We start from the raw sequence: 42,875 nt of genomic DNA, 5'->3' as shown, positions 1-42,875 counted from the left end.
TTTTCTAAATTGTTGAGGAATAGTAAAAAGAACATGTCTATGAGGAATATTAATTAATTGATTAGTGATGGAGTTAGTCCATTTAATAGAGTAATTATATCCACAAGAATTACATAATCTAGATTTACAAGTAAGTTTCATTTTATGTTGAAAGTTACAGATATGACATCTAGATGAATTTGATTTTAGATGTCATGTTTATCACTCCTTTCTGTTAGTTTTGTTTGGTGATTAAATTATATAGAAAAGAAAGAGGTGATTCAAGGATTTTTTAAAATCCCGAATCACCTTTTTTTCAAAAAGATAAAGGTGGTAAAAGGTATATATATCATCCTATATATCTTTCTTTGAAAGTAAATGGTTATAAAGAGAAAATAGTTGCTTTATTACATGATGTAATAGAAGATAGTGATTATACATTAGAAGATTTAAATGTATATTTTGATAAAGATGTTATTGAAGCAGTTAAAGTGATAACAAAAGTTAAAGGGGAAAAGTATATGGAATACTTAGAAAGAGTTAAAAATAATAATATTGCAAAAAAGTAAAATAGAAGACTTAAAACACAATTCAAATTTAAAAAGACTAAATAGTGTTGCTATAATTGATATAAAAAAATTAAAAAATATAAAGAAGCTCTTGAATTTTTAGAAAACTAAAAAATTTGTGTTTTATATTCAAAAATGTTAAAATATATGTATTACAATTAATAGGAGTAAATATGATAGGAATAATAGGTGCTATGCACGAAGAGATAACTGTAATAAAAAATGAAATGAAGAATATTACAGAAAAAGTTGTAAATGGTAATACATTTTATTTAGGATTATTAAATAATAAAGAGGTAGTTTTAGTTGAATGTGGAATTGGAATGGTTAATGCAGCTATTATTACAACATTATTAGTTAAAGAATTTAATGTTGAAAAAATATATTTTTCAGGAGTAGCAGGATCTACTTCAGAAAAATTAAAAATAGGGGATATTGTAATTTCAACTAAATTACAAGAATATTTATTTGATGTAACAGAATTTGGACATGAAAAAGGTGTAATTCCAAGAATGGAAACGTCATTATTTAGACCTGGGAAAATACTTGATGAAAGTATGGAAAAACTAAAAGGTGAAAATGTATATTTTGGTGGAATAATTTCAGGTGATAAATTTATTTCAAATGCAAAAGAAAAAATAACAATCGGAAAAGAATTTGATGCAATGTGTGTAGATATGGAATCTGCATCTGTGGCACATTCAGCATATCTTTTAGGAGTAGATTTTTTAATTATTAGATCTATTTCTGATACTGTCACAGATGAATCTGGAATGGAGTTTTTCGAATTTGTAAATATTGCTGCAGAAAATTCAAAAAAAATACTTACTAAATTAATATAGGTGGATATATGAGAAGATTTAAAAATATTTTGAGAGCTATATTTTGGATAATATTCTTTTTAGGACTATTTTTTACATATTCTAGAATTAAATATATAAGAAAAAATGCATATAATAATACAGATTTATTAGTTCAAGAATATAATATTAGAAAAAATGGATTTTATGAAACTGGAAATAAAGAAGAAAAAAAAGAAGAGCCAAAAGAAAATGTTAAAGAAGAAAAAATAGAAGATAATACTGAAAATAAAGTAGAAGATAAAAAAGAAGAAAATTCTGAAGAAAATACTGAAAAAAAAGTTGAAGAAAAAGTAGAAGATAAAAGTGAAACAGATAAAGAATTAGATAAAATAATAGAACAACATGTAAAAGATAAAAAGAATGGAAATAATAATGGAAATTAATAAAGAATTGTATGAAAAATTAAAAAAAGAGTTTGAAAAAGATGATGAATTGGTATGTGGATGTGAAGCATTATCATTTGAAGATTTTTTAAAATATAGATTAGCAGAGTTGAAAAAAAAGGAGAAATAATGAAGATAGGGTTATTTTCAGACACATATTTACCTCATGCAAATGGTGTGGCTGTGTGTGTTGATACATTAAGAAAAGGTTTGGAAAATCTTGGTCATGAAGTTTATGTAATTACCTGTAATGATAGCTTTAAGCTTGAAAAAGATGGAAATGTATATAGATTACCATCATTTTTATTGAAGGATTTCTATAATTATTCATTTACAGGTCCTTTTCATTTTAGAGGATTTAATGAAATTAGAAAATTAAAATTAGATGTAATCCATATACATACAGAATTTGGTGTAGCGATTTTAGGAAGGATGATTGCAAAAGTGTTAGGAATACCTTTAGTATATACTTACCATACTATGCTTGAGGACTATACACACTATATTAATTTTATGAATATTTCTATATTAGATAAACCATCAGTAAGATTTGTAGAAATGATTTCTAAGATATATTGTTATCCATCAAATACTGTAATAGTTCCTTCAAAAAAAACTTATGATGTGTTAATGAAGTATTCTGTTAAGAATAATGATGTAAGAGTATTACCATCTGGAATTGATCTTGAAAGATTTAGAAATCCAAATTATGAAAATATACAAAGAATTAAAGATGAATATAATCTAAAAGATAAAAAAGTAATGATTTATTTAGGAAGAGTGGCTAAAGAAAAAAATATAGAAATAATACTTGAAACTATAAAAGTAAGAAAAGATTTAACATTATTAGTTGTTGGAGAAGGTCCGGAACTTAAACATTTTCAAGAAAAATATAATTATCAAAACATAATATTTTGTGGGAAAAAAGAATATAGTGAAGTTGCAGACTACTATAATGTAGCAGATGCATTCATATCTGCAAGTACGACTGAAACACAAGGTTTAACATTCATTGAAGCAATGTCAACAGGTAAGGTATTATTCTGTAGTGATAAGGTTGTTTTAAAAGATTTATTATACGAAGGTGAAAATGGATATTTCTTTGAAAATGAAGAAGAGTTAAATAAGAAAATCGATACTTTTTATTCATTAAATGAACAACAAAGAAAAGATATGAGAGATAAATCATTAGAAATATCAAAAAGATACGATTTAGATGTTTTTGTTAGAAAAATTGTAGATATCTATGAAAATAATTTGGGTAAAGTTTATAGAATAAAACAAATTAAGCTTAATAAAGATAATACATTTAGAGTTCAAATTAGAAACAAAAGATATGTAATTAGTAAAGAGTTGTTTGATAAATTAGCCTTAAGAGTTAATAATAAAATTGATAAAGTTACTTTAAATTTAATTAGAGAAAATAATATATAAAAATACTGAATTTTCAGTATTTTTTTTTGGATAATAAATTTGCATAAATCAAAAAAAAATGGTAAAATTTAGTGTTAGAATACTGACTTAAGGGAGATATTTATGGCACATATTACAGGTAGAGAAGTTTTTGAAAGAATTAAAAAGGATATTGTTGAGAATCATAAAGAACTTGATATTGAAAAAATAGAGGAAGCATATGTATTAGCGGAAGAATCTCATAGAGATCAAAGAAGAAAAAGTGGTGAAGAATATATTGTTCATCCACTTGAAGTAGCAGAAATTTTACTTGCTCTAAGAATGGATACTGATACTATAGTTGCAGGAATTTTACATGATGTAGTTGAAGATACTTTAATTACATTATCAGATATAGAATATAGTTTTGGGAAAGATGTATCAACGTTAATTGATGGTGTTACAAAATTAAGAAATTTACCTAAAAAAGAAGGAAAACAAATAGAAAATATCCGTAAAATGGTTGTTGCAATGTCAGAAGATGTAAGAGTTGTAATTATTAAACTTGCAGATAGATTACATAATATGAGAACCTTAAAATATCAAAGCCCTGAAAAACAAATTGAAAAATCAAAAGAAACTATGGATATTTTTGCCCCAATAGCTCATAGAATAGGGATGGGGAAAATTAAGTCAGAATTAGAAGATATCTCATTTTATTATTTAAATCCAAAAGGATATCAAGAAATAAAAGGTCTTGTTAATGCCAAAAAAGAAGAAAGACAAAGATACATTAATAAGATTATTGAAATAATTGAAAAAGAACTTGAAAAATCAGGTATAGATGCACATGTAAATGGAAGAACTAAACATTTATACAGTATTTATAAAAAAATGTATGAAAAGAATAAACAATTTAAAGATTTAATGGATTTAACTGCAATAAGAGTTTTAACGAAAAAAGAGGTAGATTGTTATGCAGTTCTTGGATTAATACATTCAATATTTACCCCTGTTGCAGGAAGATTTAAAGATTATATTGCTGTACCAAAAGCAAATGGATATCAATCAATACATACTACAGTTAGAGGAATAGATAATCAAATAATTGAAATTCAAATTAGAACAGAAGAAATGCATCAAATAGCAGAAGAAGGGGTAGCTGCACACTGGATGTATAAAGAAAAAAAATCAAAAGATAAAAATGAAAAATATTATGCTGCGGTTAAGAAGATTATAGAATCAAGTATTGAGGGTACAAATAATAATGAACAAGAAGAAACATTTGCTAAAGAGGTAACAGAACAAATATTAAAGAAAACGATATTTGTGTTTACACCTAAAGGAGATGTTGTTGAATTACAAGCGGGTTCTACTGTACTTGACTTTGCATTTCAAGTACATACTCAAATAGGATATAGAACAATAGGTGCTAAAGTAAATGATAGAATAGTTACTTTAGATTATGTAGTTGAAAATGGAGATAAAATAGAAATATTAACTTCTAAAACAGCAAAAGGTCCTGGAAATGACTGGATTAATATGGTAAATAACCCAAGTTCTAAATCTAAAATCAGAAAATGGTTTAAAGATATGGAATTTGAAATAAAGTCAAAAGAGGGTGAAGTTTTATTAAATGAAGAATTTAATAAGATAGGTTTAAAATTCAAAGATTATGAAGATGATGATAGAGTATTATTATATATGAAAAAATTTAATATTACCTCTATTGAACAACTTTATTATAAATTTGCAAATAATGAATTAACTATGGAACATTTTATAGCTAAATTTGAAAAAAAAGAAGAAGTAAATATTGAACAAGCTATAGAAGAAGAAACAGCAAAAACAACTCAAAAAATTAGAGAAAACAATCAAGGTATTAAAGTTAGTGGTTCAGATAATACATTGTTTAATTTTGCAAAATGCTGCGCTCCACTTCCAGGAGATGAAATTAGAGGATTTGTAACTAGAGGTAGAGGTATAGTAATACATAGGACAGATTGTCCTAATATGTTAAAATTACTAGAAAATGAACCAGAAAGAGAAATTGAAGTATATTGGGATGAAAATTTACTTGAAAAATCTACAGCAAAATATCAAATGTATTTCACTATTAAAACAGTTGGTAGAGCAGGATTAATGTTAGATATTATGAGACTTCTAAATGAATATAAAATAGATTTAACAGGAGTTAATACTAAAGTTGTTAAAGAAAATGGAGAAAGTCTTGCATTAATACAATTAGGGGTATTGGTTAAGAGAAAAGAAGATTATGAAAAATTAAGTAAGAATTTATTAAATATGAGAGAAATTCTAGAAATAATGAGAAAATAGGATGGTATATAATGGAAAAACCAATTAAATATAAATTAGAGAAAAAAGATGGAAGAGCAAGAGCCGGAGTAATTGAAACTCCACATGGAATAATACATACACCTGTATTTATGCCCGTAGGAACACAAGCTACAGTAAAAACAATGACACCAGAAGAATTAGAAGAAATAGGTTCAGAAATAATACTTGGTAATACATATCATTTATATTTAAGACCTGGAGATGAATTAATTGCAAAATTTGGTCACTTACATAATTTTATGAATTGGAAAAGACCAATACTTACTGATAGTGGTGGCTTTCAAATCTTTTCATTAGGAGATTTGAGAAAAATAAAAGAAGAGGGAGCTCATTTTAGATCTCATCATGATGGGTCAAAACATTTTATTTCACCAGAAAAATCGATTGAAATACAAAATAATTTAGGTTCAGATATAATGATGGTACTTGATGAATGCCCACCAGGATTATCTACGAGAGAATATTTAATTCCATCAATTGAAAGAACTACAAGATGGGCTAAAAGATGTATTGAGGCAAATAAAAATCCTGAAAAACAAGGACTATTTGCTATAGTACAAGGTGGAATTTATGAAGATTTAAGAGAAAAATCTTTTAATGAATTAATAGCTATGGATGAAAGCTTTTCAGGATATGCTATTGGAGGTTTAGCAGTAGGAGAACCACGTGAAGACATGTATAGAATATTAGCTCATACTACTCCTTTATTACCTGAAGGTAAACCTAGATATTTAATGGGGGTAGGAGAGCCATTAGATATGTTAGAAGCAGTGGAAAATGGAATTGATATGATGGATTGTGTTCATCCATCTAGAATAGGAAGACATGGAACTGTATTTACTAAATATGGAAGACTTGTAATAAAGAATAAAGAATATGAATATGATGATAGACCTTTAGATGTTTCTGATAATTATGTTAATAGAAATTATACTAGAGCATATATCAGACATTTATTTAAAACAAATGAAATATTAGGTCAGAGGCTTGCAACATATCAAAACATTTGGTTTTTAGTAAACTTAATGAAAGAAGCAAGACAAGCAATACTTGATGGAAGATTTAAAGAGTTTAAAGAAGAATTTATTTCAAATTATACTCAAGGTAAACAATCAGAATGGATTAAACCTAAAGATATTAGAAAGGGGGAGTAATGAATATCAAATTAGAGAAAGTAAATGCTATAGGACTTGGTTATGGAGAATTAGCATTAAAAGGTAAGAATAGAGGGATTTTTGAAGGTAATATAAAACAAAGAATAAATAATAAATTAGTTGCTTTTGATGCAAAATTAGTGAATGATTTATCTAAACTTTATGTTTATACTAATGATGAAAATAAAAAAGAATTAATTTCAGAATTAAAAAAGGTTTTTGGAATAAATAATATGAATTTTTCTATAAGAGTAAATACAGATGAAAAAGACATAAAAGAAAAGATATTAGAAATTGCTTCTGAATTATATAATGATGGGGCTAGAACTTTTAAGGTTGAAGTTAATAGAGGTAATAAGAAATTCGAAAAAAATTCTATGGATTTTGCAAAAGAATTAGGAGCACATATATTAATTAATACTGAATTTATAAAAGTTTCTATGAAAAATCCTGATGTATTAATTTCACTTGATATTAGAGAAAATACATATATTTATACAGAAAAAATAAATACTTATGGTGGACTACCTCTAGGATCTGCGGGTAATGGATTATCATTAATTTCTGGTGGGATAGATTCACCAGTTGCTTCATTTTTAATGGCTAAGAGAGGATTGAAATTAGAATTTGTTACTTTTCATTCATTCCCATTTACTTCTGAAAAAGCACTAATAAAAATTGAAGAATTAGTAAAGATTTTAAGTGAATATAATGGTAAATCAAAATTCTATTCAATGAATATATTACCAATTCAACAAGCAATTAATGAAAAGACAAATAAAGAATATGCAACAATTTTAACTAGACGTGCAATGATGAGACTTGCTGAAATGTTGGCAAAGAAAAATAATCTGAGAGCTCTTGTTACTGGTGAAAGTTTAGGGCAAGTTGCATCTCAGACATTAGAAGGATTAAATTGTACTTCAGCTTCAGTTACTGATACTGTAGTATTTAGACCATTAATAAGTATAGATAAAATTGAAATAATTGAAAAAGCAAAAGAAATTGGTACTTATGAAAAATCAATTGAACCACATGATGATTCTTGTGCAATGTTTGCGCCTAAACATCCAAATACTAGTCCAAAACTTGAGAAAATATTAATTGAAGAAGCAAAAATTGAGAATTATGATGAATTATTAAATGAAATATTTAATAATAAGAAAATGGTGCTTGTTAAGTAATGTTAAAAAAATACAATGTTGAAAAGATAATAAATATGGTAAAGATATATCTTAAGAGATATTTTTCAAAAGATTTATCATTACTTGCTTCAAATTTAACATATATGATGATATTAACAATATTTCCTTTTTTTGCAATAATTTTAGGGGTAGCTAAAGGCTTTGGATTAGATGAAAAATTAGTAATACAAGTACAAAATCTTATACCACAAAATGAAAAAGTGTTAACTTATGTTTTGGAAACAACGAATAAATTAATTGATAATGCTAAAGGTGGTATATTAACAGGTTTAGGGATAGCAATATTAATTTTCTCAGTTATTAGTATGTTTGATTTACTTGAGAATACTTTTAATAATATATGGGATGTAAGAAAGGGGAGAACTTTTACTGCAAAAGTTATAAGTTATATTGCTTTAGTATTTATTACACCAATATTTATATTATTAATTCTTGCAAGTAGTTCAATATTAGTTGAATTTGTTAAGTCATTTACTGATATTTCAACACTTACAAAATATATTTTAAGAATATTTAATATGGTTATTAGAATATTGTTTATAACTGGATTATTTATGGTTATACCTAATAAAAGAGTTAGAGTTGTTCCTGCAATAATAGGAGCAGCAATTACAGATTTAGGATTATATATTCTATATCTTATATATATTTATTTACAATTTTCAATTAGTAGATATAACTTAATTTATGGGTCATTAGCTTTTATTCCAATATTTTTAATATGGATGAAATATGCATGGACCATAATATTAATTGGTGCTCAAATTACGTATACGATACAAACTTCAAATGAATTAGTTGAAGAGAAATTCGAAATGTCACTATCTATGAAGAAAAAAGTAGGAGCATATATTTTACATATTCTTTCTTTAAGATTTAATGAATTAAAGAGACCTATGAATATGAAAGAATTAACAGCATATACAGGTATATCTGAAAAAGTATTGATTAAATCTATTTCTTTATTACAAGATTATGAATTAATAAATGAAATTCTAGATGAAAATAAGGAATTAGAGTATTATCAAATTAATATAAATCCTAATAAATTAAGCTATGAAATGTTTAATAGTATAGTAGAAAATGAAAATGATGAAGAAAATAATTTATTGATTAATATGCCAAATGAAAGAAAAATTGAATTTGAAGAAATTGTTAATGAACTAAAATATAAAAATAATAAATTGATAAGTGAAAAATAGGTGATGAGATGATATACGTTATACTATTTTTGCTTGTAATTTTGGTGTTTCAGTTGATATATTTAATTTATCTTCTTAAGTCAAATAAAGATAAAGATGAGTTTAAAGATATGAAGTTTGAGATACTTGAAAAATTAATGGAGAAAAATGAAAAATCAAAAGAAGATATTTCAAAATTAATTTTTGAAGGTAAAACCAATATTACTAGTGAAATAAATGATTTTAAATTAAATATTAAAGAGAATATAACTAAAGATGTATTAAACTTAGGAGATAAAGTAGAAAATAAATTAAAAGATGGATTCAAATTATCTAATGAAGCTGTAAATACAGTTATACAAAGATTAGTTAAAATTGATGAAGCGCAAAAAAATATTGAAAAGCTTTCAACAGAAGTTGTATCTCTTCAAAAAATATTATCGGACAAAAAATCTAGAGGTAGTTTTGGTGAAGCAAGACTAGAACAAGTTTTAGAATATGTATACGGAGATAACAACTTATATGAAAGACAATATAAATTTTCAAATGGAAGAATGGCAGATGCTGTAGTATTTTTAAATACTAAATTAAATAAGGTAGCAATAGATTCAAAATTTCCATTAGAAAACTATATTCTATATATAGAAAATAATAGTTTAGAATATAGAAAAGAATTTATAAAAGATTTAAAAAAACATATAGATGACATTTCAAGTAGATATATTATTCCTGGAGAAACTATTAATCAAGCAATAATGTTTTTACCGAGTGAATCAATTTATCTTGAAATTTATTCAAACTTTCCAGAGATACTTGAATATGCATATTCAAAGAAAGTATGGATAGCATCACAAACTAATTTAATGATATATATTACGACAATGCAATTTTCTGCAATAGAATACAAGAAAAATGAAAATGCTAAAGAAATATTATCACAACTTGATAGATTTTCTAAAGAGTTTATTAGATATAATGATAGATGGCAAAATCTATTAAGAGATTTCAATAAATTAGAAAAAGATTTTAATGATTTAAGTATTACAAGTGATAAGATATCAAAGGAATTTGAAAAAGTTAAAAATTTAGTTGATATCAATGAATAATATGATATAATAAAACTAAAAAATATAATAAGGAGATAAATATTATGAGAAAAGCAGGAATTTTACTTCATCCTACATCTTTACCTAGTAAAGAAGGTATAGGTACATTAGGAAATGAAGCTTATAGATTTATAGATTTCTTAAGTAAATCAAAACAAAAATTATGGCAAATCTTTCCATTAGGACCTACAGGTTATGGTGATTCACCTTACCAATGTTTTTCAGCATTTGCGGGAAACCCATATTTAATTGATTTAGAAACATTAGTAAATGAAGGATATTTAGATGCTAGTGTTCTTGAAGTTAATTTTGGAGATAATAAAGAGAGCATAGATTATGGAATGATTTATACAAATAAATTACCTTTATTAAAAAATGCATTTTCAAGATTCAATGTAGAAAATAATGATTTTGTTCAATTTAACAATGATAATGATTATTGGTTAGATAATTATTCTTTATTTGCGGCTTTAAAAACACATTTTAATGGTGAAGCTTGGTCTAACTGGCCATCTGAATTAAAAAATAGAGAAGTAGAAGCATTGAATGAATATAAAAATAAGTTAGTTGATGAAATAAATTATCAAAAATTCTTACAATTTATGTTCTTTAAACAATGGAATAGTGTAAAAGCTTACGCAAATCAAAAAGGTGTAGAAATTATAGGAGATATACCTATATTCGTATCTATGGATTCTGCTGATGCATGGTCAAATCCAGAAATATTCTTATTCGATAAAGATAGAAACCCTGTTAAAGTAGCAGGAGTTCCGCCTGACTATTTCTCAGCTACAGGACAATTATGGGGAAATCCATTATTTGATTGGGCTAAGTTAAAAGAAACAGGATATAAATGGTGGATAGATAGAGTTAAAGCTAACTTATCCCTTTATGATATTATTAGAATTGATCATTTTAGAGGTTTTGAATCATACTGGGCAATTAATTATGGTGAAACAACAGCTATAAATGGTAAATGGGAAAAAGGACCAGGAATTGACCTATTTAAAGCAATTAAAGATGCTTTAGGTGAAATAAACATTATTGCAGAAGATTTAGGAATATTAACAGATGAAGTTGTAGAATTAAAAGAAAGTGCTGGATTCCCTGGTATGAAAATTTTACAGTTTGCATTTGATCAAGATCCTGAAAATGAATACTTACCTCATAATTATGAAACAAATACTGTTGTGTATACAGGAACTCATGATAATGATACAACAAATTCATGGTACTTTAAACTTTCAGATGAAGAAAAAGGCGAAGTAAGAGATTATTTAAATGTAAGTGATGATTCATATATAGTTTATTCTATGATAAGACTAGCATTAAGATCAGTAGCAGATACAGCAATCATTCCAATGCAAGATTACTTAAACTTAGGAGAATTTGCACGTATTAACACTCCAGGGCTTGCAAGTGGAAACTGGCAATGGAGATTAAGTGGTTGGGAACTAAATGATGATTTAGCAGTAACTATTGCACATTTAACTGAAATTTACGGAAGATAAAAAAGAAAGGAGAGCTTATGAATTTATTTAATTATGATAAAACACCATTAGCATATAAATATAGACCAAAAAATTTAAAAGATTTTTATGGACAAGATAATGTTGTGAAAATTATTTTTAAAATGCTTGAGAATAATAAAATCATAAGCTCGATTTTCTATGGGCCAAGTGGTACAGGAAAAACAACGTTAGCTAAAATAATTGCAAGTAAACTTGGTTATGAGTATGAATATTTAAATGCGATTAAAGCATCTAAAAGTGATATTAGAGAAATATCTGAAAAAGCAAAGAATAGTGTCAATAAGACACTATTGTTTTTTGATGAAATACATAGATTTAATAAATTACAACAAGATTCACTATTAGAAGATTTAGAAAATGGGAACATTATTTTAATTGGTGCTACAACTGAAAATCCATATTATTCTCTTAATAGAGCATTATTATCTAGAGTTTTATTATTTGAATTTAAAAAAATAAATGATGAGGATATTTTTAAAATATTAGAAAAAGTAAGTAAAGAAGAAGAGATAATTTATAATTCTGAAATTTTAAGATATATTTCTATGATTTCAGATGGAGATGCCAGAACTGCAATAAATTTTTTAGAAACTTTAAATAATGCTTCTTTATTAAATAGCAGTGTTGAAGAAGTAATGGAAGTTTTAAATATTAAGGTATTTGTTGATAGATATGATGCAATTTCAGCAATGATAAAATCAATTAGAGGTTCTGATCCAGATGCTGCAGTATATTGGATGAGTAAACTTTTAGTTGGAGGAGAAGATCCTATGTATGTTGCGCGTAGATTAGTTATTTCAGCTAGTGAAGATATTGGACTAGCAAATATACAAGCAATAAATGTTGCAACTTCTTGTATGAATGGTGTAAAAGAAATTGGGATGCCTGAAGCAAGAATACTTTTATCAGAGTGTGCAATATATTTAGCACTTTCTCCAAAGAGCAATAGTGCATATACGGCAGTAAATAATGCTATTGCTGATATAGAAGAAAATGGAGCACAGAGTGTTCCAATACATTTAACGAAAGTAGGTGCAAATAAATACTTGTACCCGCATGATTATGAAAATAATTATGTAAAACAACAATATATGAATAAAAAGAAAGTTTACTATATTCCAGGTAATAATAAATTTGAAAAAAACATGGAAGAGGTATGGTTAAAAATTAAAGGAGAAAAATAAATGGAAAAAAATATAGTATTATACATATTATTAGCAATATTTGCTGGATTTGTTGTAACATTACAAGGTCCAATAAATGTTGAATTAGGTAAGTCTTTAGGAAGTGATTACTGGTCAGCTTTTACATCTTTTGCAATTGGGACAGTATTAATTTTATTATTTATTATTTTAACAGGTCAAAAAGCACCTTCTATTACACAATTTACATCTACAGCTTGGTGGAAATATTTAGGTGCGATTACAGGAGCAATTTATGTACTATCTGTAATAACTGTAATACCAGCATTAGGTGTAGGACTAGCAACAATTTTATTGATGTTTTCACAATTGATTATGGCTATGATAATTGATCATTTTGGGTTATTTGGTTATGCAGTTAAAAGTTTTTCAATAGAAAGAATGATAGGTGTTGCTTTAATGGCTTTAGGTATATTTTTAATAAATAGAAAGTAGGTAAATATGTATAAAGTAGCTTTAGCTCCTATGGTAGATAGGACAGATATCCATTTTAGAAATTTTATAAGAATGATAAATGAAGATATAGAACTATATACAGAAATGATAACTACACAAGCAATATTAAATGGTGATAGAGATAAAATTTTAAGAAAAACAAAAATTGAAAATCCAGTAGTATTACAAATAGCTACTTCAAATTTAAAAGAAAGTATTGAAGCTGCAAAAATAATAAAATTTACGGATTACAATGCAGTTAATTTAAATGTTGGTTGTCCATCGGATAGGGTTTCAGGACATAATATGGGAGCATATTTAATGAGTGAACCTGAACTTGTAAGAGATATTGCAGCAGCAGTAAAAGAATATTCCGGGAAAAAAGTGACTATAAAAAATAGAATAGGTATAGATGGAAAAGGTATATTAGAAAATGATAGAAAAATTATATCATATGAAGAATTAATAAATTTTATTGATACAACTAATGTCGAAAAATATATTGTTCATGCAAGAATTGCAATACTTAAAGGATTAAGTCCAAAAGAGAATAGAACTATACCCCCATTAGACTATGAGATGGTATATAGGTTAAAAAAAGATAGACCAAATTTAGATATAGAAATAAATGGTGGGATAAAAACTATTGAAAATATAAAATTACATCACAATTTTGTTGATTCAGTAATGATAGGAAGAGCTTTTTATGATAATCCTATGTTGGCAAATGAAATTAATTTACTAAATAATAAAAGTGAAAAAACGTATAAACAAATACTTGAAAGTGTGTTTCATTATGTGAAATTGATGGAAGAAAATAATGAAAAACCTCATCATTTTCTAAGACATACACTTGGCTTGTTCTTTAATACACAATATAGTAAAATGTGGAAAAATAAAATATCACCAACTAGTGCAAATAGTAATGATATTCTTGAATTTTTAACTAGAATAGTGTAAAATAAGGTATATAATTGAATTTATAGGAGGAATGTATGAAAGTAGTAGTTGTAGGTGCAAACCATGCTGGGACAGCAACAATTAATACAATTTTAGGAAACTATCCAGGTACTGAAGTAGTAGTATTTGATAAAAATAACAATATAAGTTTCTTAGGATGTGGTATGGCATTATGGATAGGAGATCAAATTGATGGTTCAGAAGGATTATTCTATTCAAATAAAGAAAAATTAGAATCTAACGGAGCAAAAGTTTATATGGAAACTGAAGTTTATAATATAGATTTTGAAAACAAAGTAGTTTATGCAAGAAGTAAATGTGGAAAAGAGTTTGCAGAAAAATATGATAAAGTTATACTTTCTACAGGGTCTTTACCAATTGATTTACCAATAACTGGTAAAGAGTTAGAAAATGTACAATATGTTAAATTATTCCAAAATGCAGCTGAAGTAATTGAAAAATTAAAAAATCCTGATATTAAACACGTTACTGTAATAGGTGCAGGATATATCGGAGTAGAATTAGCAGAAGCATTTGAAAGAAAAGGTAAAAAAGTAAGATTAGTAGATTCTTCTGAAGATTGTTTATCAACTTATTATGATAAAGAATTTAGAACAAGAATGAATAAAAATTTAACTAACCATGGAATTGAATTATCATTTGGTGAATGGTTAAAAGAAATTAAAGGTAGAGATGGAAAAGTTTCTGGAATTGTAACAGATAAAGGTGAATATGCAACTGATATGGTAATATTATGTGCAGGATTTAGACCTAATACAGATTTATTAAAAGGAAAAGTTGAGTTATTCAGAAATGGAGCTTACTTAGTTGATAAAACACAAAAAACATCACAAGAAGATGTATATGCAGTAGGAGATTGTGCTACTATATATGATAACTCTATTGATGATGTAAATTATATTGCATTAGCAACTAATGCTGTAAGAAGTGGAATAGTTGCTGCTCATAATGTATGCGGAACTAAATTAGAAGGTATTGGAGTTCAAGGATCAAATGGAATTTCAATTTATGGATTAAATATGCTTTCAACAGGATTATCTGAAGAAAATGCTAAGAGACGTGGATTTGAAGTAGAAACAACAACATTTACTGATAATCAAAAACCTGAATTTATGAAAACTGAAAATGATGCAGTTACATTAAAAATAGTATATGATAAAAATTCAAGAAGAATCTTAGGAGCACAAATGGCTTCTACATTAGATATCTCACTTGGATTACATGTGTTCTCACTTGCAATTCAAGAAAAAGTAACAATAGATAAATTTAAATTGTTAGATATCTTCTTCTTACCACACTTCAATAAACCATATAACTATTTCACAATGACTGCATTAGGAGCAAAATAGTTATATATATAGGAGGCAAGAAAAATGAGTAAAGTATTACATTTAGGTGCTGCAGAGCAATTAAAAGAAATTTTTGAAAAAGAACCAGTTGTATTAGTTGATTTCTTTGCAACTTGGTGTGGACCTTGTAAAAGATTAGGACCAGTTTTAGACGAATTAAGTGAAGAAGCTGATTTTGCAATCGTTAAAATAGATGTAGATCAATTCCCAGAATTAGCAGGAGAATATGGTGTAAGAAGTATTCCTACGTTATTCGTTGTTAAAAATGGTGAAAAAGTTGCTACAGATTTAGGGTTCAAAACTAAAGATGAATTAATAACTTTAGTAAAAGGATAAAATAATACGAAAGATGTGAATTTTATTCACATCTTTTTTTCCAGGAATGGTATGTATTGAAATATATACTATTCTTTTTTTTTATGGTATAATATAGTATATATTGTTTAGAAGAAGGAGATTAAATGAAAAGAGAAAAATTTAATATAACAGGTATGCATTGTACAAATTGTTCGTTAAATATCACAAAAAATCTTGAAAAAATAGATGGAATTGAGAATGTTAGTATTAATTTAATTACATCACGTATGTCTGTTATATTTGATGAAAATAAAATAAATACTAATGATATTATTGATAAAGTAAAAAAAATTGGTTTTGGAATTGAATTATTAAAAAGTAATAATAAAAATCAAAATTTAGAAATAGAAGATAAAAATAATGATAAAAGATATTTATTAGTCTCGATAATTTTAAGTATTTTGTTAATGTATGTTTCTATGGGTCATATGATAGGGTTAAAGGAACCAAAATATTCTTCAATAATACAATTGATTATTACAAGTATTGTAATGTATATATATAGAAATTATTACAAATCAGGATTTCTTGCATTAAAGAATAAAAGTTCAAATATGTCTACTCTTATTGCAGTAAGTACTATTGCTTCATATATTTATAGTATTTTTAATATGATGATAGGAAGTAAAAATGAATTATATTTTGAGTCTATAGTAGTTATATTAACGCTTGTTAGTTTAGGGAAATATATTGAATCTAAAATAAAGAAAAATGCTTCTGAAAGTATTGCTAAAATGATGGATTTAACACCAAAAAAAGCATTAATAATAAAAGATGATAAAGAAATAAAAATTGATATAGAAGATTTAGAAATAGATGATATTGTATTAATAAAATCAGGTGAAGTAGTTAGCTGTGATGGTATTGTAATAGAAGGAAAAGGATATACGGATGAATCTTCTATAACTGGAGAAAGCAGACTTGTTGAGAAGAATATTAATGATTATGTAATTGCAGCAAGTATATTAGAAAAAGGATATTTAAAAGTAAAAGTTACAAAAGAAAGTAACGATACAATAATAGCTAAGGTTATTGATCTTGTAGAGGAAGCAACTTCAAGTAAAGCACCGATTGCAAAACTTGCAGATAAAATTAGTGGGATTTTAGTACCAACAATATTTATAATATCTATTTGTACATTTATTTTTTGGTATTTTATAGGTGGTAATTTTGCAATTGCAGTAAATAGAGCGATTTCTGTTCTAGTAATTTCATGTCCTTGTGCACTTGGTATTGCAACACCAATTTCAATAATGATAGGTAGTTTAAAAGGAACGCAAATAGGTGTATTATTTAAAAGAGCAGAATTATTAGAAATTATTAGAGATGCCAATGTAATTCTATTTGATAAAACTGGTACTTTAACTAAAGGGAAACCTGAAGTAATAGATTATTTTAATATTACAAATAATGAAAAGCTTTTAGATTATGTATTTAGCATTGAAAAAAAATCAGAACACCATTTAGCGTCATCAATTGTAAAATATTGTGAAGCTTTAAATTCAAAATTAATAGATATTGATGAATTTAATCAAATTGAAGGAAGAGGAATTCAAGCTAAAATTAAAAATGAAAAAATAATAATAGGTAATGAAAAATTAATGTTAGATAATAACATAGATTTATCAAATTATTTAAAAGATATAGAAAATTATTCTAAAACAGGTAAAACAGTTATTCTAGTGGGAATTAATGGGATATTAAATGCAATAATTACAATTGCAGATGATATAAGAGAAGATGCAGTTGTAACAATACAAAAATTAAAGGAATTAGGCATTAAACCAATTATGTTAACTGGTGATAATTTAGAAACCGCAAGACATATTTCTAAAATTTTAGGAATAGATGAGATTCATGCTGAATTACTACCAAATGAAAAGTATGATATTTTAGTTAAGTTACAAGAAAAGAATAAGGTTATAATGGTTGGAGATGGGATAAATGATGCGCCAGCTTTAGCGAAAGCTGATATTGGTATTAGCATTGGTGGATCAACAGATATAGCAATGGAAATATCTGATATAGTATTAATGAAACAAAGACTTATAGATATTATTAATTCGATAAATTTAAGTAAGTCTGTAATAAGAAATATTAAATTAAGTCTTTTTTGGGCATTCATATATAATTTTATTGGTATAGCTTTAGCTGCAGGAATATTTGTTAAATTAGGATTAACATTGAATCCAATGTTTGCAGCATTTGCAATGAGTATAAGTTCTATATGTGTCCTATTAAACGCGATGACTTTAAATATGTTTAAAGGAGAATAATAAATGGAGATAATGAAGAAAGAATTATTTGAAAGTTTTGATGGCACACAAATTCCATATCTTTCATATGAAAATGGTAATAAGAAAAAAGTGATAATGCTACATGGACTTTATGAATATGCAGACAGATATAATGATTTTGCATTAAAATTAAATGATGCAGGTTATGATGTTTATTTATTTGAATATAGAGGTCATGGAGATTTAAGAGAGAGTGAAGTTGCTGATTTTGGTGATAAGGGAATAACTGGAATTTTAAATGATATAAAGTTATTTATAAAGAAAAAATTAAATCATGTTAGAAATGAAGACATATTTTTAATTGGTAAAGGAGTTGGAGGTTTACTAAGCCTATACCTTCAGGAAGATATAAAACTAAAAAATTCTGTTTTAATTTCAATGCCAATAGAAAAGAAATTTTCTATTTTTATGGGTAAAATAATTACAAATGTTGAAATGAAATTTGGTATGAAAAATAGTTTTATTAACAAGTTTATTTTAAGAACTTTAAATAGATCCTTTGTAAAAGAAGGTAAATCTGCATGGTTAAATAGAGATAAAGATGTTGTTGCAGCATATTTAGCAGATGATAAATATTTAAAACAAGGATCTGCAAGACTATATAATAATGTTTTATCACTTACAGCATATATCAAAAAGAATATAAAGAAAATAAATGAAAATGCAAATATTTTTGTTGTTTTTGGTACAAGAGATGCGTTAGTGTCAGAAACTAAATTAAAAAAATATATGCAAAAAATAAATAATGGAAAGAATAATATTAAATTTTTAAAAGTAAAGAAAGCAAGACATGATATATTATTCGAATTAAATAAAGAAGATATAATTAAACAAATAATTGAATATATGGATGGTATTACAAATGGAAATTAATGTATTATCTCCAGTAGATGGTAGTCTACTTGGAAGTATAAAAAAAATGAGTCAAGATGATGTTAATGATATATATTTAAAAGCACGTAAATCATTTAAATCTTGGAAAGAATTATCAACTGCAAAGAGAGCAGAATATATGCATAAAGCAGCTGATGAATTAGAAAAAGCAAAAGTTAAAATAGCTACTTTATTAGCAAAAGAGATTTCAAAACCATATAAAGATGCTCTAACAGAAGTTGAAAGAACAGTTGGTCTAATTAAATATTCGGCTGAAGAAGGGATGAGAATTTTTGGAGAAGTATTTGAAGGTGGAAATTATGATGAAGGTTCTAAAAATAAAATAGCAATAGCTAGAAGAGAACCAATGGGTGTTGTACTTGCAATATCTCCATTTAATTATCCAGTAAATTTAGCTGCATCAAAAATAGTTCCAGCATTAATTGCAGGTAATACAGTTGTATTTAAGCCTGCAAGTCAGGGTGTTTTATCTGGGATAGAACTTGTAAAATGTTTTGAAAATGCAGGGTTACCTGAAGATGTATTACAAGTTGTAACAGGTAAAGGATCAGAAATTGGTGATTATTTAAATACACATAAAGAAATTGATTTTATTAATTTTACAGGAAGTACACCAATAGGAGAAAGAATAGGTATACAAGCAAAAATGAAACCAATTTTATTAGAACTTGGTGGAAAAGATGCTGCTATAGTTTTAGAAGATGCAGATTTAGATAAAGCTGCTAAAGATATTGTAGCTGGAGCATTTTCATATTCAGGTCAAAGATGTACAGCAATAAAAAGAGTACTTGTAATGGAAGAAATTGCTGATACTTTGGTTGAAAAGATTAAAGAAAAAGTTTTAAATCTAAAAGTAGGGAATCCTTTTGAAGATGTAGAAATTACCCCTTTAATAGATGAAAAAAGCGCTATTTTTGTTGAGAAATTAATAAATGATGCCATAGAGAAAGGTGCTAAACCTTTAACTTCAATTAAAAGAGAATCAAACTTAATTTATCCTGCTCTTTTAGATAATGTAACAGTAGAAATGGATATAGCTTGGGAAGAACCTTTTGGTCCTGTTTTACCAATTATAAGAGTTAAAAGTGAAGAAGAAGCATTGGAAATTGCAAATAGATCTGAATATGGTTTACAGAGTTCTATATTTACTAAAAATATAGATAAGGCATTAAAATTCGCGAACGAATTAGAAGTAGGTACAGTACATATAAATAATAAAACACAACGTGGACCAGATAATTTCCCTTTTTTAGGGATAAAAAATTCTGGTGCAGGTGTACAAGGTATTAGATATAGTATACTTTCTATGACAAAGGTTAAAACAATAGTATTAGATATTTAAGTAATGGAGGTAAAAATGAAATATTTTGGAGGAATTGATTTAGGAGGAACGAATTCTAAAATTGGTATTTTAGATGAAAACGGAACTATTGTATATTCGACAATAGTGAAGACAGAATCAGATTTAGGTTACGAAGAAACAGTAAAAAAATTATCGGACCATTTAAAATATGGATTAGAAAAAAATGGTATTAAATATGATGATTTTGTTGCATTAGGTGTAGGAGTACCTGGACCAATTGTAAATAAATCAACTGTATTAATGTGGGCTAATTTTCCTTGGCCAGCAAATTTAAATTTAGCTAAAGAATTTGAAAATCAATTATTAAAACCTGTATTCATTGACAATGATGTTAATGTTATTACTCTTGGGGAGTTATGGGTTGGAGCAGCAAAAGGATATAAAAATGTGCTTGGAATGGCTATAGGTACAGGAATAGGTGGAGGAGTTGTTGTTAATGGAGAAATTATCTCTGGTAAAAACGGTGCTTCTGGTGAAATAGGACATATTCCATTAGAGAAAAAAGGAAGATTATGTGGTTGTGGAAAAAGAGGATGTTTTGAAGCTTATGCCTCTGCAACTGGTATAGCTAGAATTGCAAAAGATAGATTAGAAGTAAATAAAAATAATATGTTATATAATATCACAAGAGATAGATTACCTGAAGCAAAAGATGTATTTGATTGTGCAAAACAAGGAGATAAGTTATCTTTAGAAATTATTGAAGAAACTGCAGAATATTTAGCTATGGGTATCAGTTCAGCATTAACAATATTAGATTCTGATATTGTAGTTATTGGTGGTGGAGTTGCTCTTGCAGGTGATTTCTTGACTGATAAAATTAAGAAATATTTACCAGAATATTTAATAACATCTATTGAAAAAAATGTAGAAATAAAAATTGCAAAACTTGGTAATGATGCTGGTATTTATGGTGCAGCTTATCTAGCGATGCAGTCAGTAAAGTAGGAGAGTGAATCACATGAATACAGGATCGTCCATATTACCCCAGATTTTATTAATAATAGTCTTAATATTAATAAATGCATTTTTTTCTGGAAGTGAAATGGCAATAGTCTCTATTAATAAGAATAAATTGAAAATATTAATAGATGAAGGAAATGAAAAAGCAATTAAATTAGAAAAATTAATGGAAGAACCAGCAAATTTATTATCAACAATACAAATTGGTATTACTTTAGCAGGATTTTTAGCATCTGCATCAGCTGCGATTTCTTTATCAAATTTTTTAGCAGGATTTTTAAGTAAATTTTCATTTCAATATTATCAACAGGTATCAGTTGTATTAGTAACATTGTTACTTTCATATCTATCATTAGTTTTTGGTGAATTAATACCTAAAAGGCTAGCTCTTTTAAACCCTGAAAAGATAGCTTTAACTAATATAGGTATAATATTGTTTGTATATAAGTTATTTATTCCATTTATAAAAATATTATCTTTTTCAACTAATATATTTTTAAGAATTTTCAAAATTAATGAAAACAATAATTTAGAAATGGTTAGTAAACAAGAAATAAAAATGATGGTAAATGACAGTGATATAAAAGATACAGAAAGAGCAATGATAGAAAAAATTATTGATTTTGAAGATAAAGTTGCAAGAGAAGTTATGATACCAAGAACTTCAATGTTTGCAATTGATATAGATTCAAATATACAAGAGATGTTTTCTTATGAAGATATAATAAGGTTTTCAAGAATTCCAGTATATAAAGAAGATTTAGACAATATTGTAGGAATACTACATACTAAAAGTTTATTAAAGAAAGCATATGAAATTGGATTCGAAAACATAGAATTAAAGGACATACTTCAAGAAGCATATTTTGTACCTGAAACAAAAAAAATACAATCTCTATTTATTGAAATGAAAAGTTTGAAAAAACATATTGCAATATTAATTGATGAGTATGGTGGGGTATCAGGAATAGTAACACTAGAAGATCTTCTTGAAGAAATCGTAGGAAATATTAATGATGAATATGATTTAGAGCATGAGGATATTCAAAAAATAGGACAAAATAAATATATGATTAGTTCATCGATTAGTTTAAATGATTTTAATGATTATTTTAACTTTAACATTGAATCTAACCATTATGATTCATTAAATGGAATATTAATTGAAAAATTAGGATTTATACCTATGGATAATAAAATAAAAGATATTATGTTTGATGGATTTAAAATAAAAATATTAAAAGTGAATAATAAGAGAATTGAGAAGGTAATTTTAGAAATTTTATAAGAGGTGAAGTTATGAAAATATTAGTGTTAAATAGTGGTAGTTCATCTTTAAAGTTTTCTGTAATTGATACTGCCAGTGAAGAAGTAATGATTAAAGGATTATGTGAAAGAATTGGAATTGAGAATTCAAGATTTAGTATCAAAAATTTTGTTAGAAATAAAAAAATTGACAAAGTTCCTGAACCATTTCCAAATCATAAAAGAGCTTTAGAATTTGTTTTAAATGTTTTAGTAGATAATGAATTTGGAGTATTTGAAGATGTAAGTCAAATACAAGCAATTGGACACAGGGTAGTACATGGTGGAGAAGAATTTACAGAACCATTATTAATCAATGATAAGAATATAATTTCGTTAGAAAAAATTTCGTCTTTAGCTCCTTTACACAATCCTGCAAATGTTATGGGGATAAAAGTAATGAGAGAATTATTGCCTAATACTCCTAATGTAGCAGTATTTGATACTGCATTTCATTCTAGCATGGCTGCAAAAGCATACATGTATGCAATTCCTTATGAAGAATATGAAAAATTAAAAATAAGAAAATACGGGTTCCATGGAACAAGTCATAAATATGTTTGTAAGGTTGCAGAAAAATTATTATTAGAAAAAGGAATAAATAAACCTTATGGTGGATATAAAATTATTAGTTGTCATTTGGGTAATGGTGCTTCAATTACAGCAATAAAAGATGGTAAGGTTTTAGATACTTCTATGGGATTTACACCACTTGCTGGACTTGTAATGGGTACACGTTGTGGTGACATTGACCCTTCAATTGTATTACATATAATGCAAGAATATCATTTATCTATTGAAGAAATGAGTCAAAAACTTAATAAGAGATCTGGGGTTTTAGGAGTATATGGTAAGAGCTCAGATAATAGAGAATTGACAGAAGCAATGTTGAGTGGTGATGAGAGAGCCAAGCTTGCTTTTGATATGATGGCATATAGTATACAAAAATTTATTGGTGCATATTACATTTTATTACAAGGTGTCGATGCAATTATTTTCACAGGTGGAATAGGTGAAAATTCAAGTGAAACAAGACAAAAAGTATGTGAAAATTTAGAATTTATGAATATAAAACTTGATTATGAAAAAAATAAAGTAAGGAAATCTGGAGATATAGATTTAAGTATGGAAGATTCTAAAACTAGCATATTTAAGATAGAAACAAATGAAGAATTAATGATTTCAATTGAAACAGTTAATTTATTGAAAGGATAGTGAATGAAATACAAATTAATTGCTACTGATATGGATGGAACACTTTTAAATGGTGAACATAAAATATCAGAAATAAATAAAGAATATATTTTAAAAGCACAGAAAAATGGACATATATTTGTTCTAGCAAGTGGAAGACCAACTTTTGCAATGCAAGATTTTGCTAAAGAATTAGAAATGGATAAATTTGGAGGATATATTGTTTCTTTTAATGGTGGTGAAATAATTGATTGTAAAACTGGTGAAAGAATATATACTTTAGGTGTTGAAAAACAAGATGCAATAGAAATTTATTATTATGCTAAAGAGAATGGATTATATTTTTTAACATATAATGATAATAAAATTTTAGTAAGTGAAATAAATGAATTTACAAAAGTAGAAGCAGAAATAACTCTAGGTGAAATAGAAAGAATAGAAAATATTGAAGAAATAGATTTTAGTAAAGTTACAAAATGTATGTTGCTTGGAGATCCAAAGATATTAATAGAGCATGAAGCAAAATTAAAACAAAGTAAATTTGCAGAAAAGCTATTTTTTGCAAGATCATTCCCAATATTTTTAGAGGTTGTTAATAACAAAGTAGATAAAGGAAAAACTTTACATAAATTATTAGAAATATTAAATATTGATAAAGAAAGTACTATATCTGCAGGGGATAGTTACAATGACATTCCGTTACTTGAAGCTAGTGCATTTAAAGTTGCTCCTAGTAATGCTAAACCAGAACTTAAAGAAATGGTTGATTATGTAGGTGTGAGTAATGAAGAAGGAATACTAGCAGATTTAATAGAAAAATTTGTATTAAATAAGTAAATATGCTACTTAGACTATTTACAAGTCCCGTAAAATATGATAATATTATGTATAGAATAAAAACTGGAGGAAAAAAATGAGAAAAATTATCGTTGCTGGAAACTGGAAAATGAATAAAACAAGAACAGAAACTGAAAAATTCTTTAAAGAATTATTACCATTAGTTGAAGGTAAAACAGTTGAAATGGTTATAGCAGCTCCATTTACAAGTTTAGAAACTGCTATAAGAGAAACAAAAGGATCAAACATTAAAATTGCAGCTCAAAATATGAACCCTAAAGAAAGTGGAGCATATACAGGAGAAATTTCACCTTTAATGTTAAAAGATTTAGGTGTTGAGTATGTATTAGTAGGTCATTCAGAAAGAAGAGAATACTATAAAGAATGTAATAAATTTATAAATGAAAAAGTTTGTTCAGCTATAGATCATGGATTAAAACCAATTTTATGTTTTGGAGAAACTTTAGAACAAAGAGAAGCAAACATAACTGAAAAAGTTGTTGAAGAGCAATTAAGAGAAGGTTTAAAAGGTGTTTGTGAAAAAGGAATTTTAAATGTAGTATTAGCTTATGAGCCAGTTTGGGCAATTGGAACAGGTAAAACTGCTACTTCTGAACAAGCACAAGAAGTACATGCTTTTATTAGAGATTTATTAACTGATATGTATGGTGCAGAAATTGCTGCAGAAATTACAGTACAATATGGTGGATCAATGAAACCTGAAAATGCATTTGAATTAATGTCTCAAAAAGATATTGATGGTGGATTAATAGGTGGAGCAGCATTAGAACCTGCAAGTTTTGCTAAACTTGTAGAAGCTGGGTCTCAAATATAAGGAGGATTAAATAATGAAAACATTATTAGTAATCTTATTAGTTGTATTAGCAATAATATTAATTGGTGTAATATTAATTCAACCTGACAGAAGTCGTGGAATTGCTAAAACAGCAAATGTATTAGATCAAGAGAAAGAAGGAATAGAAAAATTTACAGAATATGTTGCTTTTTTATTCTTATTTGTTGCGATTTTATACAATATAATTAGATAAATATGATAAAAACATAGATTTTTACTAGTTAAAACTTGACAAAGCAAAAAAAAAGTGTATAATAATATTGATTATAAAATAAGGAGGAAGTGTTTATGTCAAAAAAAGGATTTGTTGAAGAATATGCACAATTAACAGGAGAAACTAAAAAAAGATCAGAAGAGTTAGTTAATGCTTTCTTAGAAACAGTTGAAAAATTAGTAGTTAAAGGTGAAGATGTTCAATTCGTTGGATGGGGATCATTCAAAGTTCAAGAAAGAAAAGAAAGAGAAGGAATCAACCCTAAAACTCAAAAAGAAATAAAAATACCTGCTAAAAAAGTATTAAAATTCAAAGTTGGGAAAAAATTTGCTGAAAAAGTTTCAAAAGCAAAATAATGATATATAAAACTACATCTTAGGATGTAGTTTTTTTATAATAATTTTTTACATATATGATATTAGTTTCATGAAATTTATGCAAACGGTTTAATTGTTGACAAATCAAGCTAAATAGTATAAAATATAATAAGATTATAATTGGAGGAAATTATGGATAAAAAGATATTAAAAGATAAAATTTTGCTATCTTTAAGAAGACAATATAGTAAAACTTTAGAAGATGCAAAAGAATATGAAATATATTATGCTGTTGCAAGAGCAACTATGGATGAAATAACTGAACATTGGTATAATACAAAGAAAACAAGACAACAAGATCAAGTTAAACAAATGTATTATCTATCAGCTGAATTCTTAATGGGAAGATATATGAGTAATAACTTAATTAACTTAAGATATAATGAAGTTATGAAAGAAGTATTAGAAGAATTAGGTGTAGATATTAATAAACTTGAAGATTATGAAATGGACGCTGGATTAGGTAATGGAGGTTTAGGAAGATTAGCAGCATGTTTCTTAGATTCATTAGCAACTTTAGGATTACCTGGTCATGGATATGGATTAAGATATAAATATGGAATGTTTGAACAAAAAATTGAAAATGGATTCCAAGTTGAATATCCAGATGATTGGCAACAATATGGAACACCTTGGTCAGTTAAAAGAATTGATAGAGTGTTTGAAGTTAAATTTGGTGGAGATATTGAAATACATAGAGATGAAGTTGGAAAAGAATATTTCAAGAGAGTTAATACAGAAAATGTTTTAGCTGTTGCATATGATGTTCCAGTTATTGGATATGGAAACAATGTTATAAACACATTAAGATTATGGGAAGCTAGATCACCGGAAGGATTTGACTTAAAATTATTTAACTCACAAAATTATATTTTAGCATCAGAAAAAGAAGTAAGAGCTAAAGATATTTCAAGAGTATTATATCCAAATGATACAGAAAGAGAAGGAAAAATTTTAAGACTTAAACAACAATTCTTCTTTACATCAGCATCATTACAAGATATTATAAGAAGACATAAATCAACATTTGGAAACAACTTTGCAATTTTACCTGAAAAAGTTGCTATTCAATTAAATGATACTCACCCAGTTGTTGCAATACCTGAATTAATGAGAATATTACTTGACCAAGAAAAATTAAGTTGGGATGAAGCATGGGAAATTTCTACAAAAGTATTTGCATATACTAACCATACTATTTTATCAGAAGCTTTAGAAAAATGGGAAATTAATATATTTAGACCATTATTACCAAGAATCTATCAAATTATAGAAGAAATTAATAGAAGATTCTTAATCGAACTTTCAGAAAAAGTAAATGGTGATTATAATAAGATTAAGAGAATGAGTATAATTGGTGATGATAAAGTTAAAATGGCATGGTTAGCTATTGTTGGTTCACATGCAGTTAATGGAGTTGCAGAATTACATACAGAAATCTTAAAAAATCAAGAATTAAAAGATTGGTATGAATTATATCCAGAAAAATTCCAAAATAAAACAAATGGAGTTACACAAAGAAGATGGTTACTAAATGCTAACCCAGAATTAGCTTCATTAATTACAGAATTAATTGGAGATAAATGGATAGTTGAATTAACTGAACTTAAGAAATTAGAAGCATATTTAGATGATGAAAATGTATTAAATAGATTAGCTGATATTAAGAAAGATAACAAAATAAAACTAGCTAAATATATAAAAGATACAACTGGTGTTGAAGTAGATGTGAATTCAATATTTGATATTCAAGTTAAGAGATTACATGAATATAAACGTCAATTATTAAATATCCTACATATAATGGACTTATATAATAAATTAAAAGAAAATCCATTATTAGATGTAACACCACGTACATTCATTTTTGGAGCAAAAGCTGCACCTGGATATAGAAGAGCAAAAGGAATAATTAAATTAATTAACACTGTTGCTGAAGTTATTAATAATGATACAAGTATTAATAACAAAATTAAAGTTGTATTCTTAGAAAACTATAGAGTATCACTTGCAGAAAAAATATTCCCAGCAGCAGATATTTCAGAACAAATATCAACAGCAGGTAAAGAAGCATCAGGAACAGGAAATATGAAGTTTATGTTAAACGGTGCTTTAACTTTAGGGACTTTAGATGGAGCTAACGTAGAAATAGTTGAAGAAGTTGGAACTGAAAATGCATATATCTTCGGATTACAAGCTGATGAAGTTGCAAGACTTGAAGAATATGGAAAATATGACCCAAGAGTAGATTATGAAACAGTAGAAGGTTTAAAGAAAGTTTTAGAACAATTAGTTGATGGAACATATGATGATTCACATACAGGAATATTTAGAGAATTATATAATTCATTATTAAATGGAGTAGAAGGAAATAGACCTGATGTGTACTTTGTATTAAAAGACTTTGCTGATTACAGAAAAGCACAAGAAAAAATTAGTAAAGATTATAAAGATCAAAAAACTTGGTTAAGAAAATCATTAATAAATATTGCTAATGGAGGAAAATTTAGTTCAGATAGAACTATTCAAGACTATGCAGACAATATTTGGAACATAAAACCATGTTTAACTAGAAATTACATAACTGAAAAATAGTAAAAATATTTTAAATGAGTTACTTAAAATTAAGTAACTCATTTTTTTATGAAAAAATCAAAAAAAATCTAGTAAAATCATTGACTTTTAACAATTTATATGGTATAAATTAGTGAAAGGTGGAAGAAAGTGGTTGAAAGTGGTTGAAAGTGGTAGATTTTTTGGAAAAGGAGGTGTATGTATGTTTATAGGTGAATATAGTTGTAGCGTAGATACTAAAGGTCGTTTGATGCTTCCAGCAAAATTTAGAGAAATGCTTAATGGTGAAAATTTCTTTATAACAAAAGGTGTTAATGGACAAATAGATTTATATAACCTTGAAAACTGGAAAGAAGTTGTAGAAAAACTATCAAAAGTAAAACAAACAGATGAAAAAGCTACTAAATTTAAAAGATTTATTATAGGATCTGCACAAGAAATTGAACTTGATTCACAAGGAAGACTTACAGTTACATCTACTTTAAAAAAATATGCAGAGCTTTCAAAAAAAGCCACAGTAATTGGAATGGGTAACAAAATTGAAATATGGGATAGTGAAAAACTTGATACATATAGAGATGATGAAGATATAAACGAAATAATGGGAGAAATAGATATAGACTTCTAAGAAAGGACGGTTGAAAATGGAATATCATTTACCGGTACTATACAGTGAAGTTTTAGAAAATATCATAGAAAATAGGGATTTAATATATATGGATTGCACACTTGGTGGAGGAGGACATAGTGAAGGTATCTTATCAAATTCTACTGATAATTCAAAGCTTATTGCTATAGACCAAGATGAAAATGCAATCAAATTTGCAAGTGAAAGATTAAAAAAATTTGGAAATAAAGTAAGTATATTTAAAAATAATTTTGAAAATTTAGATGTTGTTGCATATTTAGCAGGATATGATAAAGTTGATAGAATATTAATGGATATAGGGGTTTCTTCAAAACAATTGGATGATGATAAAAGAGGATTTTCTTATAGAAGAGAAGCCAAACTAGATATGCGTATGGATGAAAGTCAAGAAATAAGTGCATATGAAGTAATAAATGATTTTAAAGAAGAAGAGATTGCAGATATTTTATATAAGTATGGTGAAGAACCAAAATCAAGGAAAATCGCTAAATACATAGTTGAATATAGAAAGAATAAAAAAATTGAAACAACAATTGAGCTTGCTGATATAGTAATAAAAGCTATTGGAAAAAGTATGAAAAAGCATCCTGCAAAAAGAACTTTTCAAGCAATTAGAATTTATGTAAATAGAGAACTTGAAGTACTTGAAAAAGCCTTAGATAAATCAATAGAATTATTGAACCCAGGTGGGAGATTATTAGTAATTACTTTCCATTCATTGGAAGATAGAATTGTAAAAGAAAAATTTAGAAATTATGAAAATCCATGCACATGTCCATTTGATTTGCCAATTTGTAAATGTGGTAATAGACCAAAAGGTAAAGTATTAACAAGAAAACCAATTGTATCAAAAGAAGAAGAATTAGAGCAAAATAATAGAGCACACTCAGCAAAACTTAGAGTGTTTATAAAAGGAGAAGAGTAATGAGAAAAGAAAGAGTATTAAGAAGAAAAAAAGGATTAATAGATGTAAGAAAAGTTAGAAAATTAAGAGCAAATTTAGAGAAAGTAGCTTTCTTTAAATTAAGTTTATTTTTATTACCTTTAGCAGTAGTTGCAATGATAAGCATTGTTACAGAATTTAAATTAACAAATATAGCACGTGAAAATTATGCAAACATAAAAGGTATAGAAAGAGTAGAAAAAGAAATAGATTCAATGAAATCAGAATTAATAGCAATATCAAATATTATAAATATACAAAATGAAAGTAAAAATTTAGGATTTGTATATAATGAAAATGTAAAATATATAAAATAATTGCTTATATTAAAGCAATTATTTTTTTATTTGTATTATTTTGATAAATAAAGTATAATGGTAGATATTATTTAAAGAGGTGAAAAATGAAAAAATATATATCTTGGAATGTAAATGGATTAAGAGCTTGCATAAAAAAGGGCTTTTTAGATTATTTTAATGATCAAAAGCCAAATATTATTGGTCTACAAGAAATAAAAATGAGTGAAGGACAATTAGATTTAGAGTTACCGGGTTATTATACATATTATAATTATGCTGAAAAAAAAGGTTATTCAGGAACTGCTATTTTTACTGATATAGAGCCTATTTCTGTTACTTATGGGATTGGAATTGAAGAACATGATAAAGAGGGAAGAGTAATAACAGCAGAATTTGAAGATTATTATTTTATTACAGTTTATACACCTAATTCTAAAAATGAACTTGAAAGATTAGACTATAGAATGATTTGGGAAGATGAATTTAGAAAATATCTTAAAAATTTAGAAAAAAATAAGCCTGTAATTGTATGTGGTGATTTAAATGTTGCTCATAAAGAAATTGATTTAAAAAATCCTAAAACAAATACAAGAAGTGCTGGATTTACTATAGAGGAAAGAAATAAATTTACTGAACTTGTTGAAAGTGGATTTATAGATACATTTAGATATTTTTATCCAGATAAAATTCATGCATATTCTTGGTGGTCGTATAGAGGTAATGCAAGAAAGAATAATACAGGATGGAGAATAGATTATTTTTGTGTTTCTGATAGTTTAAAAGATAGATTAGTTGATGCTGAAATACATTCAGAAATTGAAGGTTCAGATCATTGTCCGGTGGTACTATATATTAAATAACAAAAATCATCAATGTATTCATTGATGATTTTATTTTATACTGTTTACATTTTTATTGAATTTTAAATCAATTTGTGATATATTTATTTTGTAAAAAAAAGAAAGGAGAATATGATTAGATTCATATTATCAAAGTTATGTTAAAAACACAAAAAGAGTTAATTGATTATGTTGTACATGCGACAGAAAAAAGAATGAAAAAACCATTTGTAAAACTTGCATTACTTTCAATTCTAGGAGGTATGTTTATTGCTTTTGGTTCAGTTGGAAATATTATTACAGTAGCTAATTTAATTGACACAAATGCTGGTATTGCAAAATTTTTTGGGGCATCAGTATTCCCAGTTGGATTAATAGGAATAGTGTTATTAGGTTTAGAATTATTTACAAGTAATTGTATGATGACTTTAGGTTATGCAGAAGGTAAAATAAGTTTAATTAAAATGTTAAAAATATTATCAATAGTTTGGATATTTAACTTAGTAGGATCTCTATTTATAGCATATATATCATATAGAACACACACATTAAGTGATGCTGGTGTAACTTTTCTTTCACATCTTGCTGAACATAAAGTTCATACATCTGCATTTGATTTAGTATTAAAAGGGATTTTATGTAATGTATTAGTTTGTGGGGCTAGTTTACTAGGGTATATATCAAATGATGGAATATCTAAAATATTTGGAATTTGGTTTCCAATAATGTTATTTATAATACTTGGATATGATCACGTTGTAGCAAATATGCTATATTTACCTTTAGCATTAATGTATAGTGCAGAAGGTGTAACATTATTAAATGTAATGTATAACTTTTTATTTGTAACAATAGGAAACTTTATAGGTGGAGGATTAGTAATTGGTCTTACACTATGGTATTGTCATAAAGATTAGGAGTTGAATTTATGAAGAAAGCAACAGTAATTACTTATGGTTGTCAAATGAATGTAAATGAAAGTGCAAAAATTAAAAAAATATTTCAAAATATGGGATATGAAGTAGTTGATGAAATAGATGATTGTGATGCAGTATTTTTAAATACTTGTACTGTAAGAGAAGGGGCGGCAACACAAATATATGGAAAATTAGGTGAAGTAATAGAATTAAAAAGAAAAAAAGGTACTATAATTGGAATTACAGGTTGTTTTGCTCAAGAAGCTGGATTTGAACTTATAAAAAAATTCCCAATGATTGATATTGTAATGGGAAATCAAAATATAGGGCGTATTCCTGATGCTATAGAAAAAATTTTAAATCACGAAAGTCAACATGAAGTATATACAGATAATGAAGATGAATTACCTCCAAGACTTGATGCTGATTTTGGTAGTGATAAAACAGCTTCGATTTCAATTAGCTATGGATGTGACAAACGTTGTAGTTTTTGCATAGTTCCATATGTAAGAGGAAAAGAGAGATCTGTGCCGATGGAAGACATATTACTAGATGTAAAACATTATTTAAAAAAAGGTGCAAAAGAAATAGTACTTTTAGGACAAAATGTAAATGCATATGGGAAGAAATTCAAAAATGGAGATACATTTGCAAAATTATTAGATGAAATATGTAAGATTGAAGGAGATTATATAGTAAGATTTACTTCTCCTCATCCAAGAGATTTTACAGATGATGTAATTGATGTTATTGCTAAAAATGAAAAAATTGCTAGATGTATTCATATGCCTTTACAATCAGGATCTACAAATATCTTAAAAAAGATGATAAGAGGGTATACAAAAGAACAATTTATAGAACTTGCGTCTAAAATTAAAGATAGAATACCTGGAGCTTCTTTAACAACTGATATAATAGTTGGATTTCCAGGAGAAACTGATGAAGACTTCCAAGATACTTTAGATGTAGTAGAAAAAGTTGGTTTTGAAAATGCATTTATATTTATGTATTCAATAAGAAGAGGTACCAGAGCAGCTACAATGGAAGGACAAGTATCTGAAGAAGTAAAAAAAGAAAGATTATTAAAATTGAACAACCTACAAGATAGATGTGCATATAAGGAAAGTATAAAATATTTAGATAAAGTTGTAAGAGTTTTAGTAGAAGGGCCAAGCAAAAAGAATAAAGATATGTTAACAGGAAGAACATCAACTAATAAAGTTGTCTTATTTAAAGGTGAAGATAAACTTTATACAGGACGTTTTGTAAATGTAAAAATAAATGAATGCAAAACATGGACTTTGTACGGTGAAATTATATAAAATAAGTGTTTATGAGGGTTTGAAAATACAAAATATTGTGTTTCTATCCCCTCATTTTTTATTATTTCATTTAATTTAATCTAATTTACATTTAAATGGCTAATTAATGGAAGAAAAAAATAAAGAGTTTTTTAGAACTTTATATGGAGAAATAGTTTAAGAAAAATGCTTAAACTATTTTTATTTTACTAATTGACTTTTAATAAAAAAAGGTTATAATTTAGTATATATATATAACTCGTAAAGGATGTGAAAATTATGGAAGTATTGGCAATGATTTTAGCTGGTGGCCGTGGTTCTAGGTTAGATATTCTTTCAGAAGAAAGAGTTAAACCAAGTGTTCCTTTTGCTGGTAAATTTAGAATAATAGATTTTACATTAAGTAATTGTTCTAATTCAGGTATTTATGATGTTGCATTGTTAACTCAGTATTTACCTTTATCATTAAATGAACATATTGGATCAGGTAAACCATGGGATTTCGATAGAAGAGACTCAAGCATTACATTATTACAACCACATGAAAGTTTAAGAGGGCAATCTTGGTATCAAGGTACTGCAGATGCTATAAGACAAAATTTAGCTTTTATTAAAAGTAAAGCTCCTAAATATGTATTAATTCTATCTGGAGATCACATTTATAAAATGAACTATGCTTGGATGTTAGAAGAGCATAAAAGAAATAATGCAGAATTAACAATAGCTGCTATTAATGTACCGTATGATGAAGCATCAAGATTTGGAATCTTTGAAGTAGATGAAAATCGTAAGATTTTAAGTTTTGAGGAAAAACCAGAACATCCTAAGAGTAATTTTGCTTCTATGGGTATTTATATATTTAATACAGAAACTTTAATTAAATATATTGAAGAAAGTGATATCCCTGATTTAGATTTTGGTAAACATATAATTCCAAAATTAATAGAAGATCAAAGAGGAGTATTTGTACATTATTATGATTCATATTGGATGGATGTAGGAACTTATGACTCATATCTAGAAGCAAACTTAGATTTAATAAAAAAATCTGAAGAAGTTGGAATAAACTTATATGATTCAAAATGGAAAATATATACAAGAAGTGAAGACATGGCTCCAGTAAGAATCGGGGTTACAGGTAGTGTTTTAAATTCATTAATTTGTAATGGATGTAAGATTGAAGGTAGAGTAGAAAATTCAGTTTTAGGACCTGGAGTTACTATAAGAAAAGGTGCTACAGTTAGAAACAGTATCATTTTTTCAAACACATATATAGATGAAAATACACATCTAGATACAGTTATATTAGATAAAAATGTATATGTTGGAAAAAATTCATTAATAGGTCATGGAGATGATTATAAACCAAATATGGAAAAACCAGATTTATTATTTAAAGGTATAAGTGTAATTGGAAAAGGAGCTAAACTTGGAAATAGCACTATAGTTGAAAGAAATGTTAGAATTTTTTCAAAAGTTGAATTATTAAATGAAGGAAACTATATACATAGTGGAGAAACAATTAAGAAATAATGAATAGGAGTAATATGAAAATTGTATATGTTGCATCAGAAGTCTACCCGTTTTTTAAAACGGGTGGACTTGCAGATGTTTTGCAGGCATTACCAAAAAAAATGGGAGAATTAGGTCATAATGTTTCAGTAATTATGCCAAAATATGATAAAATTCCATTGAAATTTTTAGAAAAAATGGAATTTGTAAGTAGAACTGAAATAAATGGCGAAATATTTAATTTAGTAAAATATAATGGTGATGATAAAATAAACTACTATTTTATAGAAAATAGAAATTTTTATGAAAGAGGAAGAGTATATGGAGATTTAGATGAAGATTATCAATATACTCTGTTTTGTGAAGCAACTCTTATTTTTCTAAAAAATATAAATTTACAAGCTAATATTTTACATTGTAATGATTGGCAAACAGGTCCATTACCGTATTTTCTTAAAGAAAGATATAAACATGATCCATTTTATTGGGATATGAGAGTTGTATTTTCAATACATAACTTAATGTATCAAGGAAGATTTAATAATTATTCTTTTGATAAGTTAGGATATTATAGAAACGCTAATTTATTGAATTTTATGGAAATAGGTATTTCATATGCAGATTTAGTAAATACAGTAAGTCCAAGTTATGCAGAAGAAATTAAATATCCATATTTTGCAGAAGGTCTTGAATGGTTAACAACATATAAGAAAATATATGGAATATTAAATGGAATTGACTATGAAATATATAATCCTATGACCAATAAAAATATAATACATTTTGATGTTGAAAATGTTGAAAAAAAAATAGAAAATAAAAGAAAAGTACAAGAAATGTTTGATTTACCTAAAGATGACACTATTTTAATTACTTTAATTTCTAGATTAGTTGAAGGAAAAGGGATAGATTTAGTAACATCAAAAATAGAAGAAATATTAAAGCATGATTCAGTACAATTTGTTTTACTTGGAGCTGGTTCAAAATATTATGAAGATTATTATCAATATCTTGAATATAAATATCCAAATAAATTTAAAGCATATATAGGATATTCAGAAGAAGTTGCTGATTTACTATATGCAGGAGCCGACTTATTTTTAATGCCATCAAGATATGAACCATGTGGTCTATCTCAAATGATAGCTATGAGATATGGTACAATACCGTTGGTAAGAGAAACAGGTGGTTTAAGAGATACAGTAAAAGCATATAATGAATATAATGATGAAGGTAATGGATTCTCATTTACTAATTTTAATGCTGATGATATGTTAAATACTATTAGATATGCAGAACATATTTATTATGATAAAAAAGATGTATGGAAAAAATTAGTTAAAAGAAATATGCTAATTAATAATTCGTGGGATAAATCAGCTAAAGAATATGAAAAAATTTATGAAATAGCAAAAATGACACCATAAAAACACACTCTTGATTTCAAGAGTGTTTTTAAAGTATAAGGAGTGAAAATGTATAAAATATTATTATTTGATTTAGATAATACATTACTTGATTTTGATCAAGCTGAAGAAAATGCACTAAATGAATTTTTAAAAGAAGAAGGTATAGAAAACATAGAAGAATTCAAAGCATTCTATAAACCTGAGAATAAGAAATTATGGGAAAAATTAGAAAAGAAACTTATAACAAGAGAAGAACTTGTAAATACAAGATTTGCGATTTCATTTAAGCATTTTGGTATAGATAGAGACGGTAAAGAACTTTCAATTAAATATACAAAAAAAATTGGTAAACAGGGAGTAGAAATTGAAGGAGCAAGTGAATTTCTAGAAAAAATTAAAGATGATTACGATATTTATGCAGCTACAAATGGGATAACAGAGATACAAAATAATAGATTAAAAAATGCAAATATTACAAAGTATTTAAAAAAAGTATATATATCACAAGAACTTGGACATGGTAAACCATCAAAAGAATTTTTTGAGTATCTAGAAAAAGATTTAGGATTTGAAAAAAAAGAGGTATTGATGATAGGTGATAGTTTAAGTGCAGATATTTTAGGTGCGAATAATTATGGTATTGATTCAATATGGTTTAATAATAAAAATTCAGAAAATAACACAGGTATTGAACCAACGTATGAAGCGCATAATTTTGATGATATTTTAAACATCTTAAAATATTGTAAGAACTAAGAAAATATGCTATAATTAGGTATTAAACTTGAAAGGAAAAAAGTATGTTTGAAGAAATTAGAGAAATAATACTAGACCAATTAGATATAGAGAGTAAAGATATAACATTAGAATCAAAAATAGTTGAAGATTTTGGAGCAGATTCATTAGATTTAATTGAATTATCATCAACTATAGCAGAAAAATATGGATTTGAAGTAACAAAAGACGAGATTAAAGAAATTAAAACAGTAAATGATTTAATAAAAATTGTTGAGGAGAAAAGAGTAAAATAATATGAAAAAAATGGATTTTGAAGAGTTAATGTCCAAAATTAATTACACTTTTAAAAATAAGAAGCTTCTATTAGAAGCTCTTACTCATAGTTCATATATTAATGAACATAATTCACCAAACATTAAAGATAATGAAAGATTAGAGTTTTTAGGAGATTCTGTAATGGATTTAATCACAACAGAATATATTTATAGAAACAACACTAAAAGTACAGAAGGTGAATTATCAAAAATAAAAAGTCAAATAATCAGTGAAACAGTATTTGCAACTATTTCAAGAGACTTAAACTTAGGAAACTATATTTTCTTAAGTAATGGGGAAAATATTTCTGGAGGAAGAGAAAGAAATTCTGTGTTAGGTGATGTTTTTGAAGCAATGGTTGGAGCTATATATCTAGATTCAGATTTTCCAACTACAAGAGAAGTGGTTTTAAAATTATTGGAATCTAAGATAAACAATTTAGATAAAATTGAATGGGTTTCAGATTATAAGTCAGCTCTACAGGAAATCACACAACTAAAATATAAAGTAACACCTGTTTATACAGTTCTAAATGAAATAGGACCAGATCATGACAAAACATTTGAAGTTGAAGTAAGTGTTGAAAATAGAGTTTATGGTAAAGGTATTGCAAAAAGTAAAAAAATGGCAGAAAAGATTGCTGCAAAACAAGCTATAGAGAAATTAAATAAGGAGCAATAGATGAATACTAAAGTTATTTATCCAGGAAGTTTTGATCCAATTACTAAGGGTCACTTAGATATTATTAGAAGAAGTTCAAAATTATTTGATGAATTAATAATTGGAGTATTTATAAATTCATCAAAAAAACAATGGTTTAGTACTGATGAAAGAGTTCAATTAATAAATAAAGTACTTGAAAAAGAAAATGTAACAAATGTAAAGGTGGTACAATTTTCAGGATTACTTGTAGATTATATTAAAAACGAGAATATTGATATATTAGTTAGAGGTTTAAGAGCAGTATCTGATTATGAATATGAGTTACAAGTTACACTTACAAATGAAGCACTAACATTAAAACCGTTTGAAACTATATTTTTGACAGCTTCTAGAGAGTATCTTTATTTAAGTTCTAGTATAGTAAAAGAAATAGCATTAAATGATGGGGAATTGTCAGGATTTGTTCCAAAAGTAATAATACCTGACATAAAAGAAAAGGTAAAGAGGATAAAGAATGGCGAATAAAAAGATTAGATATGTTTGTTCAGAATGTGGAAATACTACATTAAAATGGATAGGGAAATGCCCGGTTTGTGATAGTTGGGGAACCATAGAAGAAGAATTAGAAATAAAAGTGCCTACTTTAAAACAAAATAAAGATATTGAATTAACAAATATAACTGAGATTAAATTTGAAAAAGAATTTAGAATAAAAACAAGATATTCAGAGTTTGATAGAGTTTTGGGTGGAGGATTAACACAGGGAGAAGTTGTGTTAATAACTGGAAATCCAGGGATAGGAAAATCAACATTTTTATTACAACTTTCAAATGAATATGCTCAAAATAACAAGGTTCTATATATTTCTGGAGAAGAGTCAACTAAACAGATAAAAGATAGAGCTCAAAGAATAGGGGTAAACTCTAAATCAATATTTTTATTAAGTGAAACAAATTTAGAGAATATTGAAGCAGCAATTTCAAAATCAAAACCAAAAGTAGTAATAATAGATTCAATACAAACAATTTATTCTGAAACTGTATCTTCAGTGCCTGGTTCAGTTTCTCAAATAAGAGATTGTGCTCTAAAATTAATTGAGTTAGCTAAAACAAATGATATTTCTTTCTATATAGTTGGGCATGTAACTAAGGATGGAAAACTTGCTGGCCCTAAATTATTAGAACATATGGTCGATGCAGTTTTATCATTTGAAGGTGATGAAAATAATTATTATAGAATTATAAGAAGTATTAAAAATAGATATGGTTCTACAAATGAAATATCAATATTTGATATGAAAGAAGATGGAATTGAAGAAATAAAAAACCCTTCAGAATTTTTTATTTCAGAAAGAGATGAAAAGAATGTTGGAAGTATTATTACAACTTCAATTGAAGGTTCTAGAGTTATTCTATTTGAAATTCAAACTCTAGCAATGCCATTAAAATTTGGATTACCGAAAAGAATAATTGAAGGATATGATAGAAATAGAGTAGAGATATTAATTGCAGTATTATCAAAAACTTTATCATTAGATTTAGGAATTAATGATATATATTTAAATATTCCAGGTGGTATTGAATTAAAAGATCAAGCTGCAGATTTAGCGATAGTATTATCATTAATATCTACAATTAAAAACTTTGAGATTAGTCAAAAAATTGCAGCAATTGGCGAAATTGGATTAAGAGGAGAATTAAGAAAAGTATCATTTATAAAGAAAAGAATTAAAGAATTAGAGAAACTAGGGTTTAAAGGAGTATATATTCCTAAAGCTCATCAGATGGAATTGGAAAATTTCGATACAAAACTTAAATTAAGCTATATTAATAACATTAGTGAGTTAGTGGAAAGGTTGTGATAATCTATGATAGGTAAAGATGAAGAAAAAGTATATGAACAAATATTTAAAATAGTAGCACCTGGTCAACCTTTAAGAGTTGCAATAGAAAAAATTCAAGAAGCTTCTTTAGGAGGATTAATAATTTTAGCATCGCTTGAAGACATGGAAGAATATGTTGATGGTGGATTTAGATTAGATACAACATTCACACCACAAAAAGTTTATGAGTTAGCAAAAATGGATGGTGCAGTTTTAATATCAGAAGATTTAAAAATAATACATGGTGCTAATATCCAATTACAACCTGATAAAAATATAGAAACTTCTGAAAGTGGAACTAGACATAGAACTGCAGATAGGATTGCAAAACTTACTGGAAATACTGTAATTACAATTTCTGAAAGAAGAAAAAGAATAACTGTATATAAGGGTAATTTTAAACATACACTTGAATTGATTGGTGATCTTTTAATTAAATCATCACAAGCTATAATGTCATTAGAAAAATATGCTGTTTCAGTTAACAAATATATGGAGAATTTAACTATTTCAGAATTTGAGAATACTGTATTACTTGAAGAAGTAATTGCTGGTTTAAGACATTTTTATTTAATGTTTACAATGGATAAAGAAGTAAGACAATATATTATGGAACTTGGTACAGAGGGACGTTTAGTTGAATTACAACACCATGAGATTATGGCAAATCAAAAAAATAATTTAATTAACTTTATTAAAGATTATAGTAGAAAAAATAAAAATTCAGAAAAAATGTTTACTGATTTAATGGAATTATCGAAAGATGATATTAGAGATGATATTAAGCTTGCTAAAGTTTTAGGTTATGATTTAAAACAAGATTTAATTGATGAAAATTTATTCCCAAGAGGGTATAGAATTCTAAGCACTGCAAATAAATTAACAAAGAAAGATGTTGAAAATCTAGTTGAAAACTTTAAAAATTTAGGCGATATTTTAAATGCTAATTATGATGAAATATATAGCATAAAAGGTATGGGTAAATTTAAAACAGAAAGAGTATTAAGACTTAGAGAAAGATATAGACATTTATTATAATATTTTTATTTGGAGGAAATTATGTGTTTAATTTGTGAAAGAATTGAAATGATTAAAAACAAAAATAATCCATATTTTGTAAAAGAATTAAAAACAGGTTATGTTGTCATTGGAGATAATCAACATTTTTATGGTTATACTTTATTTTTATATAAAGAACATGGAGAAATTACTGAGTTATTTCATTTAGAAAAAGAAATACAGTCTAAATTTTTAGAAGAGATGACTTTAGTTGCTAAAGCAGTTTCAATTGCTTTTGAAGCTGAAAAAATGAACTATGAATTATTAGGGAATGGCGATGCTCATGTTCATTGGCATCTTTATCCTAGAAAAGTAGGAGATTTAGGAGAATATGGACATAATGGTAAAGGACCAGTATGGTGGTATCCAATGGAAAAAATGTATAGTGATGAAAATAGACCAACTAAACAAGAATTAGAAGAAATTAAACAAAAATTATTAATAGAATTAAAAAAGTTAATTTAAAAAAACCTTTTTACTATTTAAGTAAAAAGGTTTTTTATTATTCTCCTGTATAATTGTGATGTACTTTTTGTACATCATCATTATCTTCTAGAACATCTATTAATTTATTTAATTTTTCTAAATCTTCAGGTGATAATGTTTCAACTTCTATAGAAGGAACATATGCAATATCAGATTCCACAATAGAATATCCAGCATCTTTTACAGCATTAAGTACTGCATCATAATTTTCTGTAGGAGTAGTAATATAGAAGCTATCATCATAATCTTTCATATCATCCATTCCAGCATCTAATGATACCATCATTAATTCATCTTCATCAGAAGTAGGAGTTTTTTCAATGATAATTTCTCCTTTTCTTTCAAACATGTATGATACACATCCTGGAGTTCCAAGATTTCCACCATTTTTATCAAAAGATGATTTAACGCTTGAAGCAGTTCTATTTCTATTATCTGTAAGTATTTCAACTATAATAGCAACACCACCTGGACCATAACCTTCATAGTTTAAGCTTTCAAATCCAGCTCCACCATCAGCTCCTGATCCTTTCTTAATTGCTCTCTGAATATTATCGTTTGGCATATTTATGCTTTTTGCTTTTTCAATTGCATGTTTTAATGCCACGTTGTAGTCTGGATCTGCACCTTCTCTTGCCGCTACAGTTATTAATCTAACGTATTTTGTGAATGCAGATGCTCTCTTTCTATCTTGAGCCTCTTTACGACCTGCTATAGTACCGTGTCTTCCCATTTTTGCCTCCGTATTTTATTATATTTTTGATTATATCATATATTTTTTCAAAATTAAATAAAAAATCAAAAAAAATATCATAACCTAAATTAAAATAGTAAATGTCCAAAATAAGACTTGAAAAAAATAGGATATATAGTACAATCATAAACGACTAAATTCATTGAAAGGAACTGTATACCCATGACTAATAATAACATAAATTTAGAA

At 26.6% G+C, this 42,875-nt stretch carries 43 protein-coding genes and 1 pseudogene; 42 read left to right on the top strand and 2 right to left on the bottom strand.

All coding sequences use genetic code 11. The features are described from left to right. Nucleotides 1-171: pseudogene (locus GM111_RS04765) on the bottom strand (transposase zinc-binding domain-containing protein); the annotation flags it as partial. Between the two features lie 176 nt (nt 172-347). Here GM111_RS04765 and GM111_RS08225 point away from each other — a divergent pair. The 42 genes from GM111_RS08225 to GM111_RS04555 all read left to right on the top strand — a co-directional run bounded on the left by GM111_RS08225 (nt 348) and on the right by GM111_RS04555 (nt 41,911). Beyond that, entirely contained in the window at nt 348-548 is a 201-nt protein-coding gene (locus GM111_RS08225) for a hypothetical protein (RefSeq protein WP_197034489.1), read from the top strand. Nucleotides 549-721: 173 nt separating this feature from the next. After that, nucleotides 722-1,390 carry a 5'-methylthioadenosine/adenosylhomocysteine nucleosidase gene (locus GM111_RS04755; protein WP_156299728.1) on the top strand — a complete coding sequence of 223 codons (669 nt, stop codon included), beginning with the start codon at nt 722-724 and terminating at the stop codon, nt 1,388-1,390. Between the two features lie 8 nt (nt 1,391-1,398). After that, on the top strand, nt 1,399-1,794 hold the full coding sequence (locus tag GM111_RS04750; RefSeq protein WP_156299727.1) for a hypothetical protein: 396 nt from the start codon (nt 1,399-1,401) through the stop codon (nt 1,792-1,794). After that, nucleotides 1,772-1,924 (top strand): hypothetical protein, encoded by a 153-nt coding sequence (locus GM111_RS04745; RefSeq protein WP_156299726.1) that lies wholly within the window; start codon nt 1,772-1,774, stop codon nt 1,922-1,924. The genes GM111_RS04750 and GM111_RS04745 overlap by 23 nt, the downstream gene beginning before the upstream one ends. After that, the gene (locus GM111_RS04740; protein WP_156299725.1) at nt 1,924-3,228 is read left to right on the top strand and encodes a glycosyltransferase; all 1,305 of its coding nucleotides are present in this window, start codon (nt 1,924-1,926) and stop codon (nt 3,226-3,228) included. Before GM111_RS04745 ends, GM111_RS04740 begins: the two co-directional genes overlap by 1 nt. Before the next feature lie 102 nt (nt 3,229-3,330). Then, a complete protein-coding gene (locus GM111_RS04735) occupies nt 3,331-5,523 on the top strand; it encodes a RelA/SpoT family protein (protein WP_156299724.1) in 2,193 nt (730 codons plus the stop codon). A gap of 11 nt (nt 5,524-5,534) precedes the next feature. Beyond that, entirely contained in the window at nt 5,535-6,698 is a 1,164-nt protein-coding gene (gene tgt / locus GM111_RS04730; protein ID WP_156299723.1) for a tRNA guanosine(34) transglycosylase Tgt, read from the top strand. Then, on the top strand, nt 6,698-7,882 hold the full coding sequence (gene thiI, locus GM111_RS04725; protein ID WP_156299722.1) for a tRNA uracil 4-sulfurtransferase ThiI: 1,185 nt from the start codon (nt 6,698-6,700) through the stop codon (nt 7,880-7,882). The genes tgt and thiI overlap by 1 nt, the downstream gene beginning before the upstream one ends. After that, entirely contained in the window at nt 7,882-9,105 is a 1,224-nt protein-coding gene (locus tag GM111_RS04720) for a YihY/virulence factor BrkB family protein (protein WP_156299721.1), read from the top strand. The genes thiI and GM111_RS04720 overlap by 1 nt, the downstream gene beginning before the upstream one ends. 53 nt (nt 9,106-9,158) lie before the next feature. Further along, nucleotides 9,159-10,190 (top strand): DNA recombination protein RmuC, encoded by a 1,032-nt coding sequence (locus GM111_RS04715; RefSeq protein ID WP_197034488.1) that lies wholly within the window; start codon nt 9,159-9,161, stop codon nt 10,188-10,190. Nucleotides 10,191-10,225: 35 nt separating this feature from the next. Beyond that, nucleotides 10,226-11,701, top strand: a complete 1,476-nt coding sequence (gene malQ / locus GM111_RS04710) for a 4-alpha-glucanotransferase (RefSeq protein ID WP_269320143.1) — start codon at nt 10,226-10,228, stop codon at nt 11,699-11,701. 17 nt (nt 11,702-11,718) lie between these two features. Further along, on the top strand, nt 11,719-12,906 hold the full coding sequence (locus GM111_RS04705; RefSeq protein WP_156299718.1) for a replication-associated recombination protein A: 1,188 nt from the start codon (nt 11,719-11,721) through the stop codon (nt 12,904-12,906). Continuing rightward, on the top strand, nt 12,907-13,359 hold the full coding sequence (locus tag GM111_RS04700; RefSeq protein ID WP_156299717.1) for a DMT family transporter: 453 nt from the start codon (nt 12,907-12,909) through the stop codon (nt 13,357-13,359). It begins immediately after the preceding gene. A gap of 6 nt (nt 13,360-13,365) precedes the next feature. Then, nucleotides 13,366-14,319: a tRNA dihydrouridine(20/20a) synthase DusA gene (gene dusA / locus GM111_RS04695; protein ID WP_156299716.1), complete on the top strand. Its 954-nt coding sequence runs from the start codon at nt 13,366-13,368 to the stop codon at nt 14,317-14,319. A gap of 35 nt (nt 14,320-14,354) precedes the next feature. Further along, complete coding sequence (gene nox, locus GM111_RS04690) at nt 14,355-15,689, top strand: H2O-forming NADH oxidase (RefSeq protein WP_156299715.1); 1,335 nt, start codon at nt 14,355-14,357, stop codon at nt 15,687-15,689. A 24-nt stretch (nt 15,690-15,713) separates the two neighbouring features. Further along, nucleotides 15,714-16,025 carry a thioredoxin gene (trxA, locus tag GM111_RS04685; protein ID WP_156299714.1) on the top strand — a complete coding sequence of 104 codons (312 nt, stop codon included), beginning with the start codon at nt 15,714-15,716 and terminating at the stop codon, nt 16,023-16,025. A gap of 125 nt (nt 16,026-16,150) precedes the next feature. Further along, nucleotides 16,151-18,322 carry a heavy metal translocating P-type ATPase gene (locus GM111_RS04680; RefSeq protein WP_156299713.1) on the top strand — a complete coding sequence of 724 codons (2,172 nt, stop codon included), beginning with the start codon at nt 16,151-16,153 and terminating at the stop codon, nt 18,320-18,322. Nucleotides 18,323-18,325: 3 nt separating this feature from the next. After that, nucleotides 18,326-19,216, top strand: a complete 891-nt coding sequence (locus tag GM111_RS04675; RefSeq protein WP_156299712.1) for an alpha/beta fold hydrolase — start codon at nt 18,326-18,328, stop codon at nt 19,214-19,216. Then, nucleotides 19,194-20,579 (top strand): NADP-dependent glyceraldehyde-3-phosphate dehydrogenase, encoded by a 1,386-nt coding sequence (locus tag GM111_RS04670; RefSeq protein WP_231479770.1) that lies wholly within the window; start codon nt 19,194-19,196, stop codon nt 20,577-20,579. Before GM111_RS04675 ends, GM111_RS04670 begins: the two co-directional genes overlap by 23 nt. Nucleotides 20,580-20,594: 15 nt before the next feature. Further along, nucleotides 20,595-21,548 (top strand): ROK family protein, encoded by a 954-nt coding sequence (locus tag GM111_RS04665; RefSeq protein WP_156299710.1) that lies wholly within the window; start codon nt 20,595-20,597, stop codon nt 21,546-21,548. Between the two features lie 13 nt (nt 21,549-21,561). Further along, nucleotides 21,562-22,851 (top strand): hemolysin family protein, encoded by a 1,290-nt coding sequence (locus GM111_RS04660; protein ID WP_156299709.1) that lies wholly within the window; start codon nt 21,562-21,564, stop codon nt 22,849-22,851. Nucleotides 22,852-22,862: 11 nt separating this feature from the next. Further along, nucleotides 22,863-24,083, top strand: a complete 1,221-nt coding sequence (locus tag GM111_RS04655) for an acetate/propionate family kinase (RefSeq protein WP_156299708.1) — start codon at nt 22,863-22,865, stop codon at nt 24,081-24,083. 3 nt (nt 24,084-24,086) lie between these two features. Then, entirely contained in the window at nt 24,087-24,899 is an 813-nt protein-coding gene (locus GM111_RS04650; RefSeq protein WP_156299707.1) for a Cof-type HAD-IIB family hydrolase, read from the top strand. 76 nt (nt 24,900-24,975) lie between these two features. After that, nucleotides 24,976-25,734: a triose-phosphate isomerase gene (gene tpiA / locus GM111_RS04645; protein ID WP_156299706.1), complete on the top strand. Its 759-nt coding sequence runs from the start codon at nt 24,976-24,978 to the stop codon at nt 25,732-25,734. 13 nt (nt 25,735-25,747) lie between these two features. Further along, nucleotides 25,748-25,948 (top strand): preprotein translocase subunit SecG, encoded by a 201-nt coding sequence (locus GM111_RS04640; RefSeq protein ID WP_012858813.1) that lies wholly within the window; start codon nt 25,748-25,750, stop codon nt 25,946-25,948. A gap of 95 nt (nt 25,949-26,043) precedes the next feature. Beyond that, nucleotides 26,044-26,325 carry an HU family DNA-binding protein gene (locus GM111_RS04635; protein ID WP_156299705.1) on the top strand — a complete coding sequence of 94 codons (282 nt, stop codon included), beginning with the start codon at nt 26,044-26,046 and terminating at the stop codon, nt 26,323-26,325. 153 nt (nt 26,326-26,478) lie between these two features. After that, on the top strand, nt 26,479-28,941 hold the full coding sequence (locus GM111_RS04630) for a glycogen/starch/alpha-glucan phosphorylase (RefSeq protein WP_197034486.1): 2,463 nt from the start codon (nt 26,479-26,481) through the stop codon (nt 28,939-28,941). A gap of 181 nt (nt 28,942-29,122) precedes the next feature. Continuing rightward, nucleotides 29,123-29,548: a division/cell wall cluster transcriptional repressor MraZ gene (gene mraZ / locus GM111_RS04625; RefSeq protein WP_156299703.1), complete on the top strand. Its 426-nt coding sequence runs from the start codon at nt 29,123-29,125 to the stop codon at nt 29,546-29,548. 16 nt (nt 29,549-29,564) lie between these two features. Continuing rightward, nucleotides 29,565-30,494: a 16S rRNA (cytosine(1402)-N(4))-methyltransferase RsmH gene (rsmH, locus tag GM111_RS04620; RefSeq protein ID WP_156299702.1), complete on the top strand. Its 930-nt coding sequence runs from the start codon at nt 29,565-29,567 to the stop codon at nt 30,492-30,494. Beyond that, nucleotides 30,494-30,829 (top strand): hypothetical protein, encoded by a 336-nt coding sequence (locus tag GM111_RS04615; protein ID WP_156299701.1) that lies wholly within the window; start codon nt 30,494-30,496, stop codon nt 30,827-30,829. The genes rsmH and GM111_RS04615 overlap by 1 nt, the downstream gene beginning before the upstream one ends. An 86-nt stretch (nt 30,830-30,915) precedes the next feature. Next, nucleotides 30,916-31,671 carry an exodeoxyribonuclease III gene (locus GM111_RS04610; RefSeq protein ID WP_156299700.1) on the top strand — a complete coding sequence of 252 codons (756 nt, stop codon included), beginning with the start codon at nt 30,916-30,918 and terminating at the stop codon, nt 31,669-31,671. A 137-nt stretch (nt 31,672-31,808) separates the two neighbouring features. Continuing rightward, nucleotides 31,809-32,567 (top strand): formate/nitrite transporter family protein, encoded by a 759-nt coding sequence (locus tag GM111_RS04605; RefSeq protein ID WP_156299699.1) that lies wholly within the window; start codon nt 31,809-31,811, stop codon nt 32,565-32,567. Nucleotides 32,568-32,578: 11 nt separating this feature from the next. Further along, complete coding sequence (gene miaB, locus GM111_RS04600) at nt 32,579-33,889, top strand: tRNA (N6-isopentenyl adenosine(37)-C2)-methylthiotransferase MiaB (protein ID WP_156299698.1); 1,311 nt, start codon at nt 32,579-32,581, stop codon at nt 33,887-33,889. A 258-nt stretch (nt 33,890-34,147) separates the two neighbouring features. After that, the gene (locus tag GM111_RS04595) at nt 34,148-35,401 is read left to right on the top strand and encodes a glucose-1-phosphate adenylyltransferase (RefSeq protein ID WP_156299697.1); all 1,254 of its coding nucleotides are present in this window, start codon (nt 34,148-34,150) and stop codon (nt 35,399-35,401) included. Nucleotides 35,402-35,415: 14 nt separating this feature from the next. Then, nucleotides 35,416-36,807, top strand: coding sequence for a glycogen synthase (locus GM111_RS04590; protein ID WP_156299696.1), 1,392 nt, complete (start codon nt 35,416-35,418; stop codon nt 36,805-36,807). A 48-nt stretch (nt 36,808-36,855) separates the two neighbouring features. Further along, complete coding sequence (locus GM111_RS04585; RefSeq protein WP_156299695.1) at nt 36,856-37,545, top strand: YjjG family noncanonical pyrimidine nucleotidase; 690 nt, start codon at nt 36,856-36,858, stop codon at nt 37,543-37,545. A 44-nt stretch (nt 37,546-37,589) separates the two neighbouring features. Further along, nucleotides 37,590-37,820, top strand: a complete 231-nt coding sequence (locus GM111_RS04580) for an acyl carrier protein (RefSeq protein WP_156299694.1) — start codon at nt 37,590-37,592, stop codon at nt 37,818-37,820. Between the two features lies 1 nt (nt 37,821). Further along, complete coding sequence (gene rnc, locus GM111_RS04575; protein ID WP_156299693.1) at nt 37,822-38,523, top strand: ribonuclease III; 702 nt, start codon at nt 37,822-37,824, stop codon at nt 38,521-38,523. Beyond that, nucleotides 38,524-39,030, top strand: a complete 507-nt coding sequence (gene coaD, locus GM111_RS04570) for a pantetheine-phosphate adenylyltransferase (RefSeq protein WP_156299692.1) — start codon at nt 38,524-38,526, stop codon at nt 39,028-39,030. Continuing rightward, on the top strand, nt 39,020-40,366 hold the full coding sequence (gene radA, locus GM111_RS04565) for a DNA repair protein RadA (protein ID WP_156299691.1): 1,347 nt from the start codon (nt 39,020-39,022) through the stop codon (nt 40,364-40,366). The genes coaD and radA overlap by 11 nt, the downstream gene beginning before the upstream one ends. Nucleotides 40,367-40,372: 6 nt before the next feature. After that, nucleotides 40,373-41,425, top strand: a complete 1,053-nt coding sequence (gene disA / locus GM111_RS04560) for a DNA integrity scanning diadenylate cyclase DisA (RefSeq protein ID WP_156299690.1) — start codon at nt 40,373-40,375, stop codon at nt 41,423-41,425. 21 nt (nt 41,426-41,446) lie between these two features. After that, entirely contained in the window at nt 41,447-41,911 is a 465-nt protein-coding gene (locus tag GM111_RS04555) for an HIT family protein (RefSeq protein ID WP_156299689.1), read from the top strand. Between the two features lie 37 nt (nt 41,912-41,948). Here the strand turns inward: GM111_RS04555 and GM111_RS04550 are convergent, their stop codons facing one another. Then, nucleotides 41,949-42,665: a YebC/PmpR family DNA-binding transcriptional regulator gene (locus GM111_RS04550; RefSeq protein WP_156299688.1), complete on the bottom strand. Its 717-nt coding sequence runs from the start codon at nt 42,663-42,665 to the stop codon at nt 41,949-41,951. Nucleotides 42,666-42,875: the final 210 nt, after the last annotated feature.

Source organism: Streptobacillus canis (genome assembly GCF_009733925.1).
GTDB lineage: Bacteria > Fusobacteriota > Fusobacteriia > Fusobacteriales > Leptotrichiaceae > Streptobacillus > Streptobacillus canis.
The sequence above is the reverse complement of the archived record's forward strand: the minus strand, read 5'-3'. Positions and strand labels throughout refer to the sequence as shown.

What these genes read in the sequence shown, in the direction of transcription:
- GM111_RS04755 (WP_156299728.1), top strand. Translation starts at nt 722, where the DNA reads ATGATAGGAATAATAGGTGCTATGCACGAAGAGATAACTGTAATAAAA.
- GM111_RS04750 (WP_156299727.1), top strand. Translation starts at nt 1,399, where the DNA reads ATGAGAAGATTTAAAAATATTTTGAGAGCTATATTTTGGATAATATTC.
- GM111_RS04745 (WP_156299726.1), top strand. Translation starts at nt 1,772, where the DNA reads ATGGAAATAATAATGGAAATTAATAAAGAATTGTATGAAAAATTAAAA.
- GM111_RS04740 (WP_156299725.1), top strand. Translation starts at nt 1,924, where the DNA reads ATGAAGATAGGGTTATTTTCAGACACATATTTACCTCATGCAAATGGT.
- GM111_RS04735 (WP_156299724.1), top strand. Translation starts at nt 3,331, where the DNA reads ATGGCACATATTACAGGTAGAGAAGTTTTTGAAAGAATTAAAAAGGAT.
- tgt (WP_156299723.1), top strand. Translation starts at nt 5,535, where the DNA reads ATGGAAAAACCAATTAAATATAAATTAGAGAAAAAAGATGGAAGAGCA.
- thiI (WP_156299722.1), top strand. Translation starts at nt 6,698, where the DNA reads ATGAATATCAAATTAGAGAAAGTAAATGCTATAGGACTTGGTTATGGA.
- GM111_RS04720 (WP_156299721.1), top strand. Translation starts at nt 7,882, where the DNA reads ATGTTAAAAAAATACAATGTTGAAAAGATAATAAATATGGTAAAGATA.
- GM111_RS04705 (WP_156299718.1), top strand. Translation starts at nt 11,719, where the DNA reads ATGAATTTATTTAATTATGATAAAACACCATTAGCATATAAATATAGA.
- GM111_RS04700 (WP_156299717.1), top strand. Translation starts at nt 12,907, where the DNA reads ATGGAAAAAAATATAGTATTATACATATTATTAGCAATATTTGCTGGA.
- dusA (WP_156299716.1), top strand. Translation starts at nt 13,366, where the DNA reads ATGTATAAAGTAGCTTTAGCTCCTATGGTAGATAGGACAGATATCCAT.
- nox (WP_156299715.1), top strand. Translation starts at nt 14,355, where the DNA reads ATGAAAGTAGTAGTTGTAGGTGCAAACCATGCTGGGACAGCAACAATT.
- trxA (WP_156299714.1), top strand. Translation starts at nt 15,714, where the DNA reads ATGAGTAAAGTATTACATTTAGGTGCTGCAGAGCAATTAAAAGAAATT.
- GM111_RS04680 (WP_156299713.1), top strand. Translation starts at nt 16,151, where the DNA reads ATGAAAAGAGAAAAATTTAATATAACAGGTATGCATTGTACAAATTGT.
- GM111_RS04675 (WP_156299712.1), top strand. Translation starts at nt 18,326, where the DNA reads ATGGAGATAATGAAGAAAGAATTATTTGAAAGTTTTGATGGCACACAA.
- GM111_RS04670 (WP_231479770.1), top strand. Translation starts at nt 19,194, where the DNA reads ATGGTATTACAAATGGAAATTAATGTATTATCTCCAGTAGATGGTAGT.
- GM111_RS04665 (WP_156299710.1), top strand. Translation starts at nt 20,595, where the DNA reads ATGAAATATTTTGGAGGAATTGATTTAGGAGGAACGAATTCTAAAATT.
- GM111_RS04660 (WP_156299709.1), top strand. Translation starts at nt 21,562, where the DNA reads ATGAATACAGGATCGTCCATATTACCCCAGATTTTATTAATAATAGTC.
- GM111_RS04655 (WP_156299708.1), top strand. Translation starts at nt 22,863, where the DNA reads ATGAAAATATTAGTGTTAAATAGTGGTAGTTCATCTTTAAAGTTTTCT.
- GM111_RS04650 (WP_156299707.1), top strand. Translation starts at nt 24,087, where the DNA reads ATGAAATACAAATTAATTGCTACTGATATGGATGGAACACTTTTAAAT.
- tpiA (WP_156299706.1), top strand. Translation starts at nt 24,976, where the DNA reads ATGAGAAAAATTATCGTTGCTGGAAACTGGAAAATGAATAAAACAAGA.
- GM111_RS04640 (WP_012858813.1), top strand. Translation starts at nt 25,748, where the DNA reads ATGAAAACATTATTAGTAATCTTATTAGTTGTATTAGCAATAATATTA.
- GM111_RS04635 (WP_156299705.1), top strand. Translation starts at nt 26,044, where the DNA reads ATGTCAAAAAAAGGATTTGTTGAAGAATATGCACAATTAACAGGAGAA.
- GM111_RS04630 (WP_197034486.1), top strand. Translation starts at nt 26,479, where the DNA reads ATGGATAAAAAGATATTAAAAGATAAAATTTTGCTATCTTTAAGAAGA.
- mraZ (WP_156299703.1), top strand. Translation starts at nt 29,123, where the DNA reads ATGTTTATAGGTGAATATAGTTGTAGCGTAGATACTAAAGGTCGTTTG.
- rsmH (WP_156299702.1), top strand. Translation starts at nt 29,565, where the DNA reads ATGGAATATCATTTACCGGTACTATACAGTGAAGTTTTAGAAAATATC.
- GM111_RS04615 (WP_156299701.1), top strand. Translation starts at nt 30,494, where the DNA reads ATGAGAAAAGAAAGAGTATTAAGAAGAAAAAAAGGATTAATAGATGTA.
- GM111_RS04610 (WP_156299700.1), top strand. Translation starts at nt 30,916, where the DNA reads ATGAAAAAATATATATCTTGGAATGTAAATGGATTAAGAGCTTGCATA.
- GM111_RS04605 (WP_156299699.1), top strand. Translation starts at nt 31,809, where the DNA reads ATGTTAAAAACACAAAAAGAGTTAATTGATTATGTTGTACATGCGACA.
- miaB (WP_156299698.1), top strand. Translation starts at nt 32,579, where the DNA reads ATGAAGAAAGCAACAGTAATTACTTATGGTTGTCAAATGAATGTAAAT.
- GM111_RS04595 (WP_156299697.1), top strand. Translation starts at nt 34,148, where the DNA reads ATGGAAGTATTGGCAATGATTTTAGCTGGTGGCCGTGGTTCTAGGTTA.
- GM111_RS04590 (WP_156299696.1), top strand. Translation starts at nt 35,416, where the DNA reads ATGAAAATTGTATATGTTGCATCAGAAGTCTACCCGTTTTTTAAAACG.
- GM111_RS04585 (WP_156299695.1), top strand. Translation starts at nt 36,856, where the DNA reads ATGTATAAAATATTATTATTTGATTTAGATAATACATTACTTGATTTT.
- GM111_RS04580 (WP_156299694.1), top strand. Translation starts at nt 37,590, where the DNA reads ATGTTTGAAGAAATTAGAGAAATAATACTAGACCAATTAGATATAGAG.
- rnc (WP_156299693.1), top strand. Translation starts at nt 37,822, where the DNA reads ATGAAAAAAATGGATTTTGAAGAGTTAATGTCCAAAATTAATTACACT.
- coaD (WP_156299692.1), top strand. Translation starts at nt 38,524, where the DNA reads ATGAATACTAAAGTTATTTATCCAGGAAGTTTTGATCCAATTACTAAG.
- radA (WP_156299691.1), top strand. Translation starts at nt 39,020, where the DNA reads ATGGCGAATAAAAAGATTAGATATGTTTGTTCAGAATGTGGAAATACT.
- disA (WP_156299690.1), top strand. Translation starts at nt 40,373, where the DNA reads ATGATAGGTAAAGATGAAGAAAAAGTATATGAACAAATATTTAAAATA.
- GM111_RS04555 (WP_156299689.1), top strand. Translation starts at nt 41,447, where the DNA reads ATGTGTTTAATTTGTGAAAGAATTGAAATGATTAAAAACAAAAATAAT.
- GM111_RS04550 (WP_156299688.1), bottom strand. Translation starts at nt 42,665, where the DNA reads ATGGGAAGACACGGTACTATAGCAGGTCGTAAAGAGGCTCAAGATAGA.